The sequence below is a fragment of the Granulicella cerasi genome, from assembly GCF_025685575.1.
In the GTDB taxonomy this organism is placed as follows: Bacteria; Acidobacteriota; Terriglobia; order Terriglobales; family Acidobacteriaceae; genus Granulicella; species Granulicella cerasi.
In genome coordinates this window covers 57,672-114,070 of record NZ_JAGSYD010000006.1, presented here as the reverse complement: position 1 = coordinate 114,070, position 56,399 = coordinate 57,672, and the positions used below count along the sequence as shown (strand labels likewise).

General features: G+C 61.7%; 57 protein-coding genes, 1 tRNA gene and 1 pseudogene (2 of these 59 cut by a window edge). 32 read left to right on the top strand and 27 right to left on the bottom strand.

Going from position 1 to position 56,399, the window contains the following annotated elements; genetic code table 11:
• On the bottom strand, positions 1-177 hold the start of the coding sequence (locus OHL11_RS16770) for a bactofilin family protein (protein WP_263372695.1). Its footprint begins 369 nt before the window's first position; only the first 177 of its 546 coding nucleotides appear in the window; its start codon is at positions 175-177; its stop codon lies beyond the left edge, outside the window.
• 191 nt (positions 178-368) lie between these two features.
• Here OHL11_RS16770 and OHL11_RS16765 point away from each other — a divergent pair, with 191 nt between their 5' ends.
• Complete coding sequence (locus OHL11_RS16765) at positions 369-1,208, top strand: hypothetical protein (RefSeq protein WP_263372694.1); 840 nt, start codon at positions 369-371, stop codon at positions 1,206-1,208.
• Here the strand turns inward: OHL11_RS16765 and menC are convergent, their stop codons facing one another.
• The 3 genes from menC to mazG are packed head-to-tail and all read right to left on the bottom strand — an operon-like array spanning position 1,209 to position 3,900.
• On the bottom strand, positions 1,209-2,327 hold the full coding sequence (gene menC, locus OHL11_RS16760; protein ID WP_263372693.1) for an o-succinylbenzoate synthase: 1,119 nt from the start codon (positions 2,325-2,327) through the stop codon (positions 1,209-1,211). It lies immediately after the preceding gene.
• Entirely contained in the window at positions 2,324-3,076 is a 753-nt protein-coding gene (locus tag OHL11_RS16755; protein ID WP_263372692.1) for a GNAT family N-acetyltransferase, read from the bottom strand. Before OHL11_RS16755 ends, menC begins: the two co-directional genes overlap by 4 nt.
• Entirely contained in the window at positions 3,073-3,900 is an 828-nt protein-coding gene (gene mazG, locus OHL11_RS16750; protein ID WP_263372691.1) for a nucleoside triphosphate pyrophosphohydrolase, read from the bottom strand. Before mazG ends, OHL11_RS16755 begins: the two co-directional genes overlap by 4 nt.
• 68 nt (positions 3,901-3,968) lie before the next feature.
• Between mazG and uvrC the strand changes: the two genes are divergently transcribed.
• Complete coding sequence (uvrC, locus tag OHL11_RS16745; protein ID WP_263372690.1) at positions 3,969-6,041, top strand: excinuclease ABC subunit UvrC; 2,073 nt, start codon at positions 3,969-3,971, stop codon at positions 6,039-6,041.
• Here uvrC and ypfJ read toward each other — a convergent pair.
• A complete protein-coding gene (gene ypfJ, locus OHL11_RS16740) occupies positions 6,038-6,916 on the bottom strand; it encodes a KPN_02809 family neutral zinc metallopeptidase (protein ID WP_263372689.1) in 879 nt (292 codons plus the stop codon). The genes uvrC and ypfJ overlap by 4 nt on opposite strands.
• Before the next feature lie 109 nt (positions 6,917-7,025).
• On the opposite strand from ypfJ, the gene OHL11_RS16735 reads away from it, so the two are divergent.
• From OHL11_RS16735 to rsmA, 3 genes are read left to right on the top strand one after another with little or no spacing between them, the layout of a single operon-like run.
• Positions 7,026-8,636 (top strand): ArnT family glycosyltransferase, encoded by a 1,611-nt coding sequence (locus OHL11_RS16735; RefSeq protein ID WP_263372688.1) that lies wholly within the window; start codon positions 7,026-7,028, stop codon positions 8,634-8,636.
• A gap of 48 nt (positions 8,637-8,684) precedes the next feature.
• Positions 8,685-10,004, top strand: a complete 1,320-nt coding sequence (locus OHL11_RS16730) for an APC family permease (protein ID WP_263372687.1) — start codon at positions 8,685-8,687, stop codon at positions 10,002-10,004.
• A gap of 37 nt (positions 10,005-10,041) precedes the next feature.
• On the top strand, positions 10,042-10,881 hold the full coding sequence (gene rsmA / locus OHL11_RS16725; RefSeq protein WP_263372686.1) for a 16S rRNA (adenine(1518)-N(6)/adenine(1519)-N(6))-dimethyltransferase RsmA: 840 nt from the start codon (positions 10,042-10,044) through the stop codon (positions 10,879-10,881).
• Between the two features lie 90 nt (positions 10,882-10,971).
• Here rsmA and ruvC read toward each other — a convergent pair whose 3' ends face one another.
• Entirely contained in the window at positions 10,972-11,475 is a 504-nt protein-coding gene (ruvC, locus tag OHL11_RS16720; protein ID WP_263372685.1) for a crossover junction endodeoxyribonuclease RuvC, read from the bottom strand.
• 72 nt (positions 11,476-11,547) lie between these two features.
• Between ruvC and OHL11_RS16715 the strand changes: the two genes are divergently transcribed.
• From OHL11_RS16715 to OHL11_RS16685, 7 genes are all read left to right on the top strand, one after another.
• Positions 11,548-12,672 carry an N-acetylmuramoyl-L-alanine amidase family protein gene (locus tag OHL11_RS16715; protein WP_263372684.1) on the top strand — a complete coding sequence of 375 codons (1,125 nt, stop codon included), beginning with the start codon at positions 11,548-11,550 and terminating at the stop codon, positions 12,670-12,672.
• Complete coding sequence (locus tag OHL11_RS16710; protein ID WP_263372683.1) at positions 12,669-13,376, top strand: GerMN domain-containing protein; 708 nt, start codon at positions 12,669-12,671, stop codon at positions 13,374-13,376. Before OHL11_RS16715 ends, OHL11_RS16710 begins: the two co-directional genes overlap by 4 nt.
• A gap of 2 nt (positions 13,377-13,378) precedes the next feature.
• On the top strand, positions 13,379-14,200 hold the full coding sequence (gene murI / locus OHL11_RS16705; RefSeq protein ID WP_263372682.1) for a glutamate racemase: 822 nt from the start codon (positions 13,379-13,381) through the stop codon (positions 14,198-14,200).
• Positions 14,201-14,321: 121 nt separating this feature from the next.
• Positions 14,322-14,708 carry an EVE domain-containing protein gene (locus OHL11_RS16700; protein WP_263372681.1) on the top strand — a complete coding sequence of 129 codons (387 nt, stop codon included), beginning with the start codon at positions 14,322-14,324 and terminating at the stop codon, positions 14,706-14,708.
• A gap of 132 nt (positions 14,709-14,840) precedes the next feature.
• Positions 14,841-16,073: a flavodoxin-dependent (E)-4-hydroxy-3-methylbut-2-enyl-diphosphate synthase gene (gene ispG / locus OHL11_RS16695; protein WP_263372680.1), complete on the top strand. Its 1,233-nt coding sequence runs from the start codon at positions 14,841-14,843 to the stop codon at positions 16,071-16,073.
• Positions 16,074-16,227: 154 nt separating this feature from the next.
• Complete coding sequence (locus tag OHL11_RS16690; protein ID WP_263372679.1) at positions 16,228-16,803, top strand: TetR/AcrR family transcriptional regulator; 576 nt, start codon at positions 16,228-16,230, stop codon at positions 16,801-16,803.
• Positions 16,804-16,872: 69 nt separating this feature from the next.
• On the top strand, positions 16,873-17,424 hold the full coding sequence (locus OHL11_RS16685) for a hypothetical protein (protein WP_263372678.1): 552 nt from the start codon (positions 16,873-16,875) through the stop codon (positions 17,422-17,424).
• 20 nt (positions 17,425-17,444) lie between these two features.
• On the opposite strand, the gene OHL11_RS16680 is transcribed toward OHL11_RS16685, so the two are convergent.
• The 4 genes from OHL11_RS16680 to OHL11_RS16665 form a co-directional block, all read right to left on the bottom strand.
• Positions 17,445-18,746 carry a glycosyltransferase gene (locus tag OHL11_RS16680; RefSeq protein WP_263372677.1) on the bottom strand — a complete coding sequence of 434 codons (1,302 nt, stop codon included), beginning with the start codon at positions 18,744-18,746 and terminating at the stop codon, positions 17,445-17,447.
• On the bottom strand, positions 18,743-19,996 hold the full coding sequence (locus tag OHL11_RS16675; protein ID WP_263372676.1) for a spinster family MFS transporter: 1,254 nt from the start codon (positions 19,994-19,996) through the stop codon (positions 18,743-18,745). The genes OHL11_RS16680 and OHL11_RS16675 overlap by 4 nt, the downstream gene beginning before the upstream one ends.
• Positions 19,997-20,617: 621 nt before the next feature.
• Positions 20,618-21,439 carry a haloacid dehalogenase-like hydrolase gene (locus tag OHL11_RS16670; RefSeq protein WP_396270007.1) on the bottom strand — a complete coding sequence of 274 codons (822 nt, stop codon included), beginning with the start codon at positions 21,437-21,439 and terminating at the stop codon, positions 20,618-20,620.
• A 75-nt stretch (positions 21,440-21,514) separates the two neighbouring features.
• Positions 21,515-22,705, bottom strand: a complete 1,191-nt coding sequence (locus OHL11_RS16665) for a M48 family metallopeptidase (RefSeq protein WP_263372674.1) — start codon at positions 22,703-22,705, stop codon at positions 21,515-21,517.
• Positions 22,706-22,818: 113 nt separating this feature from the next.
• Here OHL11_RS16665 and OHL11_RS16660 point away from each other — a divergent pair, with 113 nt between their 5' ends.
• From OHL11_RS16660 to yihA, 3 genes are all read left to right on the top strand, one after another.
• Positions 22,819-23,253, top strand: a complete 435-nt coding sequence (locus tag OHL11_RS16660; RefSeq protein WP_263372673.1) for a CoA-binding protein — start codon at positions 22,819-22,821, stop codon at positions 23,251-23,253.
• A gap of 33 nt (positions 23,254-23,286) precedes the next feature.
• Positions 23,287-25,449 carry a protein-disulfide reductase DsbD family protein gene (locus tag OHL11_RS16655; RefSeq protein WP_263372672.1) on the top strand — a complete coding sequence of 721 codons (2,163 nt, stop codon included), beginning with the start codon at positions 23,287-23,289 and terminating at the stop codon, positions 25,447-25,449.
• Positions 25,450-25,568: 119 nt separating this feature from the next.
• The gene (gene yihA / locus OHL11_RS16650; protein WP_263372671.1) at positions 25,569-26,171 is read left to right on the top strand and encodes a ribosome biogenesis GTP-binding protein YihA/YsxC; all 603 of its coding nucleotides are present in this window, start codon (positions 25,569-25,571) and stop codon (positions 26,169-26,171) included.
• A gap of 57 nt (positions 26,172-26,228) precedes the next feature.
• Here the strand turns inward: yihA and OHL11_RS16645 are convergent, their stop codons facing one another.
• From OHL11_RS16645 to OHL11_RS16625, 5 genes are all read right to left on the bottom strand, one after another.
• The gene (locus tag OHL11_RS16645) at positions 26,229-26,852 is read right to left on the bottom strand and encodes a hypothetical protein (RefSeq protein WP_263372670.1); all 624 of its coding nucleotides are present in this window, start codon (positions 26,850-26,852) and stop codon (positions 26,229-26,231) included.
• Between the two features lie 76 nt (positions 26,853-26,928).
• Positions 26,929-28,278: an inositol-3-phosphate synthase gene (locus tag OHL11_RS16640; protein ID WP_263372669.1), complete on the bottom strand. Its 1,350-nt coding sequence runs from the start codon at positions 28,276-28,278 to the stop codon at positions 26,929-26,931.
• 127 nt (positions 28,279-28,405) lie between these two features.
• Positions 28,406-29,029, bottom strand: coding sequence for a DedA family protein (locus OHL11_RS16635; RefSeq protein WP_263372668.1), 624 nt, complete (start codon positions 29,027-29,029; stop codon positions 28,406-28,408).
• Positions 29,030-29,195: 166 nt separating this feature from the next.
• Positions 29,196-30,032, bottom strand: coding sequence for a hydrogen peroxide-dependent heme synthase (gene hemQ / locus OHL11_RS16630; RefSeq protein ID WP_263372667.1), 837 nt, complete (start codon positions 30,030-30,032; stop codon positions 29,196-29,198).
• Between the two features lie 105 nt (positions 30,033-30,137).
• Complete coding sequence (locus tag OHL11_RS16625; protein WP_263372666.1) at positions 30,138-30,593, bottom strand: hypothetical protein; 456 nt, start codon at positions 30,591-30,593, stop codon at positions 30,138-30,140.
• Between the two features lie 517 nt (positions 30,594-31,110).
• On the opposite strand from OHL11_RS16625, the gene nth reads away from it, so the two are divergent.
• Positions 31,111-31,905, top strand: coding sequence for an endonuclease III (gene nth, locus OHL11_RS16620; RefSeq protein ID WP_263372665.1), 795 nt, complete (start codon positions 31,111-31,113; stop codon positions 31,903-31,905).
• A 146-nt stretch (positions 31,906-32,051) separates the two neighbouring features.
• Here the strand turns inward: nth and OHL11_RS16615 are convergent, their stop codons facing one another.
• The gene (locus OHL11_RS16615) at positions 32,052-33,161 is read right to left on the bottom strand and encodes a glycosyltransferase (RefSeq protein ID WP_263372664.1); all 1,110 of its coding nucleotides are present in this window, start codon (positions 33,159-33,161) and stop codon (positions 32,052-32,054) included.
• A 72-nt stretch (positions 33,162-33,233) separates the two neighbouring features.
• On the opposite strand from OHL11_RS16615, the gene OHL11_RS16610 reads away from it, so the two are divergent.
• The 4 genes from OHL11_RS16610 (at position 33,234) to OHL11_RS16595 (ending at position 36,492) form a co-directional block, all read left to right on the top strand.
• On the top strand, positions 33,234-33,728 hold the full coding sequence (locus OHL11_RS16610) for a TlpA family protein disulfide reductase (RefSeq protein ID WP_263372663.1): 495 nt from the start codon (positions 33,234-33,236) through the stop codon (positions 33,726-33,728).
• Between the two features lie 63 nt (positions 33,729-33,791).
• Positions 33,792-34,061, top strand: coding sequence for a hypothetical protein (locus tag OHL11_RS16605; RefSeq protein WP_263372662.1), 270 nt, complete (start codon positions 33,792-33,794; stop codon positions 34,059-34,061).
• A gap of 15 nt (positions 34,062-34,076) precedes the next feature.
• Positions 34,077-34,547, top strand: a complete 471-nt coding sequence (locus OHL11_RS16600) for a cytochrome c maturation protein CcmE (protein WP_263372661.1) — start codon at positions 34,077-34,079, stop codon at positions 34,545-34,547.
• An 85-nt stretch (positions 34,548-34,632) separates the two neighbouring features.
• On the top strand, positions 34,633-36,492 hold the full coding sequence (locus OHL11_RS16595) for an amidase (RefSeq protein ID WP_263372660.1): 1,860 nt from the start codon (positions 34,633-34,635) through the stop codon (positions 36,490-36,492).
• A 332-nt stretch (positions 36,493-36,824) separates the two neighbouring features.
• Here OHL11_RS16595 and OHL11_RS16590 read toward each other — a convergent pair whose 3' ends face one another.
• Positions 36,825-38,255, bottom strand: a complete 1,431-nt coding sequence (locus OHL11_RS16590) for a M20/M25/M40 family metallo-hydrolase (protein WP_263372659.1) — start codon at positions 38,253-38,255, stop codon at positions 36,825-36,827.
• 54 nt (positions 38,256-38,309) lie between these two features.
• Here OHL11_RS16590 and OHL11_RS16585 point away from each other — a divergent pair, with 54 nt between their 5' ends.
• The 6 genes from OHL11_RS16585 (at position 38,310) to OHL11_RS16560 (ending at position 42,670) form a co-directional block, all read left to right on the top strand.
• Entirely contained in the window at positions 38,310-38,993 is a 684-nt protein-coding gene (locus OHL11_RS16585; protein ID WP_263372658.1) for an ABC transporter ATP-binding protein, read from the top strand.
• A complete protein-coding gene (locus tag OHL11_RS16580; RefSeq protein WP_263372657.1) occupies positions 38,990-39,499 on the top strand; it encodes an aminoacyl-tRNA deacylase in 510 nt (169 codons plus the stop codon). Before OHL11_RS16585 ends, OHL11_RS16580 begins: the two co-directional genes overlap by 4 nt.
• Positions 39,496-40,176, top strand: a complete 681-nt coding sequence (locus tag OHL11_RS16575) for a heme exporter protein CcmB (RefSeq protein ID WP_263372656.1) — start codon at positions 39,496-39,498, stop codon at positions 40,174-40,176. The genes OHL11_RS16580 and OHL11_RS16575 overlap by 4 nt, the downstream gene beginning before the upstream one ends.
• 152 nt (positions 40,177-40,328) lie before the next feature.
• Positions 40,329-41,045, top strand: coding sequence for a cytochrome c biogenesis protein (locus OHL11_RS16570; RefSeq protein WP_263372655.1), 717 nt, complete (start codon positions 40,329-40,331; stop codon positions 41,043-41,045).
• Entirely contained in the window at positions 41,045-41,173 is a 129-nt protein-coding gene (locus tag OHL11_RS16565; protein ID WP_263372654.1) for a hypothetical protein, read from the top strand. Before OHL11_RS16570 ends, OHL11_RS16565 begins: the two co-directional genes overlap by 1 nt.
• A 219-nt stretch (positions 41,174-41,392) precedes the next feature.
• A complete protein-coding gene (locus OHL11_RS16560) occupies positions 41,393-42,670 on the top strand; it encodes a YncE family protein (protein WP_263372653.1) in 1,278 nt (425 codons plus the stop codon).
• 207 nt (positions 42,671-42,877) lie between these two features.
• On the opposite strand, the gene OHL11_RS16555 is transcribed toward OHL11_RS16560, so the two are convergent.
• Together OHL11_RS16555 and queG are read right to left on the bottom strand one after the other, a co-directional pair.
• Positions 42,878-43,837, bottom strand: a complete 960-nt coding sequence (locus OHL11_RS16555) for a YihY/virulence factor BrkB family protein (RefSeq protein ID WP_263372652.1) — start codon at positions 43,835-43,837, stop codon at positions 42,878-42,880.
• 8 nt (positions 43,838-43,845) lie between these two features.
• Positions 43,846-45,027 (bottom strand): tRNA epoxyqueuosine(34) reductase QueG, encoded by a 1,182-nt coding sequence (queG, locus tag OHL11_RS16550; protein WP_263372651.1) that lies wholly within the window; start codon positions 45,025-45,027, stop codon positions 43,846-43,848.
• A gap of 73 nt (positions 45,028-45,100) precedes the next feature.
• On the opposite strand from queG, the gene OHL11_RS16545 reads away from it, so the two are divergent.
• Positions 45,101-46,021, top strand: a complete 921-nt coding sequence (locus OHL11_RS16545) for a phosphatase PAP2 family protein (protein ID WP_263372650.1) — start codon at positions 45,101-45,103, stop codon at positions 46,019-46,021.
• On the opposite strand, the gene OHL11_RS16540 is transcribed toward OHL11_RS16545, so the two are convergent.
• On the bottom strand, positions 45,987-46,718 hold the full coding sequence (locus OHL11_RS16540; protein WP_263372649.1) for a hypothetical protein: 732 nt from the start codon (positions 46,716-46,718) through the stop codon (positions 45,987-45,989). The genes OHL11_RS16545 and OHL11_RS16540 overlap by 35 nt on opposite strands.
• 169 nt (positions 46,719-46,887) lie before the next feature.
• Between OHL11_RS16540 and OHL11_RS16535 the strand changes: the two are divergent.
• Positions 46,888-47,058: pseudogene (locus tag OHL11_RS16535) on the top strand (transcriptional repressor); the annotation flags it as partial.
• Positions 47,059-47,137: 79 nt separating this feature from the next.
• On the opposite strand, the gene OHL11_RS16530 reads toward OHL11_RS16535, so the two are convergent.
• Positions 47,138-47,229 (bottom strand) — tRNA-Ser (locus tag OHL11_RS16530).
• 80 nt (positions 47,230-47,309) lie between these two features.
• Entirely contained in the window at positions 47,310-48,389 is a 1,080-nt protein-coding gene (gene recA / locus OHL11_RS16525) for a recombinase RecA (protein WP_263372648.1), read from the bottom strand.
• A gap of 154 nt (positions 48,390-48,543) precedes the next feature.
• On the opposite strand from recA, the gene OHL11_RS16520 reads away from it, so the two are divergent.
• Positions 48,544-49,248 (top strand): queuosine precursor transporter, encoded by a 705-nt coding sequence (locus OHL11_RS16520; RefSeq protein ID WP_263372647.1) that lies wholly within the window; start codon positions 48,544-48,546, stop codon positions 49,246-49,248.
• A gap of 143 nt (positions 49,249-49,391) precedes the next feature.
• Here OHL11_RS16520 and OHL11_RS16515 read toward each other — a convergent pair whose 3' ends face one another.
• Both OHL11_RS16515 and OHL11_RS16510 read right to left on the bottom strand, forming a co-directional pair.
• A complete protein-coding gene (locus OHL11_RS16515; protein ID WP_263372646.1) occupies positions 49,392-49,781 on the bottom strand; it encodes a GxxExxY protein in 390 nt (129 codons plus the stop codon).
• Entirely contained in the window at positions 49,781-51,352 is a 1,572-nt protein-coding gene (locus OHL11_RS16510) for an FAD-dependent thymidylate synthase (RefSeq protein ID WP_263372645.1), read from the bottom strand. The genes OHL11_RS16515 and OHL11_RS16510 overlap by 1 nt, the downstream gene beginning before the upstream one ends.
• Positions 51,353-51,667: 315 nt before the next feature.
• Between OHL11_RS16510 and fabG the strand changes: the two genes are divergently transcribed.
• Positions 51,668-52,414 carry a 3-oxoacyl-[acyl-carrier-protein] reductase gene (gene fabG, locus OHL11_RS16505; protein WP_263372644.1) on the top strand — a complete coding sequence of 249 codons (747 nt, stop codon included), beginning with the start codon at positions 51,668-51,670 and terminating at the stop codon, positions 52,412-52,414.
• A gap of 137 nt (positions 52,415-52,551) precedes the next feature.
• Here the strand turns inward: fabG and OHL11_RS16500 are convergent, their stop codons facing one another.
• From OHL11_RS16500 to OHL11_RS16490, 3 genes are all read right to left on the bottom strand, one after another.
• On the bottom strand, positions 52,552-54,450 hold the full coding sequence (locus OHL11_RS16500) for a DUF262 domain-containing protein (RefSeq protein ID WP_263372643.1): 1,899 nt from the start codon (positions 54,448-54,450) through the stop codon (positions 52,552-52,554).
• A gap of 79 nt (positions 54,451-54,529) precedes the next feature.
• On the bottom strand, positions 54,530-55,048 hold the full coding sequence (locus tag OHL11_RS16495; protein WP_263372642.1) for a hypothetical protein: 519 nt from the start codon (positions 55,046-55,048) through the stop codon (positions 54,530-54,532).
• Between the two features lie 35 nt (positions 55,049-55,083).
• On the bottom strand, positions 55,084-55,461 hold the full coding sequence (locus OHL11_RS16490; protein ID WP_263372641.1) for a winged helix-turn-helix transcriptional regulator: 378 nt from the start codon (positions 55,459-55,461) through the stop codon (positions 55,084-55,086).
• 105 nt (positions 55,462-55,566) lie between these two features.
• On the opposite strand from OHL11_RS16490, the gene OHL11_RS16485 reads away from it, so the two are divergent.
• Positions 55,567-56,184, top strand: a complete 618-nt coding sequence (locus tag OHL11_RS16485) for an FMN-dependent NADH-azoreductase (protein ID WP_263372640.1) — start codon at positions 55,567-55,569, stop codon at positions 56,182-56,184.
• A gap of 127 nt (positions 56,185-56,311) precedes the next feature.
• Positions 56,312-56,399 carry the 5' portion of an Orn/Lys/Arg family decarboxylase gene (locus OHL11_RS16480; protein ID WP_263372639.1) on the top strand. 2,321 nt of this gene lie beyond the right edge of the window, so 88 of the gene's 2,409 nt are visible here — the first part of the coding sequence; the start codon lies at positions 56,312-56,314; the stop codon falls past the right edge of the window.

The following is a 56,399-nucleotide window of genomic DNA, read 5'->3' as shown; positions in this document are numbered from 1 at the left end:
TCCGCTCACATCGGCGCGCACACGAGCCTCACGGCCGATCGTTATGCGAGCGCCTTCAGCAATGACGCTTCCCTCAAGCTGGCCCTCGATCACAACGTCGCCGGTCGCCACCAGATCTCCACGTAGCTTTGCCGTCGCCGCAATCACCGTTGCAGCCTGTAGATTTGTTCCCGTCACACTTCCTCACCTTCCGTATCCGGCGGCGGGCATACAGCAGCGCGGACAACCGATACAGCCGAACTATAAATCAATTACAGGGACGACTTTCAACACGAAAGCGGCAGCCCCGCGAGTATTGTTTACGTCTAAAGTGTCACACAGGGGTTATCCGCACTTTGTTTCGTATGAACCAACTTTCGAAAAGAAGCTTGCTCGCGTTTGCTCTCGCTTTTGGAGTCAGTAGCTTTTCAGCCGCACAAACGGCTGCACCTTCCGCTCCCACTCCCGTCTCCTGGGTGCAGCAAGCCGCCGCGCACGAGGTCCACATCATCGACGACGACGGCGAGTTTCCGGTTCGCTATCGCGTCCGCCGCATAGACGCCAAGAACGACATTACACGCGAAATCATCGAAAGCCGCGATGGCGCCGTCGCTCGTTTGATCCAGCGCAACGGCGCGCCGCTCACCGCCGAAGAAGATGCCGCCGAACGGGGCCGCCTGCAGGACATCCTCGACGACCCTTCCGCGTTCCTCAAAGCCAAGAAGCGCAATACCACCGCGCGCAACTACGCCATCAACCTCGTGAAGTTGATGCCGCAGGCGATGATCTTCACCTACACGCCCGGTCAGCCGCAGCCGCCCAACGCGCCCGGCCAGCAGATCGTGCTCGACTTCAAGCCGGATCCAAACTTTCATCCGCCCACAACGATCTCAGAGCTGCTCACCGGCCTCGAAGGCCGCATGTGGATCGATCGCCGTACCGGCGTGCTCACGCGCACCGAGGCGCGCGTCATCAAAGGTGTGAACTTCGGTTGGGGCGTGCTCGCGCATATCTATCCCGGCGGCACCGTGGAGTTCGAGCAGGCAGAGGTCGGCAACGGGCGCTGGGTGTACTCGCGGCTGGACGAACACGTCTCCGTGCGCGAACTCATGATTCATACAGCCAACGAAAACAACCGCCTGTCTGCATCAGACCTGCGGTTGCTTCCGAATCCACTTGGCTATCGCGAGGCCATCCAACAGCTCCTCGCGATGTCTCTGCCGAGGTAGCTAAGCCGTCGGGCGGCGCAGCGTCAGCGAACGCACGGTGATCGCATCGATGCGCTCTCGCACGATCTCCCATCCGCGACCCGGTGTGGTCGGCACCACGATCTCGCCCTGCGCCGACACGGTCACTTCAGGCTCGATGATGTCCTGCTTCCAGTAGCGCGCCGAGGCCGACACGTCACCCGGCAGCTTGAAGTTCGGCAGGCTCGACAACGCTACGTTCTGTGCGCGACCGATGCCTGTTTCCAACATGCCGCCGCACCATACCGGCACGCCAAACTCCTCGGCCACATCATGCACCGCAAGCGCTTCGGTGAAGCCGCCCACGCGGCCCACCTTGATGTTGATGATGCGTCCCGAGCCATTCTCGAGCGCTGCACGCGCGTCGCGGCGATTGCGAATGCATTCGTCCAGACAGATCGGCGTCTTCATCTTCTTCTGCAACTGCGCGTGGAAGTAGAAGTCGTCGTACCAGAGCGGCTGCTCGATCATCAGCAGGTTGAAGCGGTCCCAAGCGGCGATGCGATCTGCATCCTCTAGCGTGTACGCCGAGTTCGCATCGCAGCTTAGCCAGATGTCAGGGAAGCGATCGCGCACCATCGCGAAGATCTCCTCATCCCAGCCCGGCTGGCACTTCATCTTGATGCGCTGATAGCCCGCCGCAACTTCCTTCTCTACCGTCGCCAGCTGCTCTTCCCTCGACGGCTGAATGCCGATCGAAACACCGCACGCAATCTTGTCGCGGGTGCCGCCGAGCAGCTTCGCCAGCGAAATCCCCTGACGCAGCGAGTCCAACTCCCAGACCGCGTTCTCGAGAGCCGCCTTCGCCATGCGATGCCCGCGCACCTGCTTCAACACATCCGGTACATCGCGCCCGCTGGATACATCGGCCTTCAACAGGCGCGGTGCCAGTTCGAGTTCAATCGCGGTCCACGCCGTGTCCACGAACTCGTCAGAGAAGTAAGGATGCTCGCCCGCCACGGACTCGCCCCACGCGGTCATGCCTTCGCATTCAATCTCCACGAGCAGCATGCGGCGCATCGTGTGCACGCCAAAGCTCGTGCGGAACGGGTTGACCAACGGCATCTGCACTTCACGCAGGTGAATCTCCTCAATCTTCATCGTGCTTCTCCCTCACTCCAATCGCCCAACAGATACTTGCCATTGCCTTCGGCGTCCACCTCAAAGCCGATCACCGCTTGCCCCTGCGCGAATGCCTGCTCCAGCCCGTTCGCAATCGCCTGCTGCGCCGCTGCAGCCTTTGGCCGCTCGGCATCATGGCTCTTCCACGAGCCGATCTGCGCTGGCACCGTCACAGAGCCCTTCACCACGCCCGCAAACGGCTCCTTCGCCAATGCCTTCGTCACGCGCTCGCTCGTCAGCCACCACTCCGCAATGATGCGGTCGGTCGGCAAGCCACCGTGCAGTGGCGAAACCGAGTCGCCGTAGAAGTTACGCTTGTAACGACGAATCACCGCGCCCAGCTTGGCGATATTCAGGTTGGCGTTCTTGATCTCCAGCGGATCGAAGGTCCACTCCATCAGCTCGATCCCACGCGCCACGGCGTCATCACGCTGCGCCAGCTTCAAACGCCGGCCCACGCCGGCGTTGCGGAACTCCGGCAACACCGCGAGATGATGCGAGTGCAGATACGGCTTGCCGTTGCGAATGCCCGGCAGCGACATCGCATAGCCTGCGAGCACATCACCCGCGTACGCTCCAATCACCTGCCCGCCGATGTGCGACGCCAGCAGAAAGACCTTCTGCGTCACCATCGAAGCCACGTCGTAGCTCCACACCGCGTCCTGCAACTGCACACACTGGTCAAACTCCGCCAACTCCGTCAGCGGACGCACCACAATCTCGCTCAAGCCTTCTCTCCTGCCTTTGCTGCGGCCCACAGGCCTTCCAACTCTGCTACATCCATGCCGTCGAGCGGACCGTTCGCCGCCGCTTCCATCGCCGCAAAACGTCGGCGGAACTTCGCATTCGCCGCTCGCAGCGCGCCTTCGGCATCGAGCTTCAGATGCCGCCCCAGGTTCACCGCCGTGAACATCAGGTCGCCAAACTCTTCTTCCACTTCCTTCGACTTCCGCGCCTCGACCTCGATCATCAACTCGGCAATCTCTTCGTCGAGTTTCGCAAAAAGCCCGCTCGCATCCGGCCAATCGAAACCCACCTTCGACGCCTTCGAGCCTATCTTCTGCGCTTCCATCACCGCAGGCATCGCGCGCGGAACGTCATCCAGCATCGAACGAGCCGCATCCTCACCGCGTGCGGCCTTCTCCTGCAGCTTCACCTGCTCCCACGTCGTAATCACCGCATCGGCGTTCTCGGCCACAGCCTCGCCGAAGACATGCGGGTGCCGGCGCAGCAGTTTCGCGCTCAGGTTCTCGGCAACGTCTTCCAGCGTGAAATATCCCGCGTCCTGCGCCATCTGCGCGTAGAACAGCACCTGCAGCAGCAGGTCGCCCAACTCGTCCTTCAAAGCAGGCCAGTCACGACGCTCAATCGCGTCGAAGACCTCGTAGGTCTCCTCCAGCGTGTGCCGCTTGATGGAATCGAAGTTCTGCTCGCGGTCCCAGGGGCAACCGTCCGGCCCGCGCAGCCGCGCCATGATCGCCGCCGCTTTGCCCAACGCCTCGGCGGTTGCAGCCTGTGCCTTCAAGTCCAAACCCGGCTTATTCTCTGCCATTCCCACAGCTTACCTCTGTCGCATCTTCCACCGCCATTCGCGCGTCCAATATCCTTGAACGCGAGCTGATGGATCTCTTCGAAAAAATTCGGACACTGCCGACCGGCGCCGGCTGCTACCTCTACAAGAACGCAGAGGGCGAGGTCATCTACGTCGGCAAGGCGAAGAACCTGCGCTCCCGCGTTCGCTCCTACTTCCTCAAGGCCAATCAGCTAGCCAACGCCAAAACCGGCTCGCTGATGCGCGAGGCCGTCGACCTCGAGTACATCCTTGTCGACAACGAACGCGAAGCGCTGGCGCTTGAGAACAACCTGATCAAGCAGCGCAAACCGCGCTTCAACATCCTGCTGCGCGACGACAAGACCTACCCGTACATCAAGCTCACGCTCGGCGACCGCCACCCGAAAGTCTTCGTCACGCGTAAGCTGCGCAAGGACGGCGGAGCGTACTTCGGCCCCTACTTCCCCGGCAACCTCGCGCACCGGCTCGTCGATGTGATCCACCGCAGCTTCCTCATCCCCAGCTGCAAGGTCGACCTGAACCGCTACCATCCGCGCGCCTGCCTGCAGTACTACATCAAGCGCTGCCTCGGCCCGTGCGTACAGGACCTCATCTCGCCTGAGGAGTACCGCCAGGCCATCCGCGATGTGCAGCTCTTCCTCGAAGGCAAGCCCTCCGAGCTCGAAGACCGCCTCACCGCGCGCATGGAGCAGGCCGCAGAGAACATGCAGTTCGAGCTCGCCGCACGCCTGCGCGATCAGCTCATCACCGTTAGCCAGGCGCAGGACCGCCAGCGTATCGCCTCCCCCGGCGATGAGGATGCCGACGTCTTCGGCTTCCACTTCGAGAACGACATGCTCGCCGTCAACCTCTTCCACATGCGCGGCGGCAAGATCGTCGATCGCCGCGACATGTTCTGGGAAGATCTGCCCGACTTCGAGGCCGAGTCGCTCGCTGAACACGAAAGCGACGAAGATACCCTCGCCACCGAAGACGCGGACATCACGCTCGAGCCGGAGCCGTCGCATACTGCGCCGCAGATCGCCGATGACGCGCCCTTTGCCGACGAACACTCCGTTCTTGCTTCCCCGTTCGATCTCGAAACTCAAGACTCGCAACTCGCAACTCGGACGAACCCAAACTTCTCCCCAGCCACCTTCTTCTCCGCGCTGCTCAAGCAGCTTTACCTCGATCAGGGCTACGTCCCGCGCCACATCTACGTGCCGGTGGACTTCCCCGACCGCCAACTGCTCGCCGACGAACTACGCGAGCGCAGCGGCCACAAAATCGACATCGCCGCCCCGCAGCGCGGCGACAAGCGCTCGCTCGTCGACCTCGTCTGCACCAACGCCAAGCAGAGCTACGACCAGCGTTTCCGCGTGCTGCAGCCGTCCATCAAAAACATGCAGGAAGCGCTACAGGACGCGCTCATGCTCGCCGAGCTACCCACCCGCATCGAGTGCTTCGACATCTCGCACATCCAGGGCGCGGAAACCGTCGCCTCCATGGTCGTGTGGGAGGATGGCGCGATGAAGAAAGCTGACTACCGCAAGTACCAGGTCAAGACCGTCAGCGGCGTCGACGACTTCGCCTCCATGCATGAGATTCTGCTACGTCGCTACAGCAAATTCGCCAATGGCGCAAAGCCCACGGGCAAGGACTCAACACTGCCCTCGCTCATCCTCATCGACGGCGGCCTCGGCCAGTTGCACGCCGCCGCGCAAGCCCTTGAAGAGCTTGGCCTCACCACACAGCCGCTCGCGTCCATCGCCAAGAAGGAAGAAATCATCTACGTCTACGGCCAGGAGGACGATCCCGTCGTGCTCGACCGCCGCTCGCCCGTGCTGCACGTCATCCAGAAGATTCGCGACGAGTCGCACCGTTTTGCGATCACCTACCACCGCAAGCGCCGCCAGATGCGCGACCGCACCAGCGAAATCGACGAGATTCCCGGCGTAGGCGCGATCACCCGCCAACGCCTGCTCACGCACTTCGGCAGTGTCCGCGCGCTCAAGCAGGCCGCGGAGAAGAACCCCGACTCTCTCCTCGCCGTGGCGAATAAAGCCACTGCAGAAAAAATCCGGCGATTCTTCGTCGAAGAAGAATCACCGGATGATCTCGTTCAGATTGAGACGAACTAGTTCGACGACTTCCCGCCAAATGTATTGCACTGCCCCGGGTCGCCGCTTTCAAACCCACGCTTAAACCACGTCTCGCGCTGCGCGCTAGAGCCATGCGTCCACGACTCCGGACTCACCGCACGCCCGCTCATCTTCTGCAGATGATCGTCGCCCACCGCGGCCGCTGCACTCAACGCCGACTTCACATCATCCGCGTTGATCTTGCCGCGCTGTTGCAGCGAATGCCCCCACACGCCGGCATAGCAATCCGCCTGTAGCTCCAGGTCCACCGAGAGATGATTCTTCTCACTCGGCTCCTCCTGCATCAAACGCTGCACCTTGCTCTCGGTGCCCAGCAGGTTCTGCACATGATGCCCCAGCTCGTGCCCGACCACATATGCCTGCGCGAAGTCCGCCGTGCTGCCGCCAAACTTCTTCAACTCATCCCAGAAACCGAGATCGATGTACACCTTCTGGTCCGCCGGACAGTAGAACGGCCCTGTCGACGACTCCGCCGTGCCACAGCCTGAGTATGTCTGGTCGCGGAACATCACCAGCTTGGCGTGCCGATACGTCTTGCCCTTCTGCTCGAAGATCTGCGTCCACGTCTTCTGCACATCGTCTAGCGTCCACGAGATCAGATGCGCATCGCGATCCTCCGCCTGCGAGGACTCCGGCGTGCGCGCACGCTGCGCCACGGGCGCGCTCGATCCGCCACCACCATGCAGATAGCCACCTATGAAGTTGCGGCCTGTCACCGCGCTGATCACCAGCAGCACGAGGAAGCCGACGATGCCGAGGCCTCCGCCGCCAAACCCAAAGCCACCACCGCCGCCGCCACTTTCGCCGCGACGATCTTCAACGTCGCTGCTCATATCGCCAGATTGCCAATCCATCCGCGCCTCCGAAAAACTCTCGCCCATAGGATGCAACTTCGAGCGTCGAAATCATCCTCGCACGGAACTTCCGGCAAGTCTCTTGCGTATCCTCATCCCAAGCACTCCTATGTCTACAGCCAACGCATCGACGACCTACGTTCGCGGCCACGACCTCGAGCTCGCCAAAGCCCTCCGCCTCGCCGTCATCTTCGCCATCGTGCGCCTGCTCTTCCAGTTCGCGCTCACGCTGTGGACGACGCACCTCGGCTACGGCTACTTCCGCGACGAGTTCTATTACATCGCCTGCGGTCGCCACCTTGCCTGGGGATACGTAGACCACGGCCCCGTCGTCGCCGTGCAGGCGCGTCTCGGCGAACTGCTCTTCGGCGACTCCGTCTTCGGCATCCGCGTGCTCTCCGCCGCGGCCGGCACGGTGATGATCTTCCTCACCGGCATCCTCACCTGGGCCTTCGGTGGCAAACGCCCCGCGCAAGGTCTCGCGATGCTCGCAGTCTTCCTCGCGCCCGGCTTCATTGGCGTCGACGGCTACCTCTCCATGAACTCCTTCGAGCCGGTCTTCTGGATGACCTCGCTGCTCGCGATAATCCTCGTGCTGCAAGGCCGCAACCCACGCCTCTGGTGGACGGTCTACGGCATCAGCTCCGGCCTCGGCTTGCTCAACAAGCCGTCGATGACCTTCTTCCTCGTCACGCTCGGCATCGGCTTACTCTGCACGCCGCAACGCCGCGTGCTCTTCACGCGCTGGGCCGCGCTCGGCATCGTGCTTAGCCTCGTCATCGCCGCGCCGAACGTCGTGTGGCAGATCCACAACCACTGGCCCACGCTCGAGTTCCTGCGCAACGGCCAGAAGCACGGCAAGAACCTCGTCTTCCCCTTCCCGCAATTCCTGCTGGGCCAGCTTCTGCAACTGCATCCGGTGAACGCGCTCGTGTGGCTCACCGGCGTCGTCGCGTTGCTGCGCGCGAAGTCCGTAAAGAACATGCGCTGGCTTGGCATCGCGTTCCTCATCTTCCTGCCGCTCATGTGGAAGCTGCACGCGAAGGACTACTACCTCGAGCCGTTTTACCCCGCGCTCTTCGCCGCCGGTGGCGTCGCGTGGGAGCACCGCAACGCTGCACGCCGTCTCGTCGCAGAGGGCCGCGTCTTCGCTCTGCCCATCCTCGAGAGCCTGCTCGTCGTCCTCATCCTGCCATCGCTGCCGATGGCCTCGCCCATCCTGCCGCCCATGACGTGGGTCCGCTACGCCGACGTCACGCACTTCCGCCCCAAGCCGCAGGAGAGCGGCCACGAAGCCATCCTGCCGCAGTTCTACGCCGACCGCTTCGGCTGGAACAACGAGGTCGACCTCGTCCTGCAGGCGTACCAACGTCTCACGCCGCAAGAGCAGCAGCACGTCTGCATCTTCGCCAGCAACTACGGCGAAGCCGGCGCGATTGACTTCCTCGGCAAGCAGCGCGAGCCCTCGCTGCCGCCGGCGATCTCCGGCCACAACAGCTACTGGACCTGGGGCATGCACGGCTGTGACGACAACATCGTCATCGCCCTCGTCGGCGACACGCCCGAAGAGCTCCACGTGAAGTACAGCGACGTGCAACTCATCGGCGTCACCAGCGACCCGCTCGCCATGCCTTTCGAGCTCCACCAGAACGTCTACCTGCTCAAGCATCGACAGCCCAGCGCTCCACTCGACTGGCACGACGAACGCTTCTACTACTAGCGTCTGCTACCCTCAGCTTCAATGCCAGCCCCTCACGAACTTCCGCGCGTGCTCACCACGCGACACGCCACGGCCATGGTGGTCGGCATCATCATCGGCTCAGGCATCTTCCTCGTGCCGCGCGAGATGATGGCCGCCGCAGGCAGCTCGTCCATGGTCTACGCCGTGTGGATCGTCGGCGGCCTGCTCTCACTCTTCGGCGCCATGAGCTACGCCGAACTCGCTGCGATGAAGCCCCGCGTGGGCGGCGAATACGCCTTCCTCCACGACGCCTACGGCCCACTCACCGCGTTCCTCTACACCTGGACGTGGACGACCATCGCGAAGCCCGCATCGATCGCCTCCATCGCCGCCGCGCTCATGCGCGTGCTCGGCAACTTCCACACCTTCGCCTTCCTGAACACGCCAGCCTTCGCGCATCTCGCGTGGTCGCAGATCGCGGCCATCCTCGCCACATGGCTCATCACACTGCTCAATGTCGTCAGCACACGCGACTCCGCCAATCTGCAAACAGTACTCACGTGGCTGAAGATCTCCATCATTGTCGTCGTGGCCGTCGTCTGCTTCAGCGCCATCCACACCGGCTCGCTGCACAACTTCGCCTCGCACTACAACGCTGCTCGCGGAGGCTTCGCCGGCTTCATGGTCGCGCTCATCGCCGCGCTGTGGGCCTACGACGGCTGGAGCGACGTGACGCAAATGGCCGGTGAAGTCCGCGAGCCGCAACGCGCTCTTCCGCTGGCGCTCATCGGAGGCGTTGCCACCGTCGGCCTGCTCTACATGCTCACCAACGCAGCCATCCAGTACGTGCTGCCCGCCGCAACCATCGCGGTCTCCGACCGTCCCACCACCGACGCGCTGCTCCGCATCGCCGGTCCGCTCGGCGCAGGACTCGTCGCCATCGGCATGGCCATCAGCATCGGCTCTACCTTCATTGGAAGCTCGCTCTCCGGCGCACGCGTGCCCTTTGCCGCCGCTCAGGATCGTCTCTTCCCTGCAGCTCTCGCCGCCATTCATCCGCGCTTTCGCACACCGTACGCGAGCCTCATTCTGCAAGCCGTGCTCAGCTCGCTTCTACTACTCGCACTCGGTCGTTTTCAAGCACTGTTCTCGCTTGCCATCTTCTCGGAGTGGCTCTTCTACGCGCTCACCACCGCTGCGGTTTTCGTCTTCCGCTTTCGAGAGCCGAACACGCCGCGCCCGTATCGAGTGACGGGCTACCCCTTCGTGCCTGCGGCCTTCATCGCAGCCGCGCTGGTGCTGCTCGTCTTCAGCTTCCACGACCAGCCGACCGCCTCCAGCTACGGCCTCGGCGTCATCCTGCTCGGGATCCCCATCCACTACCTCGCGAAGAGCCGCGCTGACTAGCCGTATCAACAACAACAAACCATCCGTACGCGGCCCTATGCCGACGGGTGGGCCGCCACAGACCCCACCACAAAGCGATACCCTAGTACCTGTGAAGAAACCCAAGCTCGGCCAAAACTTCCTCGTGGACAACAACGCCTGCCTCCGCATCGCCGACGCTCTCGGCGACGTAAGCCAGCGCACCGTCGTCGAAATCGGCCCGGGCCACGGAGCCATCACCAAGCTGCTCGCGCCCCGCTGCGCACGCCTGCATCTCATCGAGTTCGACCCCGCGCTCGTGCGCGAACTCACTTTCCACTTCCGCGACACGCCGCACGTCACCGTGCATCACGCGGACATCCTGCAGACCGACCTTGCGCCTCTGCGCACAGATGATCAATCGCTCGACGTCGTCGGAAATCTGCCCTACTACATCACCTCGGACATCCTGCTACACCTCTTCGCGGCCGCGAGAGAGAACGTCGTCCGCCGCGCCGTCGTCATGATGCAGCGCGAAGTCGCCGACCGCATCGCGTCGCCTCCGGGTCACAGCGAGTACGGCGCGCTCAGCGCATTCACGCAGCTCCACGCGCACGTCGCGAACCTCTTCGTGCTGCCTCCGGCCGCGTTCGACCCGCCACCCGACGTCTACTCGACCGTACTGCGTCTCGAATTCGCTCCACGTTTTGCCGAGCTTTGCGTCGAGCCCGAAAGCTTCAACAAGTTTCTCCGCGCAGGCTTCGCGCAGAAGCGCAAGACGCTCTCGAACAATCTGCGCAACGCGAACTACACCGCGGCACAACTCGAAGCCGCATGGCCTGAAGAGTTGTCGAAGACGATCCGCGCAGAAGCCGCCACGCTGGAGCAAATGGCAACGCTCTACAAGGCACTAGCCTAAGAAGCGGGTGCCCCATGTCTCGATTCCGAGACGTGGGTTCGCAGGATGCATCCGGGAAGCAGGAAATCTACTTCCCACCCGCTCTCCGACTTACCGTCGCAACGCTTCCTGCGTCTGCGCATTGTGAATGTGGCAGATCGCAATCGCGAGCGCATCACAGGCGTCGAACGGCTCCGGCGCCACCGCAAGCTCGAGCAGCCTCGTCACCATGTACTGCACCTGCTCCTTCTTCGCCAGCCCGTAGCCCACCACGGCGCTCTTCACCGCCAGCGGAGCATACTCGGCAATCGGCTTGCCGCAGTTGGCTGCAGCCAACAGAGCCACGCCACGCACCTGCCCCAGCTTCAGCGCCGACTTCGCATTCGCCGAGAAGAACACATCCTCGATCGCCACCACCTCCGGCGACCACTCGGCGATCAACGTCATCAGCTCGGCGTACACCTGCGCAAGCCGTGTATGCGTGCGGTCTTTCTTGTTGAGCTTGACCGCGCCGGCGCAAAGATACTTCAGCTTCGGCGTGCGCGCGCGCTCATCTACCTCGACTACGCCGTAGCCGGTGAACTCCGTTCCGCAATCAATCCCAAAGACACGCATCGCTAGAGCCAGTCTACGTCGCCCGCCGGGTACAATCATCCACGGACACTTCCGGGATCAGACGCGACCGACTTGAAGCCTTCAACCCATCTGGTTTTCGCCCTTGCGCTGGCTACTCTGCCAGCCGCCGGACGCGCGCAAAAAACCGCCACGCCGCAGACCCCGGCGACGCTGACTCCCGAGCAAATCCGCGAGCTGCACGCCCCGCGCGAAGCCGCTCCGCTCGTGCATCCGCTGGCGAAAAAGCCGACAACGACCACGCCAGCGACGACGAGTACCGCGCCAAAAGCAGCAGCCTCACCCACGGCCGCTAAGCCAGCGGCTGCAAAGCCCATCGTCGCGGCCGGCGCCCCCGCCGCGAAGGCGCAAGCCGAAAAGCCGCAAGCCGCAAAGCCGCAAGCCGCAAAGCCACAAGCGACAACGCCGCAAGTGACGACGCCAGCCGTCATCCCTGCACCTGCGGCGAAGCCCGTCGCCGCGAAGCCCACAGCGCCACCACAACCTGTCGGCCCGCCGCCAACCATCTTCGCGCCGTTCAACCGAAGCGCCATTGTGCTCGATGCCTCGCATGGCGGTCAGGACGTCGGAGCGCGTCTCGCCGACAACCTGCTCGAGAAAGACGTCACGCTCGCCTTCGCACAACGACTGCGCTCGCTGCTGCAGGCCCGCGGCTTCACCGTCGTTCTCACCCGCGAAAGCGATTCGCTGACCACGGACACGAACCCCGCGCCTCTCACGCTCGACAGCCGCGCGGGCATCGCGAACCACGCACGCCCTGCGGCCTGCCTGCTGCTGCACGCTACCGGCTCCGGCCACGGTATGCACCTCTACACCTCGGAGCTCGCGCCCACCAACGGCGAGCTGCCCACGCCGCAATGGCTCACCGCGCAGTCCGCCTGGGTGTCGCAGAGCAAGACGCTGGCCGACAACTTCAAGGAATCGCTGACGCGCGCCAAGGTGCCGCTCGTCGAGTCCACCGCGAGCATCCGCCCCGTCGATTCGCTCACCTGCCCCGCAGTGGTTCTTGAGCTCGCGCCGAAGTCCACCGGCGACGCCGCCTCCATCTCCGACTCCGAGTATCAGCAACGCGTTGCTGAATCCGTCGCCGGGGTCCTGACGCTCTGGCGCAATCAGGTGCAGCCGCCCGCGCACCTCAACCCCGAGCCCACGCTCAGCAAAGGGCTGGTGTCGCAATGATCAGCCGCCATCAACGCATCCTTTTCTGGCTGCTCGTGCTCGCCATCTTTGGCATGGGCGCCTGGCTGTGGCACGTGCATCAGCGTGAACGCGATCGCATGCACGCCATCGCCAATGACAACACGCCGCTTGACGCGCCCTACTCCGGCTCCGAGTCCATCACCTTCGCGCTCGCCGACGACGAAGGCGGCACCATCACCAACACGCCGCGCATGATCGCGATGCCGACCGAAGTTACCGCTCGCGCTCGCGCACTGCTCGACGACCTCGTCAACATCTACTCGCAGCCTGCGTCCAAGCATCCGTTGCCCTCGGGCGTCGCCGTGGACGGCGTCTTCCTCATCCCGCTGCCGGTCGTCGGCCACGCGCTTGATCCCAAGGCTCCCGCGTCGCCCACCGGCGAGCATGACGCCACGATGCTCGTTCCCGCCGCGCCCGATTCCCCGCGCGCCGAAAACCCCGGCGGTGTTCTCGCGGTCATCAACCTGCGCAGCCAGTTCGTGAACTCGCATCCATCGGGTGTTGAGGTCGAAAATCTCACGCTGCTCTCGATCCTCGGCACTCTCCACGCCAACATCCCGCAGATCGAACAGGTGCGCTTCCTCGTCGACGGCCAGCCTCGCGAAACACTCGCAGGCCACGTGGACATGCTCCGCCAATACCCCACGCGCGACACCGCTTCGACGCCTGCCCCGGAAAACTAAGCATGTCTCCACGCACCACCATTGGCGTCTTCGACTCCGGCTTCGGCGGCCTCACCGTTTTGCGCGCTCTGCTGCCGCTCGTGCCGAACGCCCACTACATCTACCTCGGCGACACCGCACGTCTGCCCTACGGCGCCAAATCGCAGACCACCATCGCGCGCTATGCCGTAGAGAGCGCAAAGTTCCTCGAGGACAATGGCGCTGATCGCCTCGTCATCGCCTGCAACACCGCCACCGCGCTCGCTCTGCCCGACATCACCGACCACGTCGGCATCCCCGTCACGGGCGTCATCGCGCCCGGCGCACAGGCGGCTCTCGCAGCGGCGACGAACACGGACATCCTCGTCCTCGCCACCGCCGCCACCGTCGCCTCGCACGCTTACCGCGACGTCGCCGCGACCTTCGGCCTGCAAGCCCACGAGAAGGCCTGCCCGCTCCTCGTACCGCTGGTCGAAGAAGGCTGGACACAACACCCCGTCCTCTTCGACGTCCTCCGGATCTACCTGCGCGAAGCCCTCGACGAGATGCGCGCGCTCGGCCAGACGCCTTCGGCGGTTCTACTCGGCTGCACGCACTATCCGCTCATCGCCGGCCCCGTCGCCGAACTCCTCCGCGAACTCGGCTCCGACGCCAGGGTCGTAGACTCTGCCGACGCCACAGCCCGCGCGGTCACGGCAGCGATGAACCTGCCAGCCGCCACCACGACCGCCGACGCCACCTTCAACTGCTACGCCACCGACTCCGTCGAAAAATTCGCTCGCCTCGGCAGCCTCTTCCTCCAGCGCGAGATCGCCGAAGTGCAACTGCTCGACCTCGGCGGCTAAGAGGCGTCGGCCCAAGGGCTAAGGCCCCGGGTCCATAAAGCAACACCCACAGTGTCCGCCACCGCCAGATACCCACAACTCTGCCTACACCCTGAGCCCTAAACCCTATACCCTTGCCCTTATGCCTTACCTGTTGAAGTCCGAACCGGACAAGTACTCCTACGACGATCTGCTCCGCGATGGCGAAACCATCTGGGACGGCATCAAGAACCCGCAGGCGCTCATCACGCTCCGCAACATGAAAAAGGGCGAGAAGGCGATCATCTACCACTCGAACGTCGGCAAAGCCGCCATCGGCACCGCGACCGTCGTCAGCGTAGAGATCGACCCCGCGGACGGGAAAACGCCGCTCGTGAAGCTGAAGGCCGGCAAGCGCCTGAAGCGCGAAAAGCCGCTCGCCGAAATCCGTGACGCCGGCGTCTTCCAGGGCTCCATCATGTTCCGCCAGTTCCGCCTGTCGGTCGTGCCGCTCACGGATGAGCAGTACGACTGGCTGATCCACGGCTAAAAGAGAGGGTTTAGGGGATAGGTTTTAGGGTTGAGCGAGGCCACGACGGCTTTTCGCTACCCACTAAACCCTATCCCCTACGCCCTCCAACCACGCCTCTCCCCGCAGCCAAAACTGCTAAACTGACTAAGTATGCCTCCTACCGTTCGCCGCCAATCCGTAACCGTCAACGTGGGCGGAGTCCGCGTCGGCTCTGCAGCTCCGGTCGTCGTGCAGTCGATGACCAATACTGACACCGCCGACGTCGAATCCACCGTCCAACAGATCGCCGCTCTCGCCCGTGCAGGCTCGGAGATCGTGCGCATCACGGTGAACAACGAGGAGGCCGCGCAGGCCGTCCCGCACATCGTCGAAGGCATCCGCGAAAAGGGCTGGGACACGCCCATCGTCGGCGACTTCCACTACAACGGCCACATCCTGCTGCGTAAGGTTCCCGAGTGCGCCCGCGCGCTTTCGAAGTACCGCATCAACCCCGGCAATGTTTCGATCGGACGCAAGGACGACGACAACTTCCGCACCATGGTCGAGTGCGCCGTCGAGTATCAGAAGCCCGTACGCATCGGCGTCAACTGGGGATCGCTCGACCAGGCCCTGCTCACCAAGATGATGGACGAAAACCAGAAGTCCGCCACGCCGAAGGACACCCGCGACGTGATGCTCGAGACCATGGTTCGCTCCGCGCTCGACAACGCCGAAGCCGCCGAGCGTTATGGCCTCCGCCGCGACCAGATCATCCTCTCCGCGAAGGTCTCGAACGTCCGCGACCTCATCGACGTGAACACTGAACTCGCGCGCCGCACCGATCACTCCATCCACCTCGGCCTCACCGAAGCAGGCATGGGCATGAAGGGCGTTGTGGCCTCGGCCGCTGGCCTCTCGCCGCTGCTGCTCGCAGGCATCGGCGACACCATCCGCGTTTCGCTCACGCCGGAGCCTGGCGCACCGCGCACCGAAGAAGTCCGCTGCGCCCAGCAAATCCTGCAGTCGCTTGCGATCCGCAGCTTCATGCCGCAGGTCACAAGCTGCCCCGGTTGCGGCCGCACCACGAGCACCTACTTCCAGGAACTCGCGCAGCGCATCCAGAACTACCTCGGCGAGTCTATGCCTGAGTGGAAGAAGCTCTACCCCGGCGTCGAAGAGCTCAAGCTCGCCGTCATGGGCTGCATCGTGAACGGCCCCGGCGAGTCCAAGCATGCCAACATCGGCATCTCGCTCCCCGGCACCTTCGAAGAACCCAAGGCCCCGGTCTACATCGACGGCAAGCTCGCGATGACGCTCAAGGGCGATCACATCGTCGAAGAGTTCCAGGTCATCCTCGACGAGTACGTCCAGAAGCGCTACGGCAAGCAACTCGTCGAAGCCTAGTCTGATCACGTAAAACTGAATCGCTGGCCGCTGAATGAACCTTCATTCAGCGAAAGACAAAGCGGAAGAGTCGCCCAACGGCAGACTCTTCCGCTTTTCTCTTTTTCGCAGAACTTTCTTGCATCCAAACCTACCAGTAGGTAGTCTGACGTGTATGGAAGGCGATACCGCAAAACGCATCATTCAGGTGGCCCACGATCTGCTCGCTGAGCGCGGCTTCTCCGCATTCAGCTTTGCCGACATCGCTGAAGCTGTCGGCATCCGCAAAGCCAGTATCCATCACCACTTCCCGACCAAGACCGCACTGGTGGTCACGGTACTCGAACAGCATCGCCAGCGCATGGAAGAGGGCCACGCGGCACTGGATCAGCACTTCGCCTCCCCTGCAGAACGCCTGCAGAAGTACGTCGCCCACTGGGAAGTCTGCATTCGCAAGCAGACTGAACCGATCTGCATCGCCGCACTCCTCGGAGCAGAACTCCCAGGCCTTCCCGAAGAGGTACAGGCAGCCGTCGGCGAACACTTCAAGTGTCTCCGCCAATGGATCTCGAAGAACCTGAAGCTAGGCACCAGGCAAGAAATCTTCAAGCTGCAGGACTCCGCCGATATCGAAGCCGAGATGCTCATGGCCTCGGTGCATGGCGCGATGATCACAGCCCGCGTCAACCACTCGAGCACACTCTTCCGCCAACTCACACAGAGCGCACTCCGTCGTATCACTCAGTCTTAAAAACACCCCAGATCAAGGCGCGTTTCTGCGTATCTCAAGCATCTACCTACTAGAAGATAGGACTCTCGAATGAACACCATCGCCCTCAAACAACTCCGTAATCTCTATCTCACGCGCACCATGGTGCAGCTGCTCTGGGCTGCCGTCATCATCCGCTCCGCGAGCACAAACTTCGCGCTGGGTGCGGCTTTGATGATCGCTTACCCGCTTTGGGACGTCGCCTGCACACTCTACGACCTCAAGCGCGCCAGCAGCCAGAGCTCCACCTCCACGCTCATCGTGAACGTCATCGCCGGCGTCCTCACCGCCATCGGCATCGGGCTCACAGCTTTCAACCATCCTGCATACGCGGTCGCGATCTTCGGCGCATGGGCATTGGCAGCGGGACTGTTGCAACTCGCCGTCGGCATCCTTCGCCGCAAAACCTCGGGCGGCCAGTGGCCGATGATCCTCTCCGGCGCGCAGTCCGGCATCGCGGGCGTGAGCTTCATCCTCGGCGGCCTGCACGAGAAGCTGCACTACAAGGACATCGGCGGCTACGCGATCTTCGGCGCGGCGTACTTCGCGCTCAGCGCCATCTTCCTCAGCCGCAGCATCCAGCGGGAACTCGCACAGCAGTAGCCAAAGCGAAGAAGCGGCCATCACGGCCGCTTCTTCGTTTGTCCTTTCACGCGATCGACGAATATACGCAGCCCCGAGGGCTTTTCGCGTCGCAGGCGATCGCGCAGCTCCGCCGATTCCCTCTCCCAGCGAAACGGGCTATTCTGCGCACGCAACTCCGCCAGCGGATAGAACGTGCCGCGCCACACCACACCCCGCCGCCAGACCACAGCGAGCATCGAGCGCAACATCGCCCAGATCATCGCCGCCGCTCCCACCGGGTACGCCCAACCGAAGCGCGCACTGATCTTCGTAATGCGCCCCATCACGCTATACGCCACCGACAGCGACAGCAGCACCAGCAGGCTTGGCAGCAGCGTTCGCACCCAGAAGAGCCCCGTGATCGGCACAAGGAAGAACAAGGCGATCCACGCGCAGCCACCGAGCAGCAGCAGCGGACGAAAATTCACGCCCGAGAAAAGGTTCTTCGTCATCACGCGCACGATGCCGCCCATCCCCTTCGCCCAGTGCACCAGCACCATGCCGGGCGCGAACGCCACGCGCTGCCGCATGCCCGCGGCCTTGAAGCGCCGACCGACCGTCACGTCCTCGAGCACCACCATGCGCTGCGGCAGCCACCCGCCAAGCTCTTCGAACGCACTGCGCCGCATCAGGTTGAACGCGCCCACACCTGCCACATCGCGCCGCGCCTTCGGATCTGCAACCTTCCACGGCCGCACCGCCCACATCGCCATCACCGGGAAGAAGCTCATCACGACGCTTTCACCAAAGCCCTTCACAACCGGCGTCGGCAGCACCACGAGATGGTCCGCATCACTTGCTTCGATGTACGCCAGTGCACGCCACAAGATCGACGGCGAAAACAGAATGTCAGCGTCTGTGCAGAGGACGTACTCAGCATCGCGACAGTGCTGCATGCCGACCTCAAGCGCCCAGGTCTTGCCCAGCCACCCCTCGGGGAGCTCAGCAATGTGGATCGCCTCGAAGCGCTCCGGCCACTGCGCCGCAAACTCATCCGCGATCGCGCCTGTGCCGTCGGTCGAGCGATCATCGACGACGATCACGCGCAAATACGGGTACTCCTGCATGCGCAGCGTCTCAAGCGTCTCCCGTAGATTTGCCTCTTCGTCCTTCGCAGGCACGATCACCGCGAGCGAGGGCAGCCGTGCTGGCCCTATCTCCCAGTCTGACGAAGCCAGGTCCGGCACTTCATCGATATGCCAGACGAGGTTGGCCGCGCGATGCATCCACGCTGCGCAAACTCCATAAGCAAGCCACTCCAGCGCGCTGCGCCCACCTTCGCCAAGTTGCGGAAGCGTCAAGCGGTCGCCTCAACGTTGTGGTGCAGTTCCGGCGCATAGCGCGCGCCGTACGTGAAGATAATGCCGCCCACGAGCATCGAGACCAGCGTGACCGCAAGGCCGAGTCGCAGGTTCGTATGCTGGCTCACCGCGCCAATCACCCACGACGACGGCATATCGCCAAACACATGCAGCGCAAACAGCTGTCCGGCCATGGCAGCCGAGCGCAGGTTCGCAGGCACCGCGTTCAGTGTCGCCGCGTTTACCGGACCTGTGCCAAGAAAGATGAAGAACACCGCTACACCCAGCATCGGTAACGTCCAGCCCTTCGGCCCGAAGAAGCACAGCACCGAGAACGGCAACGCCAGCAACGCGCTCAGCGCGGGCACATAGTACAAAGCCTTGCCCGTCTTCTTCGTCCACTGCCCCGCGAGCAATCCACCAACAATCGTGCCGCCCAGACCGCACACCACGGTGATTGTACCCATGATCGTGCCCGCCGCACCCATCTCGCGACCGTCAAAGCGCTGCAGGAACGTCGGCATCCACACCGAGATGCCACCCAGCGCAAACGTCACCGCTGCGTAGCCGAGGATCGCCGTCAGATACGCGCCGTTCTTGATCAGCGAAGCGGCACTTGCCTTATCCACGCTATGCGACTCCGTCTTGGCCACACGCTGCGGCTCACGCATGAAGACTAGAATCAGCAGCGCGACCAACACCCCCGGCACAGCGCTCGCGATAAACGCCATACGCCAGCCGTGCGTCTGCGCAATGTTGCCCCCGGCAAGAAAACCCAACGCAGAACCCACAGGAATCGCCACGTTAAAGATCGTCAGTGCGCCGTTGCGACGGTCTTCTGCATAGAAATCGGCAATCAGTGCGGGGGCAAAAATTCCGAAGCATGCCTCGCCTACACCCAACGCCATGTGCCGCACGTTAAGTTCCCAGAATCCTGTCACATGCGCGGTCAGGAAATTCATCCCCGCAATCGCCAGCGCACAGATAACGATCATCGGCTTACGCGGGAAGCGATCGCCGAGCCAGCCCGTCACCGGCGACGCGCACACATACGCGACAAAGAAGAAGAACGTCAGCGAACCGATACGCTCGTCCGTCAGGTGAAACTCGTTCTTCACCTGCTCCTGCACCGCAGGCAGAATGTAGCGGTCGAGGTAGTTGACGAAGTTCATCGCCGTCAGCAACGTCAGCGCGACAATCGCGCCCTTGGCCGTACCGGATTGCGTTTCAGGCTTCTTGATCTCGGACATACTCACCTAGGATGCGCCCTCGCCCCATTCATAGCGAAACAAGTTTGCAATCGTGCTGTCAGCGCCTTCCTTCGAAATCGCTTCACGCACGAGACTCACCGTAACAAAGTCAATGTGCCGACTTATCCAAACGCAAAGGCCGTTATAGCCAAACATGAAGACAGTCCCCATGAAAAGCGTGATAAATCCCTGAAAGAGACTGAACCCCAGTTCATTATGCTGCCGTAAAGAACTTACGAGAAAGTATGGCGCGCAGAGCACAGCCAGTGCAAAGTAGATCCCACTGAAACATCGAATGGGTAACATGACCGCAAGTTCTCCGCGCAATACGGTGCCGCCATCCGCTTGAGGTATCAACTCAAACGCCAACACACGTGAAGGGTAAGCGAAAGACGAAAGCGAAAAGCGTACTCGCCCCGCAAGCTCGTGCACCTGTCCGACCAGAGGCCGTCCTGCAACCTTCCGATTCGATCGACGTCGCGTGAGCAGCGACAGTGACGCCGCACACTCTTCTGGCGAACGCGTAGAGCGCAGATCTACCCACCGTGGATAGCGAGCCCAATTCGAAAAGCTTAACCAGCGCGGCGAGAACATGGCATTGAGCATACCAGCGCAATGCGGCTACATCCCCCGCGCCATGCGCCCCACGATCCCCTTCACGATAATCTCCAACTGCGACTTCTCGCGATAATCCGCCGGAGCCACAAAGTCCACGCGGCGGTCCGCAATCAGCCGATGCACCTTGCTCATATCGCGGTCCGTGCGGCTCGGGTCATACACCGCCACGGAATGCCCGCCCTTGTCCGTCACCGTGCGCATTGTCGGAATGTCCGTGTCGCCGTCGCCAAGAAAAATCATTCGCTCAAACGGAATCGGTCGCTCGCTCTCCGCCGTGAACGCGTTCAGCTTGTCGTTGTCCCAGTGGTTTGAGATGCCCTTGTTGATGCGGAAGACATACTGCGTCTTGGTCGTGTAGTTGATCGCGACTCCCGGCCAGGCGGCCTCGCCATCCTCGTAGATAAACTTCGAGGCAAACACCTTCTCGAACGCATCGGCAATCGGGCAGCCAAGGATCATCTCCTCGATGCCCGACGACAGGATGTAGTGCTCCAGCGCAATGCCTTGCTGCGCGGCGAACGCGTTGATCCGCTCGAACCATACCTTGCCCGCAAGCCCTGGAAACAGCGGCGCGTTCTCGCCATGATGACGCAACGCCTCCTTCGTCACGGCAAGCCCGGCAAGCCGCGCCTTCTCCAGCATCAGGTGCATGTACGTCAGAATCTCGTCTGCATCCTCGGCCTGCTTGCGCGCCTTCACCTCGGCCCAGAAGGCTTCCTTTGTCATGCCGACCTCGGGAATGAAGCTGCGTTCCTGCAGATTGCCCTCGGCCAACGTGCCATCGAAGTCATAGATCATCGCCGCGCGCTTCAACTCACTCACCATCGTTCTCCTCGTCGCTCCCATCATTCTCGCAAAGAAAAACGGCGACCCGAAGGCCGCCGTTCTTGCCGCTCAAAACTAGTTTCGCTTGTTCAGCGTCGGACGATCATCATCCTTCGTGCTCGTCGAGTCCGTCGAATTCGGATCATTGTTGCTTCCGCCCACGCGACGCAGCGTCGGCTTGCCCGGCTTGTCCTTGCTGCCCAGGCCGCGCTTGTTCTGGATGCGCGCCAACCGCGCCTTCACCGTGTCGAATTCGCTCGTCGTCACCAGATAATCCGGACGCGACGGCAGCAGCGTGGCGATTTCATCCTCCACGTTGTCGATGCGGTCCGGAGTCGCCGGATGATCGCTGAACGCCTTCGAGAGCGCGCCGGGCTTGTGCTTCTCCAGCGCATCCAGCTTTTCGAAGATCGTCACCATGCCCTGCGGATCGTAGCCTGCCTTGTACGCATACTGCACGCCGAGGAAGTCCGCCTCCGTCTCATACACGCGCGAAAACTTGAGGAAGGTCATCGGGATCGCCAACTGCGACGCCTCGTAGATGCCGTAGCCCGTCCACGTGCCCTGCGTGAAGATCATCAGCGGAATCGAGCCGATCTGGAAGTAGTTCATCGTCGTCATCTGGCGCGCCGCATGGTGCGCGGCCACATGCGCGATCTCATGCGCCATCACGCCAGCCAACTCATCTTCCGAGTCGCACGCGAGAATCAAGCCTGAGTTGACGTAGAAAAACCCGCCCGGCAGCGCCATCGCATTGATCTCGTCGGTGTCCAGCACCTTGATCGTGAACGGCACCTTCGCATCGGAGTTCTTCACGATGTTCTGGCCGACGCGGTTCACATACTCGACCACGACCGGGTCTGTCACCAGATGCGAGCTCTTCTCGAGTTCCATCGAGTACTGCTTGCCGACGCCGATCTCCCAGTTCGTCGAGTACCAGTTACCCAGGCCGCGCTTGCCGATATTGCGCTGGCCCACGGCGTTCACATCTTCCTCGGTCCCCTTCTTGATGTCCGTCGCCATTGCCTCGCCCGGCGATGCAATCTCATCCGGGGTGCGTGGCTGCTTCACCTTCGCATCGGCAGCTTTCTTGTCCTTAGTCTTATCGTCCGTCTTCTTGTCCGCCGGCGTAGCATCCGGCTTCTTATCGGCGGGCGTCTGCGCGGCTGGCACGGGATCTTGCGCAGGAGCGGGCGTGGTCGGCGTCTGCGCGAAGGTCGCGCTCGTGCCGAGGACGAGGAGTGAAGCCAATGTGAGTGCGCGCATGGTGTGGGGCTCCCAGGGCTTCATCCTACAGCGGACGCAGTATCCCTTACCAACTTAGACGTGGCGCATACCCGTTCGGTTCCAGCCGCCCCTTCACCGCATCCAATGCCTGTATGAACTCGCCGGACGACATCAAACTTATGCTCGGCCATCCGCCCGCGGAGCCTCGCACGCTCGCCGTCATTGGCCTCTCCGCCGATCCAATGAAGCCCTCGCACTCGGTCTCGGCCTATATGCAGCGCAACGGCTACCGCATCCTTCCAGTGAATCCGGCTGCTCTGCTTGAAGCTCCCAACGCCACCATCCTCGGCGAGCCGGTATATGCCTCCCTCGCCGATCTGCCTGTGAAGCCGGATGTGGTCAACGTCTTCCGCCTGCCGAAGTTCATTCCCGCCATCGTGGACGAGATGATCGCCCTCGGTCTGCCCAACCTCTGGGTACAGCTTCGCCTGCGCCACGACGAGGCCGCCGCCAGGGCCGAAGCGGCCGGCATCCGCGTAGTCATGGACCGCTGCATCCTCATCGAACATAGCCGTCTCGGGCTGTAAAACCGCGCCTCGTACCCCATACAATATCCAGTGATGAACACCCGCCCATACCGCCTGCTTCAGAGCCTTCTGCTGGCCTTCGCCTGCATGTTTTTCGCCGTCAGCGCTACCGCTCAGATTCAGGAAGTCGGCGACGGCACCGCGGGTCCGTTCAAGGCCGAGCACCTTACTGCGGAGCTCGTCACACTCAGCCCGCAGGTGGCTGCAGGCGACCACGTCACCATCGGCCTGCTGCTCACGCTCGAAGAAAAGTGGCATGTGTACTGGGTCAACGCGGGCGACTCCGGCGAACCACCCAGCGTGAAATGGACTCTGCCTAAGGGCATCACGGCCGGCCCCATGCAGTTCCCGCCACCGCAGCGGCTGCCGCTCGGGCCCTTCATGGACTACGGCTACGAGGATCAGGTCGCCTTCCCCATCCAGATCGACGCCGCCCAGACACTGAAGCCCGGCAAGGTGCACCTCGACGCCCACGTCAACTGGATCGTCTGCTCCGACCGCTGCATCCCCGGCAAAGCCCACCTCGGCCTGGACCTGAACATCGTCAAGGGCCCGTTGCCTGCACCACCGGTCGTTGGCGCGCTTGGCCAGGCCATCGGCTGGCTGCCTAAGCCGCTCCCGGCCGACGAAAAGCTGATGGCCGTCTATGACGGCAAGATGCTCGCGCTCACCCTTACCGGCGACGACCGCGAGACCGACGCCGAGTTCTACCCCTTCGACAAGGAAGTCATCGCCAACGCCGCCGACCAGATCGTCGAGCCGCTCGACGACGGCGTCCGCCTGCGGCTCGAGCGCGCCGAAGATCTCGACCACGCCGGGCAATACGCCCCCCTGCCCGCCATGCTCCACGGCCTGCTGAAGATCGGCAAGGGCGACGACGCCGACACCTACGAGTTCACGATTCCCGTCGCGAAGGGCGCTGTTCCGCCGCTATCGCTCGCGTCCAAGAAGGCGCTGCCCGCGAACGTCAAACCCGGCACGGCGGACATCACCGTCTTCTCTGCCCTGGCGCTTGCGTTCCTCGGGGGCATCATCCTCAACCTGATGCCCTGCGTCTTCCCGGTGCTTTTCCTCAAGGGCCTCGCGCTAGTCAACACCGGCTCGCAGGACCGCAGGCACCAGCGGTTGAGCGGCCTTATCTACACGCTCGGCATCCTCGTCTCGTTCTGGATCATCGTCGGCACGCTCCTCGCGTTGCGCCAGGGCGGCCAGCAGCTCGGCTGGGGCTTCCAGCTGCAGTCGCCGGGCTTCGTCGCCATCCTCGCGATGCTCATGTTCTTCCTCGCGCTCTCGCTCGCAGGACAGTTCGAGCTCGGCCTTTCGCTCACCTCCGCCGGCAACAACCTCGCCAACAAGCAGGGTCACTCCGGCAGTTTCTTCACCGGCATGTTGGCGGTCGTCGCAGCAACGCCATGCATGGGTCCGCTCATGGGCGCTGCGGTGGGCTTCGCGCTCGCGCAACCGGCGTGGGTGACCTTCGCCGTCTTCACCGCACTCGCACTCGGCCTCGCGCTGCCCTATCTCATCCTCAGCATGAACCCGCAGTGGACGAGCATCCTGCCCAAGCCTGGCGCGTGGATGGAGACGCTCAAGCAACTCACCGCCGTGCCGCTCTTCGCCACGGCGATCTGGCTGACGTGGGTCTACGGCAAGCTCTACGCCGCTGACGGCGTCGACCGCTCCGCCATGCTGCTCACGGCGTTCCTCGTGCTCGCGATCGCTGGCTGGGCGCTTGGCAAATGGCCCGCCAAGTGGGGTTCGGCGATCGCCGCGATCATCCTGATCGTGCTCGCCATCATCCTCCCGCTGCGCAAGCCCAAGGTCGATACCCTCACCTGGAAGCCGTGGACGCCCGACTCGCTCGCCGCCGCGCGAGCCACCGGCCACCCCGTCTTCGTGGACTACACCGCCGCCTGGTGCCTCAGCTGCCAGGTCAATGAGCGCGCCGTGCTCCGCAGCGACGACATCATCAAGCAACTCGGCGATCAGCACGTTGAATTGCTCAAGGCCGACTGGACCAACTACGACTCAGCGATCACGCAGTCGCTCTCGTCCGTAGGCCGCTCCGGCGTGCCTACCTACGTCATCTACCCGCCGGGCGAGAAGTCGAATCCCGACGTCCTCCCCGAGCTACTGACCAAGGACATCGTCAGCAAAGCGATCGAACGCGACTCGAAGGCACCGGACGCCAAGTGAGGGTGTAGGGTCTAGGGTATAGGGTTTAGAAAACTCGCCGCTCAAGACCCGCGACTCGCAACTCGAACGAAACGAAGTCTCCTGACGAGCTACAGCTCCGCTCCACCCTAGACCCTCTTATGAAACTCACCCCGAAATTCCTGCTCTCCGCGATGGCGCCCGAGCACTTCCCCACCGAAGCGAAGACCAACCACGCCCCGGAGGTCGCTTTCCTCGGACGCTCGAACGTCGGCAAGAGCTCGCTGCTGAACAAGCTCGTCGGAGCCGCGACCGCAAAGGTCTCTTCCACCCCCGGCCGCACGCGCGCCATCAACTTCTTCGCCCTCCATGAAGGCGCGAAGGCCATGCCGTCGATCGTCTTCGCGGATCTCCCCGGTTACGGCTACGCCAAGATCTCGAAGTCGATCTCCGCCGAGTGGCCGAAGTTCATCGAGCCCTACATCAACGAGCGCGAAGAGCTCGCGCTCTGCCTCTGCCTTGTGGACACCAACATCCCCCCGCAGGAATCCGACACGATGCTCATTGAAGCGCTGCGCGACATGGGCCGACCGCATCTCGTTGTCGGTACCAAGGCTGACCGCCTCAGCAACAACCAGCTCGGAAAGTCTGTCGCTGCGCTCAAGAAGGCCCACGGCGAGGACCGCATCCTCACCGTCTCCAGCAAGAGCGACGCAGGGATCAAAGCCCTCTGGACAGAGATCTACGGCGTCCTGGAAGCCTAGCTCCAGCGAGCAAGACACAGGAGTCGTCAGCCCCAAAGGGGGGCTGCGTTTGCGTGCTTACAACACCCGCGACGAGTAGCTCAGCAACTCTGCCGAAGACAGCCACAGCACCCGCCGCTCGCGCGACGCCGAACGCTGATAACGCGCAATCCCCCGCACCCACGCGAACCGCGGATCCTCCGCGGCCAGCGTCAGCTCCATCGGGTGTTCGACGGCTTGCTCGTGCCAATCGCGCTCCAGGAGCCACGCCTTCAGCGTGTCCGTGGGACGCTCGCCTAGCTGCAAATGCTCGTTCGCAGGCACGCCCGTTGCGTTCACCGCCAGATCAGCCAGTACTCCGCGTTCGCCCATCTCCGACAGCGAAGGTGCCACCTCAGCGTTCAATGCCACGACCAGAGGACGCGCCTGCCGCAACTCATTCTTGAGCACGCGCAGCGCTTCATCCAGCGTGTTCACCACGAAGTCCACGCCGCCGTCGCGGTACTCCCCGCGCACGGCATCCTTGTCCGCATCGATCAGCAGACAGCATCCGCCAGCCAGCGCCGTAGCGGCCCCGAGACCGCTCGCCGCCGCGCCAGCGCCTGCCGACACCACGAGCTTGCCCACCCACGACGGCTCGCGCGACACAAGCTCGCCGTACATACGCAGAGTGCGTCGCTGCAGTTGAAACTCTTGACTCACGTCACACACCTTACAGAAACGACAAAAGCCCCGACAAGCGATCTCGCCGGGGCTTTGTCAGGTTTTGTCGTCGCGACTAGTCGTTGCCGTAGTAGTCGAGGCCGAGGTGCGTGATCAGGTCTTCACCCATCACGTGGCGCAGCGTGTTCTTCAGCTTCATGTTCTGGATGAACAGATCATGCTCGGGATAGACACCCGGAGCCGAATCCGGATCCTTGAAGTAGAAGCTCAACCACTCCTGGATACCCAGGTGCTTCAACGCCGGCGAACGCTGCGCGAGATCGAGGTACAGGCAGAGATCGAGTGCCAGCGGGGCCGCCAGAATCGAGTCACGGCAAAGGAAGTCGACCTTGATCTGCATCGGGTAACCGAGCCAACCGAAGATGTCGATGTTGTCCCAGCCTTCCTTGTTGTCGCCGCGCGGCGGATAGTAGTTGATACGCACCTTGTGGTACATATCGCCGTACAGATCCGGGTTCTTCTCCGGCTCGAAGATGTGCTCGAGCACGCCCAGCTTCGAGACTTCCTTCGTCTTGAAGTTGTCGGGATCGTCCAGCACTTCGCCGTCGCGGTTGCCGAGAATGTTCGTCGAGTACCAGCCCGAAACGCCGAGCTGACGCACCTTGAAGCCGGGCGCGAGCACGGTCTTGATGAACGTCTGGCCGGTCTTGAAGTCCTTACCGGCGATCGGAGCGCCCATCTTCTTCGACAGCTCCTGCAGCGCCGGAATGTCCACCGTCAGGTTCGGCGCACCGTTCGCGAACGGGATACCTTCCTTCAGCGCAGCCCAGGCGTACAGCATCGACGGCGAGATGTCCGGATGGTCCTCAACGAGGCCCTTCTCGAACGCCTCGAGCGTCTGGTGCACTTCCGACTGCTCGATGTAAATTTCGGTGGAACCGCACCAGATCATCACCTGACGATCGGTGCCCGACTTTGCGCGGAACTCCGCGATGTCGTTGCGGATCTGGTTGGCCAGGTCGCACTTGTTCTTGCCCACCTTCTGGAACTTCGGATCGAGGCGCTTTACCCAGCGCTGATCGAATGCTGCCGGCATCGGCTCGATCGACGAAAGGAAGTCCTTCATCGAATCCAGCTGATCGCGGTCCAGCACGCCAGCGGTCTTGGCTGCGTCATAGAGATTGCCGCCAAAAATATCCCAGCCGGTGAAGACGATGTCTTCAAGCGGAGCCAGGGGAACGAAGTCCTTGATGAGCGGCGAACGGTCATCGGTGCGCTTGCCCAGGCGGATGGTGCCCATCTGCGACATGGAGCCAAACGGCTTGGCGAAACCACGGCGAACGGCCTCTACACCTGCGATGAGCGTGGTCGCCACAGCGCCCATACCCGGAATCATGATGCCCAGCTTGCCCTTGTGCGGGGTGATGCTCGCTGCGCCAGTCTGCGCTGCGTCAGAAGTCGACATTGCTAAAACTTACCCTTCTACCTGCATTGTTCCGTAGCGAATTGCGGACGCTATAGTATCTCTCTTCCCACAAGCGGGATGCAACCGCACAGCCATTCTGTGGAAACTTCCCTGTGGAAGACGGCCGTTATTCGTCCGTACGGACGCGGTTCTTCCAGTGCGTCCACACAAACCACACGAATCCGACGACGATCACGACTTCCACGCCCAGTTGGAAGCGATGGAAGACCGCCTTGAAGTGTGGGTTCGTGTCCCAGCTCGCGCCCAGCTTCATGCCGATGTACGCCAGCGCAAAGCACCACGGCCATGAGCCGATGAACGTATAGAGGTGAAAGCGAACCTGGTTCATACGCGCAATGCCCGCCGGAAAGGCGATGAACGTGCGCACGATCGGCAACATGCGGCCGATCAGCACAGCCAGCGAGCCGAACTTCGCGAAGAACTTGTCCGCCAGATCCAGGTCATGGCGATTGAGCAGAATGTAGCGGCCAAACTTCTCGATCATCGGTCGACCACCGTTCGCGCCAAGGTAGTACGCGGGGATCGAGCCGAGGTTTGAAGCCAGCGATGCGATCGTCGCCAGTATCACGAGATCCAGCATCGAGTGGCCGAGCTTGTAGCCCGCAAACGGCATGATGACTTCACTGGGAATGGGAATGCAGGCAGACTGCAACGCCATCAGCAGGAAGACAACGACGTAGGCGCTGGTGGCGGAAAGTCCCAGCAGAAGGGCGGATAGCTTGGCGATCATTCCCGCAAGTATACCGTTGCTCTACACCGTCGCTTATGAAAACCGGGTGCCCCACGTCTGGGTCCTTCCAGACACGGGTCTCAGAATGCATCAGGACAACTCGACATTCTGGCTCCCACATCTGCGCCAGAAGCCGCGCCGATATGGGGCACCCGGCTTCAATGACTTATGCGAGCGTTCCTTCAAACCACTGTGATGCGTTCGCCGCAGGCACACGCACCGACAGGAAGAACTGCCCGAAGGACGCGTACACCGCGCTCACCTTGTCAAAACGCATCTCGTAGATCAGCTTCTTGAAGACGACCGGGTCTTCTGCGAAGAGGTCCACGCCCCATTCCCAGTCGTCGAGGCCGATCGAACCCGTGATGATCTGGCGTACAGAGTCCGCATACCGGCGGCCAATCAGACCATGCTCATGCATCATCGCGCGACGGTCACCCATCGGCTCTGCGTACCAGTTCACCTGCTCGCCGCGCTTGCGGTCCATCGGGTAGAAGCAGAGGTACTTCGCTGGCGGAATGCTCGGATACAGGCGCGAAGCGAGCGACGCAAACGTGCGCGCTGTCTTCTCCTTGATGCCAGCATTCCACTCCGGCGTGCCCGGCTCAAGCCCAGCTGCAGCCAACTCCGAGTAAATCTTCTCCGACGACTCATACAGTCCGAGCTCCACGACTGACAGATAGGAGCTCGTCACTTGCAGATACGGATAGATGCCGCTCTGCGCCAGCTCCAACTCCGCGCGGTTCAGTTCTTCGAGCGATTCGCGGAAGTGAATGAGCGTCAGATCACCCTTGTGGCCGATCTGCGAAAACAACGCCGACTGGTTCGGATGCCCTTCCGCAGAGCCGGCCTCCCAGCGACCAAGGATCTCGCTGAACTCGCTGGCAATCGCGGCACGTTCTGCAGCAGGAAGCTTCTTCCAGGCCGCCCAGTCAAAGCGAAACATCTGGTGCAACACGCTGGAACCTTCAAGAGTGATGGGTACTTGTGGCAATTCTGGCAAGACGATATCTCCGTTCAAGAAACATTATCCACCCGGTGTACTCGGAGCCCGCAAGCGAAAAGCCCTGCCGATATTCGGCAGGGCTTTCAGATACGCGAGCCACGATTACTGCTGCGGATACACCGGCACAACGATCGGCGCATCGAGAAAGCGAGAGAAGTTCGCAATCTTCATCCAGTACATGATCCACAACACCAGATACGCCACGAACGCGAGCGTCCCGAGGAACGGGATGACCATGCAACACGCAGCTACGCATGTTGCAATACCAAGCGTCTGCCCCAACTCAGGCTCCGGCGGATAAATACCACGCAAGGCAAACTCGTTGCGCAGCGACTGTGTCATCGCCATCACCATGAAGAAGTGAAAGACAATGTCGACCAGCGGGATCAGAAAGATCCAGAACATCATCGGCTCCATCGTCCGCGAGGTTGGCGCACACTTCGCCAACGCTTTCTGCAGCGTCAGAATGTAGAAAATTTTTGGCAACAGAAAGATGCCGAACACCACTAGAACGCCAAGCAGAATCATCGATGCAGCAAGGCCATGCGAGAAAGCCATATCGTCTCCTGAATTCCGGGTTGTTGAACTTTTCGAGATTGTGCCACGGACGCTGCGAGGCTCCAAGTACTGCTTTGCATCAGCTTCAAATTTCCTCGACGCACTGAAACTTACGCTAACCTTTCGACATGTCCACAGCTGAGCAGCACGGAGCAATCCAAGCCGAGCCGATGAAGAGCTCGTGGCTCGACAGATGGACGCGAGATTGGCAACGCAGCAGTCAATTCAGCAGAGCCTGGATGATCGTCTGCGCCGTCGGAATCACACTTCTCTGCATCCGAGCGACTATCGACAACGTTTCGGATCGACACTGGTCTGACATCGCACTCGAGCCTCTGGCCTTTGCATTGCTCCTTCTGCTAGAAGTCATCTGGCCGTTCCGCATCGCATCAGCCGCAAGACGCAAGGGCGGCAACTTCAACGCGTGGCTTGTCTGCGCAACGCTATTGAACGGCCTCCTCGTAGGCCTGGCGTATTACATCCGATATCGCGATCGTCCTATCCTGCAGGAGTCCGCATGAAAGCCAAGAAGTTAGCCCCACCGCAGAAATTGACGCCCGCGAAACGCAAGCTCGCCATTGAAGGCGTGCCCGCGGCGCGTGCGAAGAAGATCGCCGCAAGCGAACCTATCGCGCCCAAGATCAAGCGCGGCAAGACCGCCAAGCCGCTCGCACCTGCGCGCATCGCCGCCATTCTCGACGCGCTCGGCAAGACCTACCCCAACGTCGTCTGCGCGCTCACGCACCGCAACGCGTTTGAGCTGACCATCGCGACCGCGCTCTCCGCGCAGACCACCGACGTCACGGTCAATAAGGTCACGCCCGAGCTCTTCCGGCTCTTCCCTACACCGAAGAAACTTGCCGCCGCACCGCTCGGAGCTATCGAAGAGATCATTCATCCGACGGGCTTCTATCGTGCGAAGGCGAAGAACATCAAGGGCGCCGCGCAGGTGCTCGTGGACAAGTTTCACAGCGAAGTCCCGCAGACCATCGAAGAGCTGATCCAACTTCCCGGAGTCGCACGCAAAACCGCGAACGTCGTTCTCGGCTCATGGTTCGGCATCGCTTCCGGAGTTGTCGTAGACACGCACGTGCAGCGCATCTCACGTCGCCTCGAACTCACCAGGAACGAAGAGCCGGTGAAGATCGAGCAGGACCTCATGAAGGTCATCCCGCGCGACCGCTGGATCCAGTACTCGCACGAGGTCATTCACCACGGACGGCAGGTCTGCATCGCGCGTAAGCCCCGCTGCGCCGACTGCTCGCTCGAACACGAATGCAACTCGGCGGACAAGACGTGGTCTTCGCACTAGCGCGTCACAGATGCCGTCGCGTTCCTTAGCGACCTTCGCGCTCTTTGCGTCAGAAGTTCTTCGATAGCGTTAGCAATGACGCTTAGGAAAGGAATCCTTCGACGCAAAGAGCGCAACGAGCGCCAAGGTGCGCGAAGGGATATTCTCTACGCGCGATACTCTCGCCCCTTCCAGCTCACTACGCGGAAGAACTTGTGCCCCGCCCAACTCCGCAGCAGCAGCACCACGAACAGCGGCAGCCCCAGCGGCGAAATCGCCACATCCAGCCATGGAAAATTCGACCGCCTCACGCGGCCGTAGAAGCGCATAATCGTTCGCGCCCACACCAACAGAATCGCCACCATCTGCCACTGCACCAGCGGATAAAACACGATCACCAACGGCAGCAGCCAGAGCAGCATATCCAGCGTGCGCCACATCGCCAGGCTCAACGCATGAGGAAACAGCAGCGCGAGGTTCTTCGTCCAGCCCTCGCTCATATCGCTGAAGCCCTCATACATCCGCGTCGAGACCGCATCCGGCGCATAGCGAAACCGCAGACCACGCCCAGAGGTCTTCACATTCCACGCCAGCTCAACGTCTTCGAGCACATTGCGCCCTACTGCCTTGTGCCCGCCGACCATGAAATACGTGTCGCGCTCCACCATCAGAAACTGCCCGTTCGCTGCTGCCGTCTTCTTCTCAGGATCGTTCACGTCCTTCAGCTTGTAGACGCTCGCGAGCTCAGAAAACACCAGCGGCATCAACACACGCTGCGCAAGCCCGGTTACGATCTGCTTCGGCGAGTACGACAGCATCGCCACTTCATGCTTCTTCGCCTCATACAGCGCATGCATCAAATCGCGCGGCTCATGCAGCGTGTCCGCATCGGTGAACACGAGATACCGCCCCTTCGCTTTCTCCGCCGCATACCAGCACGCCGCCGACTTGCCGGTGAAGGACTTCGTATCCAGCGCGGGAGCCTGCAACACCGTCACGCCATCACGCGCCGCCGCTCGCATCAGTTTCAGCGTCTCGTCCGTCGAGCCGTCATCGACCAGCAACAGCTCCCAGTCGCGCCCCAACCGGAACTGCTCTTCATCCTGTGCAAGCAACGTGCGCAGACACTCCGGCAAGCGACGCTCTTCGTTGCGCGCCGGGACGATCACGGTCACATCCAGCGTCGCATCATCGCGCACCACCGCCTGCACCTTCGGCAGCGTCAGCGGAGCATCATCGGTAAGCCCGAGCACAGGAGTAAAGTTCTTCGTCGTCACCCTGACATACTGACATATTCATTCGCTCACATTCTGCGCACCCCTGCTAGTCGGCCTCGTTATCATAGAGACGTGAAGCGCCTCGCCCCCCTCGCCCTCGCCACCATCCTTCTTGCCTCCGGCTGCGACCGCGGCGTGCGCCCCGAACAGCTCGGCACCACGGCGCCAAACTTCTCCATCACCAACGGCAGCAAGTCCATCAACTCGCAGCAACTGCGCGGCAAACTCGTTCTGCTGAACTTCTGGGCCTCGTGGTGCGCGCCGTGCCTCGAGGAGCTGCCATCACTCGAAGACCTTCACCACCAGATGCCGCAGGTCGAACTCGTCGGCATCTCCATCGACTCCGACTCCAGCGCCTACGAATACTTTCTCAAGCTGCATCACGTCGACTTCACGACCTACATCGACCAGGAGCAGCGCGTAAACGCGCAGTTCGGCACCTTTCGCCCGCCGGAGTCTTACGTCATCGACCAGAACGGCGTCATCCGCCGCAAGTTCATTGGCCCGCAGACCTGGAACAGCCCCGAGATCGTGGACTACCTGAAGAAGCTGAGCGCCGCACGCTGATGATCGCCCCGCGCCGGTGATTCGCGTCACATCGCGCACGCCATGCGCTGCTAAAATAAAGCCATGACGCAGCTTGACGTCCTTTATCGCTACGGTGTCGCTCCCACGGAGACGGCTATGATGGCCCTCGCCAAGATCCGCGAAGTCTACGGCATTCGCAAGCTTGAGTTTGATCAAGCCGAGAAGACCGTGCGCGTGGAGTACGACGCGACCCGCCTCACCGAACCCGTTGTTCACGGCCTTCTGCGCCGCTCTGGCCTCGATATCGTCGAGCAGGTTTCGCTCATCCCACCGCAGCCGGAACCCGAACCGGAAGCCGCTCCCGCAGCCTAGATCCACGAGAAGCTGATGCAGAACAAGAAGCAAAATTCGCCGTTGAAGTTCGTGATCGCAGGTGTCGTTGTCGTCGCCACGATCGCCTGGCTCGCTATCTCCGGCGCCAAGGACTCGAAGAGCTACTATGTCACCATCGCCGAGCTGAACGCGATGGGCAAGAGCGCCTACTCGAAGAACCTCCGGGTTGCAGGCAATGTGAAGCCCGGCTCCATCGAGCGCGTCGGCACCAACGCCACCTTCACGCTGGTCGAGGTCGACAAGACCATCCGCGTGGACTACAAGGGCGCTGAACCGCCACCCGATACCTTCAAGGACGACGCGCAGGCGCTCGCCATCGGCACCTACGGCCACGACGGCATCTTCCACGCGACGCAGGTCCAGGCCAAGTGCGCCTCGAAGTACGCTCCCGCCAAGGCAGGCGACGCCCCCACCGGCAACACCGCGCCGATGAAGCCCACCGCCGCCGCAACGCTCAAGTTCTAACGCACGACGTGCAGCAACGAAGGGGAGAGCCAAGCGCTCTCCCCTTCTGCTTGCGCGCGCAAACACCGTCGGTATAGTTACAGCTATGCTCACCCGTCGTGGATTCGCCTCGCTCTGCGTTCGCGCTGGAATCATCTCGCCATACTTCCCCGGAGCCGTGCTCGCGCTCTCCGCGCAGGCCGCGCGTGCTGAAGACACCACCCGCCCCAACGAAGACTTCGCGCCGATCACGCCAGAGATGCTCGAGTCCGCCGCGATCGTCGCGGGCATCAAGCTCACCGACGAGCAGCGCCACATGGTCATGGACATCGTGAACGACCAGCGCGACTCGCTGCGCACAGTGCGTTCCCTGCCGCTCGACCACACCGTCGCTCCGGCGATGGTCTTCGACCCGCGACCCGCGCACTTCGTCATGCCCTCGCCCGTCGCGCAGCAGATGCACATGAGCGCCGCACCCGACGTCGCCGCCCTCGCGAAGAACGAAAGCGCCCTCACCTTCGCCACCGTGCGCGAACTTGCTGAACTCGTTCGCACTCATAAGCTCAAGCCAACCACACTCACGCGCCTCTCGCTCGAACGCCTGAAGCAGCTCGATCCGAAGCTTCACTGCGTCGTGAACCTCACCGAAGCTCGCGCGCTCGCACAGGCTGAAGCCGCCGACAAGGAGATCGCCGCGGGCAAATATCGCGGCCCACTGCACGGCATCCCGTGGGGTGCGAAGGACCTACTCGACGTAAAAGGCTACCCCACGACCTGGGGCGGTCGCGGCATGGAGCAACAAAGCTTCGACGCCGACGCCACCGTCGTGCAGCGCCTTGACGCCGCAGGCGCGGTCCTCGTCGCGAAGCTTTCCCTCGGCGCGCTCGCCATGGGCGACGTCTGGTACGGCGGCACGACACGCAATCCGTGGAACCTCATGCAAGGCTCCAGCGGCTCCTCGGCGGGTCCTGCTTCCGCCGTGTCCGCTGGCTGCCTGCCCTTCGCCATTGGCTCGGAGACCCTCGGTTCCATCTCCTCGCCGTCCACGCGCTGCGGCGTCACCGGCTATCGCCCCAGCTTCGGTTTCGTGCCGCGCACCGGCGCCATGCCGCTGAGCTGGTCCATGGACAAGCTGGGGCCCATCGCGCGCTCGGTCGAAGACTGCGCGCTCGTCATGAGCCACATCTTCGGCCCCGACGGCGTTGACCACTCCGTGCACGAAGCGAGCTTCGTCTGGGACGCCAAGTACGACTGGCGCAAACTCCGCATCGGCTACTTCACCGACACCTTCGCCGAGCCCACATGGAAGGCGCCCGAGCGCAAGAAGGATGAGTCTGACGCGGACTTCGCCAAGCGCACCGCCGCATCGCAAGCGAGCTTTGCGCGCCGCCTCTACGACGCCAAGTACGACCGCGCCACGCTCGACGTGCTCAAACGCATGGGCATCACGCTCATCCCCGTCGAGCTCCCCAAGCTCCCCTGGGGCGCAATGGTCTCGCCGCTTGAAGCCGAAGGCGCAGCCAGCTTCGACCAGCTGACGCTCTCCGGTCGCGACGCCCTGCTCAACGGCCAAAGCGCTCACGACTGGCCAAACCTCTTCCGCGCCGCGCGCTTCTACCCCGCCGTCGATTACGTGCAGGCCATGCGTGCCCGCTCGCTCGGCATCGCTGCCATGAAGAAGCTCTTCGACCAGGTCGACATCGTCGCTGCCACCTCATCCAGCACACAGCTGACGGCAACGAACCTCACCGGCCACCCGGCCATCATCGTCCCCAACGGCCTACGCGGCGCAGACGCTCCCGCCCCGCGCAGCCTGCAGGAGACCAACGACGGCAACACCGGCGGGCCCGGCACGCCCGTCAGCATCACCTTCCTCGCGGGCCTCTACAACGACGCGCGCCTGCTCGCCTTCGCCAACGCCTACCAGCAGGCCGCAGGCTTTCTCGGCCTGCATCCGAAGCTGTAAAGCGATGAGGTAGAGACATCCGTGATGTCTCTACCTCATCGCATTCGCTTGTCCTATTGTTTGTCATTCCTGCAGGGAATCTGCGTTCTTACGCCGCGCCACACCAACATCCCTGTCCCCGCAAGAAAGATAAGCGTTGAGGCAAGAACGGTAGGTCGGGGCTTCAGCCCCGACATTGGCTGCGCCTTGAAAACGCGGCTTTAGTCGCCGAGGTAGCCCGCCTTCTCCACCTCAGGGGCTAAAGCCCCACAAAGTTGTCGGCGCTGGCGGCACGCTAAAGGCGTGCCCTACCGTTCGTACCTCATGCGTGGCTGAGGCTGATTCAAGGCGTCTTACCGATCTCCCAACGCCTTCACGAACCGCCGCGTAAACTCAACGCCGTCGTAATAACCCTTCACAGGAATCCGCTCATCGCGACCATGCGCGCGGTCATCGCCCGCCTCGATCCCAATCGGCGAGAATCCGTAGCTCGGAATCCCCTCGCCCATCGTGTAGATCGAGTCCGACGCCCCGGCCTCCATCTTCGGCAGAATCGGCAGCCCCGGCCACATGCTGTCCACCGTCGCGCGCAGCGGCTCCATCACATCCGCGCGCGGCACCGGAGGCACCATGAGCGGCTTCGACGGCGCGGCGATCGTGTCCACATCATCGTCCCCGCGGAACAGCACCTTCACACGCGGATCGTCGATCTTTGCCACCAACTGCTGGCGCACCTCTTCGAGCGAATGCCCCGGCAGAATGCGGCAGTTCACATTCGCATCCACGCTGCCCGGCAGCGCGTTCGGCGCGTGTCCGCCCTTGATCATCGTCGCCACGCAGGTCGTATGCAACGCCGCGTTGTCGCCCGGAAACTTCGCCGACAACTCCGCAGCAGCGGCCGTGTCCATCGGCGTCTGCAGCACGCGCGCAATCAGCGCCGCACGCGCCGGGGGAGCCAGCTTCTGCTCCTGCTCGTAGTACGCCCGCGTCACCGCATTCAACTCCACCGGAAACGGCGCATGCTCAATCTTGCCCAGCGCTGCAGCCTCGGCATAGATCGCGTTGTCTGGCACCGGCAGCGAACTATGTCCGCCGGGGTTCGTCACGCGCAGCGTGTAGTCGGCATAGGTCTTCTCCGTCGCTTCCAGCTCCAGCTCCGAAGCCTTCCCCTTGCGCAACACCAACCCGCCCGCGTCAGGGTTCACCACCACCTCAGCATTCACCAGATCGCGACGGTTCTTCAGCAACCACGCCACGCCGTTGTTGCCACCGCTCTCTTCATCCGCAGTGAGTGCCAGAATGATGTCGCGCTTCGGCTGCCAGCCCGCCTTCTTAAGCTCCGCCAAGGCGACCACATACGCGGCCACACCGCTCTTCACATCCTGCGTGCCGCGCCCGTAGAAGTAGCCGTCCGTTTCGTTCAGCACAAACGGATCCATCGTCCAATCCGCACGTTTGGCCTCCACCACATCCAGATGAATGATCACCAGCAAGGGCTTCGCTGTCGGCTTCGGCGAACGATATCGCGCTACCAGATTCATGCGCTTGTCGTTCGGCCCAACGATGACCATGTCGCCCGCCGGGAATCCGGCCTTCAACAGCACTTCGCGCATCTTTTCGGCCGCAGTCGTCGTCGAGCCGGTCGAGTGCGTGGTGTTCGTCTCGATCAACGTCTTCAACACCTCGCGCGCAAACGCATCCTGCCCCGCCGGAGCTTTCACCTGCGCCACGGCGCTCGCCGCTACACCTGCACACAACGCTGCCACCATCGCTAATCGACGCATCGAACACTGCCTCCACGGGGTCTATCGCTCTATACTCGCATGGAGCGACCTTTGTTGAACTCCGCATCCCAAACTACGCTGCCCGCCATCGCGCTCGACCGCTGCTCGCGCCTCTATGGCCGCTTCGCCGCGCTCCGCGAGGTCACTCTCGATATCGCCGCCGGCTCCTCCGTTGTGCTGCTCGGCGAAAACGGCGCAGGCAAATCCACGCTGCTGCGCCTGGTCGCAGGCCTCACCTCGCCCAGCCTCGGCAGCATCCGCGTCTTCGGCGAAGAACCCCTCGACGTCCGTGAGCGCATCGCCTACATGAGCCACGCGACCATGCTCTACGACGAGATGACCGCCGTCGAAAACCTCGCCTACTTCGCGTCTCTCTACGAAGGCTTCACCACGCTCATCGCGCCTGACGAAAGCCTCCGCGCCGTTGGCCTCGACCCCGCAAACCCGCGTCGCGTCGGTGAATACTCCCAGGGCATGAGGCAACGCGCCGCGCTCGCGCGCGTGCTCATGACCTCGCCGGATCTTCTGCTGCTCGACGAGCCGTTCTCGAACCTCGACGTCGACTCCGCGAACGCTATGGTCGCTCGCCTCAAGCAGTGGCAGCACGAGCCTTCGCACAACGGTACGCCGCGCACGCTGCTGCTCACCACGCACCAGGCGGAGCTCGCGCGCCCGCTGGCGCAAACCACGTTGCGCATGAACGGCGGCCGCCTGCTTAGCTTCGGAGATGCCGCATGAGCCACACGGCGAAGCCCACCAAGACCAATGCCGCTCGCGCGCTCGATCGCCTCAACATCACCTACGAGCTGCGCGCCTATGAGGTCGACCTCGACGATCTCTCCGCGCCGAACGTCGCCAGAAAAATCGGCCTTCCGCCCGAGCAGGTCTTCAAGACGCTGCTCACTAAGCTCAACGACGGCGAGTACGTCTTTGCGGTCGTGCCTGGCGACGCTGAACTCGATCTGAAAAAACTCGCTGCCACCGCAGGCGCGCGCAACGCTCAACTCGCCGCGCTGAAAGACGTCGAGCCGCTCACCGGATACATCCGTGGTGGCGTCACCGTGCTCGCCGCCAAAAAGCCCTACCGTGCCTTCGCCGACGAGACCATCGAGCTCTTCGACATCATCAGCCTCTCCGCAGGACAGCGCGGCCTGCAGCTCCTCATGGCGCCGGCAGACTACCTGCGCGCCACCGGAGCCGAGCTCGCCGACCTGACAAAATTGCCAACCGAGGAGCCCGCATGAGCTACCTCGATCACGTGCTCGCGCACCTGCGCAAAGACCTCCGCATCGAGTGGCGTACCAAGGACTCGATCAACGGCATGCTCTTCTTCACGCTGCTCGTCACGGTCGTCTTCTCGCTCGCCTTCGACCCCACGGCGTACCCGTCGATCGCGCGCCAAATCTCCGGCGGCTTGCTTTGGGTCGGCCTGCTCTTCGCTGCGATGACCGCGCTCAATCAGTCGTGGGCTCGCGAACTCCGCAACGGCTCGCTGGAAGCCCAACGCCTCGCGCCCTCGCCCGCCTCTGCACTCTTCATCGGCAAGGCGCTCGCGAACTTCCTCTTCGTCACGGCCGTGGAGCTGATCCTCGCGCCGGTCTTCACGCTCTTCTACAACCTGCATCCGCTCGGCGACGCGTGGATGCTCGCGATTATCATGCCGCTCGGCACATGGGCACTGGTTTGCAACGGCACCTTCTTCGCCGCGCTCGGCCTCCGAGCGCGCAACCGCGAACTGCTGCTGCCGCTGCTCCTCTTCCCCATCACGATGCCCTGCCTGCTCGCGGCGGTACAAGCGACGACCGCAGTCCTCACCGGCGACTTCCCCGCAACGCTCTGGCTGAAGGTCCTGATCGCCTACGCGATCATCTTCACCACCGTCTGCGTCCTCACCTTCGACCTCATCTTGCAGGCCGATTAACCCTGCCACGAACGGGTGCCCCGGTCTCTCTTCTGAGACCTGGGTTCGCAAGGGGCATCGGGCACCTCTCCAGCCGATTAGCGGAAGAGTTACGCATCCACGCCTAAAACTTGAAACCGAGAATATGCGCAGACGCATAAAATAATCTCAGCGTGAAAAAGTCTTCCAAACTCGCACCCATCTCTCTCGTGGTGTGCCTCGTCGTCATGGCGATCGGCTTCGACAAAGCCATGACCGCGCCCACGGAAGCGACCATGGGCAATCTCTACCGGGTCTTCTTCTACCACTTCCCGCACACCATCCTCAGCTTCCTCTTCCCCTACCTGAACTGCGGCGCCTCGCTGCTCTATCTCGTCTGGCGGAAGTCGAACCCCGAGCGTGCCGCCAAGGCCGACGCCTTCGCCATCGCCTCCTGCGAGATCACCGTGCTTTACACCACCATCGGGCTCGCCACCGGCATGCTCTGGGGCCGCGCCGCGTGGGGCATCTGGTGGACGTGGGACGCGCGCCTCACCACCTATCTGCTGCTCTGGCTGCTCTACGTCAGCTACCTGCTGCTGCGCCGCATGTCGCACTCCACCTCGACCGCACTGCTCGCCGCTGTGCTCGGCATCTTCGCAGCCGTCGATATCCCCATCTGCTTTGAATCCATCCGCTGGTGGCGCACGCAGCACCCCGCGCCGGTCTTCGGCGGAGGCTCCGATGCCGGCATCGATCCCTCCATGTACTCCGCCGTCTGGTGGAACCTCATCGCCTTCGCGCTCTGGGGAGCCTTCCTGCTCGGCTGCCGTTACGCGCTGGAGCGCCGCCGTCAGGCACTGGACGAAGCATCCGCCTATGACCTGCTCGACGCGCAGGAGGTTCGCTAATGCCGCACATTCCCTTCAGCACACTCTCCGAGCGTCATCTGGTCTACGTCTATCTTGTGGTCTGGATTCTGCAATTCGGCTACGCACTGTGGATGTGGTCTGCCTGGCGCAAGACGCGCTCACGATAACCCTCGCCCAGAAAAAAGCAACGGAGCCGGGGTCGCAATCCAGCTCCGTTGTCCGAGGAGTCATACTCGACAAGGCACGCCTCGGGCGAGGCTCAGCCATGTCATTTACGTGAACGCGTGACACGACCTAAAAGTTGCGGTGCGTTCTAAAAACTTTTCCACGCACGAACCATCCCGGGCGATTGCGCCATCTTCCCCGTCTCCATAGACTTACCTTCAGTGTCCTACCGTTCTCATCTCCGAGCGCCGCAGCGCGCCTCTCTGTACCGCGCCGGCCTCGCGGTCGCGATCTCCGCCGTGCTGCTCTCCACCGCAGCCTGCCGCCGGAACCGCTTTCCGTCCTATCCCGAGAACTATCGCGAGTTCGCCTACGTCTCCGACGGCGGCGGAAATACCGTGACCGTGCTGGACCTCATCTACCTGCGCCGCGACAAGACGCTCGAAGTCGGCAAAAACCCCACCGGCCTCGCCGCGAACCCCGTTCGCAACGAGGTCTACGTCGTCAATACCGACTCCGACAGCGTCACCGTGATCAACACCGAGTTGAACCGCGTCGAGGCCACCATCGGCGTGCACCACAAGCCGTACTTCATCGCGGTCTCACCCGACGGCAAGCGAGCCTACGTACCGAACTCCGGCTCGAACAACATCTCCGTCATTGACCTCGACAGCCGACGCGAGGTTGCGACCGTCGCCACCGGCGAAGGCCCGGGCATGGCGAAAATCACCGAAGACGGCAAAACCCTCGTCGTCTCCAACCGCGTCGCCGGATCGCTTTCCGTCTACAACATCACCGCCGAAGACAAACAGCAGCCCATCAGCTTCCGCGCGAGCTTCAACGGTTGCCCCGGCGCGACCGACGTCGTTGTCGAAGCCGACTCTCCGGACTATCCCGCCTTCGGCTCCAAGGCGTTCGTCGCCTGCTCGGCTGGCCACCAGGTCATGGATGTCTGGCTCGCCGCCGACGCAAACTCCTACCGCGGCAAGCAGGACGCGACGCTCACCCACGACTTCAAGCTCGCCCTGCTCGACGTCGGCCAGTCCCCGACGCATCTCACGCTGAAGCCGGGGAACACCGAGGTCTTCGCGTCCAACTTCGACTCCGACTCGATCTCGGAGATCTCAACCTACACCAACGAGGTCGAAGGCACCTACGTCATCGGCTCCAAGCCGACGCATGGCATCGCAACTGGCTGGTCGCAGAAGAGTGTCATCCCCAACGAAGATTCGGTTTGGATTTCGAGCTTCGGCGGCGACGCCGTCAGCGTGTATTCGGTCGGCGACGGCCGCATGATGGCGTCGGTGAAGACCGGCTCCAAGCCCGACGCGCTGGCCTTCTCCTCGGACGAACATCTACTCCTCGTGGCCGACGCAGGCTCCGCCGACGTCGCGGTCATCCGCACGCAGCCGACGACTTCGCCGACGCTGGTGACACTGCTCCCCGCAGGCCCCCAGCCGAACGACCTACTCATCAAATCCTTCACGCTGAAGAAGTAGGATCCAGCGTTTAGCGTTTAGCGTTTAGCGTTTAGAAGAGATTCTGAGCCGACCACGAACGGGTGCCCCATGTCTCGATTTTGAGACATGGGTTTGCAGAATTTCCAGGCTGCAGGCCCGCCTCCCCGCTGACATTCTGAACACTGAACCTCTGCAGACTGGAAGGAGACAGCCTTCCTTCATACCAGCAACAGGCCACGCGGAGCTCTACTCCTCCGCGTGCTCCGCCGCATGAGCTTCTCGTAACGCCTGCCGCGTCGCCGACACATACGCTCCGCCGAGCAGCAGCAGCCCCGAGATGAACGCCCACATGATCAACCCCACCGAGACCTCAAACGGCCCATACACCGAGTGAAAGTCGAGGTGCGGCAGCACAAGAATGTAGATGTACTTCGCGGCCTCCCACAACACACCCATGACGATCGCCGTCGGTAATACCGACCGCGCGGGCACCTTGCGGTTTGGCAGCCCCCAGTAAATGATGAAGAACAAGCCAACACTCGCGATCACCGCACAGATCGTGAGGAATGACTTTGCCAGAAATGAAAACACCATGTTCTGCGTGTGTCCGAAGAACACCAGATTCATGACCGACTGCTGCGCCGCGCTCATCGCCACCGATCCCATCGCCAGAATCGCCACACCCAGCGCGAGGCCGATCGAGACCACCTGGTTCTTCAGATACGAGCGGTTCTCCTTCACGCCCCACACGCTGTTCAGCGCAACCTCCAGCGGTAGAAACACGCCCGTCGCGGTGATCAGCAGCATCACCACGGAGAAGATCTTCACCTCCGCATGCGAATAAGCCAGCACGCGCATATTGCGCATCACGAAGTCCTGGTTCGACGGTAGAAAGTGCGACATCATCTCGCCGACGACGTTCACCATACGCTCTGAGTGGAACACGCGCCGCGCCAGCGTCAGCATCAGCACGATGAACGGAAACAAGCTCAGAATCACCTGCGCTGCAACGCTGAACGCATACGTGTGCACCTCGGTGCGCGTCATGTACTTGCCCAACGCCTTCACCTGCGCCAACGTGCCGCTTTCTTCCACCGGATGAGCATCCGCCGCAGCCAGCTTCGGCGACAGCTTTTCTTCACCCGCCGTCGGCGCAGGGCTTTCCACCGATGCTTCACGTACCGCCACGATCTGCTCGTCTGCCATCGTCCCTCTTACTTCTCTGACGCGGCCTCATCGCCGCGCGTCATCGCATTCACTTCGATCTGCTGCAAAGCCCACGACGCGCTCTCTGCCAGCGCCACGTCCTCATCCTGCGTCCACTCCCGGAGTCTCTCAGCAAACTGCGCCTCGCCGCTATTGCCCATCGCAATCGCCACGTTCCGCTGCACGCGTTTGCGCCGTGTGCGCTCCAGCGGCGACCCGCGAAACCACCGGTTGAACTCACGGCCATCCATCGCGGCCATCCACTCCAACTCCGGATTCACCAGTTCGCGACGAATCGGCAGCGACTCCACGACCATCGCCTTGCGGTTCCAGGGACAGACGTCCTGGCAGATATCGCAACCGAACACCTGCCTCCCGATCAGCGGCCGCATCTCCTCGGCGATGCTGCCCTTCTTCTCAATCGTCAGATACGCGATGCAGCGCGTCGCATCCATGCTGCGCGCCGGCTCTTCCGCCGTCGGCAGCCGCAGCGCGTCTGTCGGGCAAGCGTCAATGCAGCGCGTACATGTGCCGCAGCGGTCCGCAGCGACGCTCAGCACAGCTTCTGCCGCGAGCGGCATCGACAGCACGATGACGCTCAGCAGCATGAACGAACCCAACCCCTGATGCAGCACGCAGGTGTTCTTGCCAATCCATCCAATGCCCGCTTTCGCGGCGAAATCTCGCTCCAGCAGGGGGCCGGTGTCCACATAGCAACGCGTCTGCACCGCAGGCCAACGTTCGTGAAGCGCTCGCTCCACCTCTCGCAACCGCTCCAGCAACGTGTCGTGATAATCCGTCCCGCGCCCAGGCTCACCCATCGCCGCCGACGCCTCGCCGCTCCACGCATAGCGCGCAATCCATCCCTGCGTCTGCGCCGCCGGCTCCAGCGACTTCGGCTCCGCAGCGTTGTAGCTCTTCGCGCACACCAGCACGGTACGCGCCCAGGGAATCGATCGCCGCAGATCGCCACGCACCAGTCGGCCTTCAGCGTCGACGCGCTTCAGCCACTCCATCTCACCGGCATTGCCCGCGGCAATCCACGCAGCGAAACGATCATCTGTCAGCGACTCGTCCACGACCGGCGCCAGCCCCACGGCGTCAAAGCCCGCCAGCTTCGCCGCCGCTTCTACCCAGGCGCGCGCCTCGGCGTCCAGCTTCAACTCATCCTGTGGCAGCGCGGCGCTCATGCTCCGATGATTTCACGAACCACCACCGCGCTTCGAGAATCAACCGCCCAGGACTGAACCGCATCACAACTGAATGCGCAGCTTGCTTCCCTATCTCGCCACGGCGGCACTTCTCCTTGCGTCCAGCGCCTCAGCGCAGGAGCAGGACCCCGTCAAAGGCGCAAACCTGCCCAACTCGCCATCGTCCCTCGTCACCGCACACCCAGCAGGCAAAGGCAAAACTCCTCTGGAAGAGCTGCCTCATCCTGAAGTCTCTATCAAGCAGCTTCCGCTCAACGTTGCGGGCGATACCTTTCGCATCTTCCTTTCGCCGCTCACTGTGCGCCCGGGCGATCTGAAATGGCTTTTGCCGATCGCAGGAGCTGCCGCCGGCACCTTCGCCTCCGACACCCACGTTTCGCGTGACGTTGTCAGCCACCAGCCGAGCTTCAACAGCACCGCAGGCAATCTCTCCGACGGGGTACGTGATGCCTACTACGCCGCGCCTGTCGTGCTCTACATCACTGGCCACGTGAACCACGACGAGAAACAGAACGAAACCGCGGTCCTCAGCGGTGAGGCGATGATCGACGCCTACATCATCGACTCCATCGTGAAGCTCGCCTCCTACCGCGAACGCCCCGACATGGACAACGCCCGCGGTAACTTCTACCAGACCTCGGCGGGTTATAACTCGTCCTTCATCTCAGGCCACGCGATGAACGTGTGGTCGGCCTCAGCAGTGATCGCCGCCGAGTACCCGAATCCGTGGATGCAGGCCGCCGTTTATACCGCAGCCACCAGCGTCAGCGTGAACCGCGTGCTCGCACTCAAACACTTTCCCACCGATGTGCTGCTCGGCTCCGCCGGAGGATGGCTCATCGGACACTACGTCGTGCGCGCTCATCATCGCACGCCCATCTATCGCCGCCACGCCGTCGCGCGAATTACCACCGCCACAGTGCAGCCGACTCCGCCGACTATGGCGCAGTACCTGCCGGCACGGGAGCGGTAGCCACCGCTGGCGAGATCGGTACCGGAGACAGCGGGCACGTCGTCGGCAGCACCGTCGCCAGCTTCTCGTCTTCGATGCGGAAGTCCAGCTTGCGCTTGCCGTCCGCACCCGACGTGATGTGGAAGATGTAGATCGTGTCGTAGTCGCTGTTGTGCCAGTGCGGCGCGCCCCCGGGGCTTTGTCCGAAGGCTGAGAGCACCTCCTCCGCAAACTTGCGCGCCGCCAGATGCTCCCAGGAAACCACGATCAGCGCATGAGAGTGTTCGGGCTTGAGCAACTCCGCCTGAAGCTTGCCGATATGCGTCGCGCCAATCTGCGCATTCACCGGCATCCCAAGCGCAATCGCATACGGCTCAATGGTGATCAGCGGTCGAATGTAGGAGTACTTCGTCGCGAACGGAAGGAAGTTGCCTTCCGTCGTCTGGTCCGCAGGATCGGGGGCGAAAATCTCCGTCGGCTTGCCGTACTTCGCCAACACCGCAGGCAGCGCCAGCGCGCGGTTCAAACCCTGACAATTCAGCTGCCCTGCAGGATTCGACACAGGCTTCTCACCATGCCGAATCATGACAATCGTCTCGTCCGTATTCGGCGGCCCCGTTTGTGCAGCGTGCTGCGCCGCATGAGAGATCGGAGGCATCATCAGGAACGACATGCCACACAGCGCGATCCACCTGCCCGTCGATTCTCCGAAACGCATAGTCCACCTGGCTCGTCCGTAGATTAGCCTCGTGCGAGACCGGGACATTGTCTGTTAGGACGCGCATTGCGCCGCGACGGTTTGCGCGCGACCGACGACATTTTCGTCGCAGCCTCTCGCGGCCACGTCCTGATCTTCAACCAGACCACAGCGCGAACAATGAGAGTCGATGTCGAAGGAACGCCCGATCGAGAGCCGCAACACCAGGCAGAGAGACGCGATCCGCGCGGCCCTCACCCTCGCCAACCGCCCGCTGTCTCCCGAGGAGATCTTCGCTGCAGCGAAGTCCGAGGTAACCGGCATCAGCCTCACGACGGTCTATCGCAATATCACTGCACTGTGGCACCAGAACTGGCACCTGACAAAAACGAGAGGCTCGCAGTATGCGAGCCTCTATCGTCGTAACTTATTGAAAGTAATGGCGGACAGGGAGGGATTCGAACCCCCGGTAACCTTGCGGCTACGTCTGATTTCGAGTCAGGTGCATTCAACCGGGCTCTGCCACCTGTCCGTCTGAAGGTTATTTTAGCGCAAGTTGGTGTGTGGGAAAAGCCACACCACCAACTTGCCTAACCTCTTCTGCTCGGAGCACTAAGCCTGTCCGCGACGACCGCGAACCACAGCCTCTGCCTGAGCAGCGCCTTCCGTCGGAATTTCAGGAATCTCAACCTCCGTCGAAGCCTTGATGTTCAGCTTCTTGCGAAGTTCCGCATCGATGCGTCCGAAGATCTCCTTGTTTTCCTTCAGGAAGTTACGAACATTCTCTCGACCCTGACCGATACGCTCGCCCTGGAACGAGTACCATGCACCCGACTTGTCCACGATGTTATTCACCACCGCGAGGTCCAGCGTGTCGCCTTCGCGCGAGATACCCTCGCCGTAAAGAATGTCGAACTCAGCGTCGCGGAACGGCGCTGCGACCTTGTTCTTCACGATCTTTACCTTCGTGCGCGAACCGACGACAACGTCGCCTTCCTTCACAGCACCAATGCGGCGAATGTCGATACGCACCGACGAATAGAACTTGAGCGCCCGTCCGCCGGTCGTCGTTTCAGGGTTGCCGAACATGACGCCGATTTTCTCGCGGATCTGGTTGATGAAGATCAGGCAGGTGCGCGACTTCGCGACCGTACCGGTCAGCTTACGCAGAGCCTGCGACATCAGTCGTGCCTGCAGACCAACGTGCGAATCACCCATCTCGCCATCGAGTTCAGCCTTCGGCACCAGCGCCGCAACCGAGTCGACTACGAGCACGTCAATCGCGCCCGACTTCACCAACGCTTCAGTGATCTCCAAAGCCTGCTCGCCGTAATCCGGCTGCGAAACCAGCAGGTTGTCGGTGTCCACACCGAGTTTCTTGGCATAGATCGGATCAAGCGCATGTTCCGCGTCCACAAATGCTGCGAGGCCGCCCATCTTCTGCGCTTCTGCGATGATCTGCAGCGTGATCGTCGTCTTACCCGAGGATTCCGGCCCGAAGATCTCCACCACACGACCGCGGGGCACTCCACCTACTCCCAGCGCTGCGTCGAAGGAGATCGAACCCGTGCCAATGACCGAAATGGGAACGATCGCATCCTTGGCGCCCAACCGCATTACGGAACCTTTGCCAAACTGCTTTTCAAGCTGGGAAAGGGCTGAATCTATTGCTTTGTTGCGATCGTCTGCCACGGGGTTTCTCCTTATCAATGCCACGCAATCAGCTCATGGTGGGGTCAGCAATTCGGAGTCTAGCACCGAAACAGAACAGGAGCAAAAGAAAAGCGAAAACCTTTCTGCGGAAAACTCCTCCGAAACCGCTCGCGATACTCTAAACATCAACCACATGCAGCCACGCTACAAATATCTCGACGCCCTGACGACGACCTTCGTCGTGATCCTGCTGGTCGCCAATCTGGTCGCGCAGAAACTCGTTCGCCTCGGGCCGTTCGGGCCCATTCCGGCGTTCACCACCTCGGGCGCGATGGTGCTCTTCCCTATCACGTACATTTTCGGCGACATCTTTACCGAGATATACGGCTACGCCGCGAGCCGTCGCGCCATCTGGCTCGGCTTCTGCGGCACGGCGCTGATGTACGGTGTCTCCGCGCTGGTGATCGCGTTGCCCGCCGATCCGGAGTTTCGCAACCAGCAGGCGTTCGTGACCGTGTTTGGCATCCTGCCGCGTCTGCTGGTCGCCTCGCTCGTGGCCTTCTGGGCCGGCGAGTTCGCCAACAGCTTTACGATGGCGCAGTTGAAGCTGCTCACCAAGGGTCGCTGGCTCTGGACGCGCACCGTCGGTTCGACGGTCGTGGGCCAGGCTGTGGATACGACGCTGGTGATCTTCATCGCCTTTAGCGGCCGCGTGTCCTGGCACAAACTCGTCAGCATCATTGTGACCGGCTACATCTTGAAGGTCATTTACGAGGTGCTGATGACGCCGTTCACCTACCTCGTCGTCAACGGCCTCAAGCGCGCGGAAGGTGTGGATGCTTTCGACACCAGCACGAACTTCAATCCGTTCAAGTTCGGTGGCCGTGATGCAGCCTAAGGCCAGCAGCTCCGAGCAAAAAGCCTCGACGCGAAGAGCGCAAAGGACGCTAGAGTACGCCACGGCATCCTTCGCGTCCCTTGGCGATCGTGGCGTCCTTTGCGTCGAGGCGCTCTCTTCCCATGCCGCAATCTTAGCGGCAGCTAGAACTTATTTACCCGTCGGAATATCCCATCTCGCAAGCGCTCGACGTTGAAGTTGATCAGCAGTCCGAGCCGGCGATCCGACAACTTAAGATAGGAAACGAGCTGCGCCAAATGCACCGGCGCGACAGTCTCCACAGACTTGATCTCAAGCACGAGTTCGTTTTCAACAAGGATGTCGATCTTGAATCCTACATCTGCCAGCTTCACGCCTTCATACACGACGGGCACCGGAACTTCGGTCCGGAACGCAAGACCAGCCTTCGCCAACTCAAATAGAAGACACGCCACATAGGCACTCTCGAGCATCCCGGGGCCAAAGGTCGAGTGCACACGAAAGGCTGCATCCAGCACAGTCTTCGCTAGCTCATTGAGGCGTTCGTTCTCCATCACCGCTGCAACAGATCCACCGGCACATTCACATCCTGAATCCGGAACAACTCACCCAGCGCCGGATGCCTGCGCGCCACCGCGCGATACATCTCCCACGCCACGCGGCGATAGCTGTAGTGCCCCGCGATCCCCGAACGCAGCTCGGCGATATACAGCGACTCCGCGAAGTCCATCTTGAACATCGCGCGACAGCGCGTGCCCATCGGCAACAGATACGCCGCGTTCGCCTGCGCATCCGGGCTTTCGCTCGCCAGCGCGTCGCGGTACGCCAGGTGCGCCGCATCCATCGACTGCTTGTACGCCGCCGCCAGCCCTGCTTCTTCCAGCGTCGGCTGCCCCGGGCACACCGGCTCTTCGTAGCCATGCAGGTCCGTGAAATCCTGAATCAACTGCACGCAGCGACGGTGGCGATGCATGTCGCGGAAGCCGCCAATGTCCATCAGAATGTCGAAGCGGAACCCATCGCCCGACTGGAAGCCGCGCAGCAACTCATCATGCTTGCCACGATGCCGCGCCGCCAGATGAATAATCTCGTTGCGCCGCTTCTCGCCGATCGCGCCCACCGTGCCGCGCAACTGGCGGTACGAGTAGTGGCAATACGGATACAGCAGCGAGGTCGCGATCTCGACCTCCATGTCCTCGTCATCGTCCAGCAGGTCCACCAGCGGCGCGCCGTAGATCGGCTGATCGCCCATCAACTCCTTCGCCGCCTGGCGCAGCTCACTGCGCGACTCCATCTGATACTGGTTCGGCTCCGCATACTTCACCAGCGTCGGAGCGACACGCACCTCGGGCATCAGGTCCTTCAGAATCTCCGTCGTCGCTTCCTGCGGCACAATGCCCTCGCCCGCCATCTGCTCCAGACGATCACGCTGCACGTTCCACGCCGGCGAGCTTGCCGCCGAACGCAGCTTCTGCCCCAACTCGCGCACCTCAGCCAGGCGGCTCGACAACAGACGCGACACCTGCGTCTCCAGCGTGCGAGCGTTCACAATCTGCCCCAGCGACGTGTTCGTCGAGAGCGGCAACAAGTACCGCGCCACGTCAAACGCTCGCGCCTTCAGCGTGCGCTTGTACTGGTCCTCGCGCATCTCCTCAGGCTTCGGCAACGCCTTCGCCAGTGCATCAAACATGCCAAGGCTCAGCTCATCGTAAGACTTGAACAACGCCTCAATCGACGCGGTGTAACGCGCACGCTCTTCGCCCTGCAACTTCGGCGTATACCAGCCCGAGCGGCGGAAGTCCTGATAGCGTGTCGAGCGCTCCTGCCCATCCCAGCGAGACTCGTCCACCAGCGCAATCGCCGCGAGCATCGACAGCCTTTCGATCGCAAACGGAATGTGCGCGAGGTCGGCAATCGAGCGATGCCCGTACTGGAAGTAGAAGGTGTTGAGAAACTGCTCCGCGCGCTGCGAGCTGATCTCCGCCAGCGACTCGCGCATCGTCAACGCCGAGCGCGAATACTTCGCCATCGCATACGCGAGCACTTCGGGTTCTGCGCCGTAGATGGCGTAAACGTCGGTCGAGTTTTCGGGGGAGGAGAGTTCGTCGAATTCGTTGTCGGGCATGACTGACAGAAAGGATATCGCCTTTACCCAAGCACCCCCGACCGATTTTTCCACCGCCCAAAATCACCCAGCTACGAGCGACATCTCAGAGCGCTATTCCAACCCGACTCAAACCTCACAACCCACAACTCGAAACTCGAAACTCGAAGCAAACACGGCGATCACACAAGGTCTTACAGCGGCGACCTTACCCAACCCTCTCGGGTGCCCCATCCGGACGCGCACTTGCGGACGGGTGGGCAGCACTCCCGCCCGCACAGCACCGGCAGCAAGTGGTCTAATACCCAAGTACACATTCATTCAGGAGTTCTACAAATGAGCCATCTCGCTGGCAAAGTCGCCCTCGTCACCGGAGCCTCGCAAGGCATTGGCCGCGCCATCGCGCTCGACCTCGCAGCCCAGGGCGCGACCGTAGCGCTCGCCGCGCGCAGCGAAGCCAAGCTCGCCGACGTTGCCGCAGAGATCGCCGCCGCCGGTGGCACCGCCCGCGCCTACGCGCTCGACGTCGCCAGCGAAGACTCCATCAAGGCCGCCGCCAAGCAGATCATCGCCGACCTCGGCACCGTCCACATCCTCGTCAACAACGCCGGCATCACCAAGGACGGCCTCGCCCTCCGCATGAAGCTCGCCGACTTCAACGACGTGCTCAACACCAATCTCACTGGCGCCTTCCTGCTCACGCAGGCCGTCATCTCGGCCATGATGAAGAACCGCTGGGGCCGCATCATCAACATCACCTCTGTGGTGGGCGAAACCGGCGCCGCCGGTCAGGTCAACTACTCCGCTTCGAAGGCCGGCATGATCGGCATGACGAAGTCCTTCGCCCGCGAGTTCGCCTCGCGCGGCATCACGGTGAACGCGGTCGCCCCGGGCTTCATCGAAACCCCGATGACCCACGTCCTCACCGACGACCAGAAGACCGGCATCCTCTCGCAGATCCCGCTGGCCCGCTACGGCGCCGACTCCGACATCGCCGCCGCCGTCACCTTCCTCGCCAGCGACAACGCCGGCTACATCACCGGCCACACCCTCGACGTCAACGGCGGCATGTACATGGGGTAAGACGAAACGCCGTTCTCATAAGTGACGAGAACGGCGTTTGTCAGTACTAATGCCCTGAGATCAGTTCAGATCTCGCTCGGTGAGCGCATCGACCTTGAAGTCATCAACCGCCTTGCGGATCGAAGCTTCTCTAACCATCAGTTGAAGCATTCTTCCAGTTGGTCAACACCCCAAATTTGCTTAGCAAGAGCAAAGTAGAACTCGCTCCGGAGTGCGATTGCCGCCGCGTCCGCAATCGGGATATGGTCACAGGATACTCCGCTCGTCTGCGAAAACTTTGTCCAGTTGGGCTGGTTCAGATAGAAGGACTGAGTGAGAGTCTGAGCGAGAATATTCTCATTAGAATACCGGGCCAGCTTCATCGTGTAATCCATGTCTTTCATAGAACGATTTCTTCCGCGTGGAAGCAGGATGAGGCCGCCTATCGAATTTCGAACAGTCTCAAATTCTGATTTGGATGTAAAAGGTAATCTGCTCGCGGCTTTCAGCTCTTCATTGACCTTTTCAAAAGCGTTCGGCAAGAGATGTTCTACGTCAAACGTTTTGTCATTCTTCGTTCTGTCAATGTACGCGGCAAAGCCAACTGCTGTTCCTAATTCCATACTCTCTTCAAGTTCATTGGTCAGACGCGACAGGAGATGAAGCAGATCTTGGCGCTTCAATTTGTCATAAGTAGCAAGCTTGATTGAGTCCAACTGGTCTTTTTCGGCGACGATAAGCTGATGGAGCTTAGATTTCAGATCGGTTAGCGGCAGGTCCCGTACTTGCTTGGCAACGTCGAAAATGATGTCGCGAATGTTGTCATATGTGTTCTCTTTGCCGTTCAATATGCGAACGGTAGCGAGATAATCCAAGTAGAAGCTAATCGCTCTAATCTTCTTCGCTGCAACCGTCTGAGTATCGTCTTTCCTGACAGAACTCAGTATCACCATGGCTTGAAGTGTTAAACCCCGCGCTCCGTTGTAATAAACGTGTGGCAGGTCGTCGGTTGCTGTGCGCTCCGCAAGCTTTATCTGAACGTACAAGTCTACGTAGTAGGGTAATGATTCCGTAATTAAATTTGAGAAGTCGTCACTGTTGGAGAGGGGCACTTCTTCTTTGCGATCCATAAGCCACCTATGATAACTATCGCCCACTACCTCAAAGTCTCCCGGAGAATCGCCGCTCTTCTTGCCGCGGATGGTTTTGGCATATTTAGATCGAATCCACGTCTTGAAGAAGTTAGAATCTTCGTCACTGCCCAAATCCTTGAGTTTCTTCATGGACTTGGTCCAGATCTCATGAGCTTTACGGTTGTCTCCGTCGTTATGGATGCTAGATAGCAAAAATCCCTTCAGTAGATCTATCGGGCTGAGCTTTAGTCCGCGATCATTCATGGTCACGAAAACCTTATGACCGTCCTGCTCTCGGGGAACACCGATTTCGAAGAGGTAGACGCATTCGGTTAGATAGTCAAAGAATTGCGGTAGTAATGTAGTGTCGATGATTTCGTTTGCCATTAGGACATCAATTTTTTGAAAGAGCTCCCAGAGTTGCAGCGTTCCAGAATCTTTGTTCGGAATTGAATCCACGTTGGCTGCTAAATCGTCGATGTCAAGCGGTCCGTCGATGAGCAACTCGAAGAGCTTCTTCCGAGGTGCATCCATATCTAGATTGAACTCACTTTCACCTGCGACCCGCCTCCTGATCGGCTGTTCTAGCGATGAGATGCCAGAATCCGGTGACTTGCGCGAGAAGCGTTGAGCCCAGCACAGGAGCATGCTTAACGTCGTTATCCGCTGCTGGCCATCTACAATGGCCTTGCCACCCTTTTCGACTGGAGTCGTAATTATCGTGCCGAGAAAATAAGGTTCATACCCGAGAACGTCCCGTCTTCCGTCGCCTGGCTTTCGCGCCGAGAGGAATGCTTCTTGGACATCGTTTAGGAGATCCTCGAGATGCTTATATTCCCATTTGTAATCCCTCTGGTATGTCGGCAGGACAAACTTTTGCTGTAGACAAGTATTTACCGTTTTTCGGTCGAACGTAATTTGCATCTGAACCTCAGCTGGATTGCGTTACAAGTATACCTACGATTGCCTCTGTACTGATAAGTCGGCTTGTCGTCTCTAGCGCTTATACGTGCGTCTCCCGCATCCCCAACACCCCCGCCACACCGAAGCACACTACCAGCCACAGCAGCACGTTGATCACCAGCACCACCATCGTCCCGACCGGGCCGATCTTGCGCGTGCGGAGCGGCGTCACCTTGCCGTGATCCACCTCGTAGATCATCCCCGCCTCGCCGTCGCCCATGGTGTAGAGATCCACCCGCTGGTGCTGCTCGCCAAGCTGCTTCACCGAGATCACCCAGCTTGCCTCGCCCGGTAGCTGCATCTTGCGTGTCTGCTCCTCCACCCACTTCTGTCGCTCCGGAGTCACCTGAAAACTGCAGCCCGCACCCGTCGGCGCGCTGTGCTCCAGCGCCGCCCACGGCACCGTCTCCACGTGGTCGCCGCACACGAGCAACAACGGCGCGGTGCTCTTCGGATCAAACGGGCGCGTAAACACATACCGCCCTGCGATTGCAAAAGAAACCGGAAACAGCGCCACAAACAGCCCCAGACACAACACAGCTACAACAAATCTCTTCATACTCTCCACTCAAACCTTCGGCCCAAACGGCCGGGTTATTTGCCGGCGCGCTCGCGGTTCGCCTCAATCGCCTGCCGATTTTTCGCCGCCCATTGCGAGAGCGGCAGCAGCGCCGCGCGCAGCGTCTGGCCCAACTCCGTCAACTCGTAGTCCACCCGCGGCGGTACGCTCGGAAACAGCGTCCTCGTCACAATTCCATCTACCTCAAGCCGCTTCAGGGTCAGCGTCAACATCCGCTGCGAGATGCCGCCGACGCGCCGCTGCAGCTCGTTGTAGCGCAGCGAACCGCGCGCCAACTCGCCCACAACACGGATCGTCCACTTGTCGCCGACGCTCGCCAGTACATCCGTCAGGCCCTTGCAACTCCTCGGCGGCAGCGGCGCCAGAGGCACAGAAATGTTCGTTTCGCTCAAGAAAGTGCCTTCTTGTGGAGGAATTCCCCACACACCATACTACCGTTACGCACAGGATGTTCGTGCCCTTCTGGCCCACCTCCTGCGCGAGAAAGAAGACTCCCTATGCCGCAACTCCTCCTCATTCAGGCCAGCCCGCGCGCCGAATATTCGATCTCCCGCAACCTCGCCAGCCGCTTCACCACCGCGTGGCAAACCGCGCACCCTGATGGCACCGTCGTCGAGCGCGACATCGCCGCAGCCGACCTGCCGTACATAAATCTGCCATGGCTTGGCGCGAGCCTCACGCCGCTCGAGCGCCATACGCCCGAGATGACCGACGTCCTCAAGCTCTCCAATACACTCGTCGACGAGCTGCTCGCCGCCGACCACATCGCCATCAGCACGCCGGTCTACAACTACAACATCCCCGCCAACCTGAAGTCCTACATCGACCACATCGTCCGCAAGGGCCGCACGCTCGGAGCCACGGGCGAAGGCCTCGTGCGCGGCAAAAAGACCACGGTGCTCATGGCCTCCGGCGGCGTCTACACCGAGGGCTCGCCGATCCGCGACCGCGACATCGCCACGCTCTACCTGAGGCTGATCCTGAAGGTCATCGGCATCGAGGACGTGACGTTCATCGCCGGCGGCGGCAGCAAAGTCGTCGACCTCGGCGAAGTCCCCCGCGAAACCTTCCTCGCCACCTTCGACGAAGCCATCAACACCGCCGCGAACCTGTAGTTAGCCACGAACCGGGTGCCTCCGGTCTCGTTCCCTCACACGCCCGTCACGCATCCGCGATACCATTACTCTTTGTGCGCACTTGAATCTGAGCGCGCACAACCTGTTCCTGCAAGGGTGGTAGTCGATGAGCGACAAGCGTTGGGTTTTGTTGATTGCAAGTGAAGTTGGCCGTACCGATTCGGTCTCCGATCGTGCCATGGAGCGTCTCGTCG

What these genes read in the sequence shown, in the direction of transcription:
- OHL11_RS16640 (WP_263372669.1), bottom strand. Translation starts at nt 28,278, where the DNA reads ATGTCGACTTCTGACGCAGCGCAGACTGGCGCAGCGAGCATCACCCCG.
- OHL11_RS16595 (WP_263372660.1), top strand. Translation starts at nt 34,633, where the DNA reads ATGCTCACCCGTCGTGGATTCGCCTCGCTCTGCGTTCGCGCTGGAATC.
- OHL11_RS16660 (WP_263372673.1), top strand. Translation starts at nt 22,819, where the DNA reads ATGAACTCGCCGGACGACATCAAACTTATGCTCGGCCATCCGCCCGCG.
- OHL11_RS16540 (WP_263372649.1), bottom strand. Translation starts at nt 46,718, where the DNA reads ATGCGTTTCGGAGAATCGACGGGCAGGTGGATCGCGCTGTGTGGCATG.
- OHL11_RS16510 (WP_263372645.1), bottom strand. Translation starts at nt 51,352, where the DNA reads ATGCCCGACAACGAATTCGACGAACTCTCCTCCCCCGAAAACTCGACC.
- OHL11_RS16635 (WP_263372668.1), bottom strand. Translation starts at nt 29,029, where the DNA reads ATGATCGCCAAGCTATCCGCCCTTCTGCTGGGACTTTCCGCCACCAGC.
- OHL11_RS16690 (WP_263372679.1), top strand. Translation starts at nt 16,228, where the DNA reads ATGGAAGGCGATACCGCAAAACGCATCATTCAGGTGGCCCACGATCTG.
- OHL11_RS16735 (WP_263372688.1), top strand. Translation starts at nt 7,026, where the DNA reads ATGTCTACAGCCAACGCATCGACGACCTACGTTCGCGGCCACGACCTC.
- OHL11_RS16485 (WP_263372640.1), top strand. Translation starts at nt 55,567, where the DNA reads ATGCCGCAACTCCTCCTCATTCAGGCCAGCCCGCGCGCCGAATATTCG.
- OHL11_RS16675 (WP_263372676.1), bottom strand. Translation starts at nt 19,996, where the DNA reads ATGTCCGAGATCAAGAAGCCTGAAACGCAATCCGGTACGGCCAAGGGC.
- ypfJ (WP_263372689.1), bottom strand. Translation starts at nt 6,916, where the DNA reads ATGGATTGGCAATCTGGCGATATGAGCAGCGACGTTGAAGATCGTCGC.
- rsmA (WP_263372686.1), top strand. Translation starts at nt 10,042, where the DNA reads ATGCCGACGGGTGGGCCGCCACAGACCCCACCACAAAGCGATACCCTA.
- OHL11_RS16580 (WP_263372657.1), top strand. Translation starts at nt 38,990, where the DNA reads ATGAGCCACACGGCGAAGCCCACCAAGACCAATGCCGCTCGCGCGCTC.
- OHL11_RS16685 (WP_263372678.1), top strand. Translation starts at nt 16,873, where the DNA reads ATGAACACCATCGCCCTCAAACAACTCCGTAATCTCTATCTCACGCGC.
- OHL11_RS16710 (WP_263372683.1), top strand. Translation starts at nt 12,669, where the DNA reads ATGATCAGCCGCCATCAACGCATCCTTTTCTGGCTGCTCGTGCTCGCC.
- mazG (WP_263372691.1), bottom strand. Translation starts at nt 3,900, where the DNA reads ATGGCAGAGAATAAGCCGGGTTTGGACTTGAAGGCACAGGCTGCAACC.
- OHL11_RS16575 (WP_263372656.1), top strand. Translation starts at nt 39,496, where the DNA reads ATGAGCTACCTCGATCACGTGCTCGCGCACCTGCGCAAAGACCTCCGC.
- OHL11_RS16500 (WP_263372643.1), bottom strand. Translation starts at nt 54,450, where the DNA reads ATGCAAATTACGTTCGACCGAAAAACGGTAAATACTTGTCTACAGCAA.
- OHL11_RS16600 (WP_263372661.1), top strand. Translation starts at nt 34,077, where the DNA reads ATGCAGAACAAGAAGCAAAATTCGCCGTTGAAGTTCGTGATCGCAGGT.
- OHL11_RS16565 (WP_263372654.1), top strand. Translation starts at nt 41,045, where the DNA reads ATGCCGCACATTCCCTTCAGCACACTCTCCGAGCGTCATCTGGTCTAC.
- ruvC (WP_263372685.1), bottom strand. Translation starts at nt 11,475, where the DNA reads ATGCGTGTCTTTGGGATTGATTGCGGAACGGAGTTCACCGGCTACGGC.
- OHL11_RS16545 (WP_263372650.1), top strand. Translation starts at nt 45,101, where the DNA reads ATGCGCAGCTTGCTTCCCTATCTCGCCACGGCGGCACTTCTCCTTGCG.
- OHL11_RS16590 (WP_263372659.1), bottom strand. Translation starts at nt 38,255, where the DNA reads ATGCGTCGATTAGCGATGGTGGCAGCGTTGTGTGCAGGTGTAGCGGCG.
- uvrC (WP_263372690.1), top strand. Translation starts at nt 3,969, where the DNA reads ATGGATCTCTTCGAAAAAATTCGGACACTGCCGACCGGCGCCGGCTGC.
- queG (WP_263372651.1), bottom strand. Translation starts at nt 45,027, where the DNA reads ATGAGCGCCGCGCTGCCACAGGATGAGTTGAAGCTGGACGCCGAGGCG.
- OHL11_RS16605 (WP_263372662.1), top strand. Translation starts at nt 33,792, where the DNA reads ATGACGCAGCTTGACGTCCTTTATCGCTACGGTGTCGCTCCCACGGAG.
- nth (WP_263372665.1), top strand. Translation starts at nt 31,111, where the DNA reads ATGAAAGCCAAGAAGTTAGCCCCACCGCAGAAATTGACGCCCGCGAAA.
- OHL11_RS16555 (WP_263372652.1), bottom strand. Translation starts at nt 43,837, where the DNA reads ATGGCAGACGAGCAGATCGTGGCGGTACGTGAAGCATCGGTGGAAAGC.
- OHL11_RS16520 (WP_263372647.1), top strand. Translation starts at nt 48,544, where the DNA reads ATGCAGCCACGCTACAAATATCTCGACGCCCTGACGACGACCTTCGTC.
- murI (WP_263372682.1), top strand. Translation starts at nt 13,379, where the DNA reads ATGTCTCCACGCACCACCATTGGCGTCTTCGACTCCGGCTTCGGCGGC.
- menC (WP_263372693.1), bottom strand. Translation starts at nt 2,327, where the DNA reads ATGAAGATTGAGGAGATTCACCTGCGTGAAGTGCAGATGCCGTTGGTC.
- ispG (WP_263372680.1), top strand. Translation starts at nt 14,841, where the DNA reads ATGCCTCCTACCGTTCGCCGCCAATCCGTAACCGTCAACGTGGGCGGA.
- OHL11_RS16515 (WP_263372646.1), bottom strand. Translation starts at nt 49,781, where the DNA reads ATGGAGAACGAACGCCTCAATGAGCTAGCGAAGACTGTGCTGGATGCA.
- OHL11_RS16655 (WP_263372672.1), top strand. Translation starts at nt 23,287, where the DNA reads ATGAACACCCGCCCATACCGCCTGCTTCAGAGCCTTCTGCTGGCCTTC.
- yihA (WP_263372671.1), top strand. Translation starts at nt 25,569, where the DNA reads ATGAAACTCACCCCGAAATTCCTGCTCTCCGCGATGGCGCCCGAGCAC.
- OHL11_RS16495 (WP_263372642.1), bottom strand. Translation starts at nt 55,048, where the DNA reads ATGAAGAGATTTGTTGTAGCTGTGTTGTGTCTGGGGCTGTTTGTGGCG.
- OHL11_RS16670 (WP_396270007.1), bottom strand. Translation starts at nt 21,439, where the DNA reads ATGGTGAGTGAGTTGAAGCGCGCGGCGATGATCTATGACTTCGATGGC.
- OHL11_RS16625 (WP_263372666.1), bottom strand. Translation starts at nt 30,593, where the DNA reads ATGGCTTTCTCGCATGGCCTTGCTGCATCGATGATTCTGCTTGGCGTT.
- fabG (WP_263372644.1), top strand. Translation starts at nt 51,668, where the DNA reads ATGAGCCATCTCGCTGGCAAAGTCGCCCTCGTCACCGGAGCCTCGCAA.
- OHL11_RS16665 (WP_263372674.1), bottom strand. Translation starts at nt 22,705, where the DNA reads ATGCGCGCACTCACATTGGCTTCACTCCTCGTCCTCGGCACGAGCGCG.
- OHL11_RS16700 (WP_263372681.1), top strand. Translation starts at nt 14,322, where the DNA reads ATGCCTTACCTGTTGAAGTCCGAACCGGACAAGTACTCCTACGACGAT.